Source organism: Mycobacterium sp. E3198, assembly GCF_001667015.1.
GTDB lineage: Bacteria > Actinomycetota > Actinomycetes > Mycobacteriales > Mycobacteriaceae > Mycobacterium.
Window position 1 is genome coordinate 1 of the sequence record NZ_LZIS01000059.1, and the last position, 56591, is coordinate 56591.

Annotated in this window: 56 protein-coding genes (1 of these 56 running past the window's edge); 15 read left to right on the forward strand and 41 right to left on the reverse strand. The window is 69.0% G+C overall.

What is annotated here, in order from left to right; translation table 11 throughout:
* Positions 1 to 666: AraC family transcriptional regulator (locus A5673_RS06905; RefSeq protein WP_156747960.1), on the reverse strand; the 666-nt coding region annotated here is incomplete at its 3' end.
* A gap of 61 nt (positions 667 to 727) precedes the next feature.
* On the opposite strand from A5673_RS06905, the gene A5673_RS06910 reads away from it, so the two are divergent.
* Entirely contained in the window at positions 728 to 1165 is a 438-nt protein-coding gene (locus tag A5673_RS06910; protein WP_068228975.1) for an SRPBCC family protein, read from the forward strand.
* Positions 1166 to 1171: 6 nt separating this feature from the next.
* Here A5673_RS06910 and A5673_RS06915 read toward each other — a convergent pair whose 3' ends face one another.
* The gene (locus A5673_RS06915; protein ID WP_231970914.1) at positions 1172 to 2509 is read right to left on the reverse strand and encodes an NAD(P)/FAD-dependent oxidoreductase; all 1338 of its coding nucleotides are present in this window, start codon (positions 2507 to 2509) and stop codon (positions 1172 to 1174) included.
* Positions 2510 to 2689: 180 nt separating this feature from the next.
* On the opposite strand from A5673_RS06915, the gene A5673_RS06920 reads away from it, so the two are divergent.
* Entirely contained in the window at positions 2690 to 3631 is a 942-nt protein-coding gene (locus tag A5673_RS06920) for an alpha/beta fold hydrolase (RefSeq protein WP_068228978.1), read from the forward strand.
* Between the two features lie 6 nt (positions 3632 to 3637).
* Here A5673_RS06920 and A5673_RS06925 read toward each other — a convergent pair whose 3' ends face one another.
* Entirely contained in the window at positions 3638 to 4984 is a 1347-nt protein-coding gene (locus tag A5673_RS06925) for a flavin monoamine oxidase family protein (protein ID WP_068228981.1), read from the reverse strand.
* Positions 4985 to 5064: 80 nt separating this feature from the next.
* Here A5673_RS06925 and A5673_RS06930 point away from each other — a divergent pair, with 80 nt between their 5' ends.
* A complete protein-coding gene (locus tag A5673_RS06930; RefSeq protein WP_068228984.1) occupies positions 5065 to 6087 on the forward strand; it encodes a TIGR03617 family F420-dependent LLM class oxidoreductase in 1023 nt (340 codons plus the stop codon).
* Here the strand turns inward: A5673_RS06930 and A5673_RS06935 are convergent.
* Positions 6084 to 7199 carry a hypothetical protein gene (locus A5673_RS06935; protein ID WP_068228987.1) on the reverse strand — a complete coding sequence of 372 codons (1116 nt, stop codon included), beginning with the start codon at positions 7197 to 7199 and terminating at the stop codon, positions 6084 to 6086. The two genes, A5673_RS06930 and A5673_RS06935, sit on opposite strands and share 4 nt — an antisense overlap.
* Positions 7199 to 8350, reverse strand: a complete 1152-nt coding sequence (locus A5673_RS06940; protein ID WP_068228991.1) for a phosphotransferase family protein — start codon at positions 8348 to 8350, stop codon at positions 7199 to 7201. The genes A5673_RS06935 and A5673_RS06940 overlap by 1 nt, the downstream gene beginning before the upstream one ends.
* Before the next feature lie 44 nt (positions 8351 to 8394).
* Between A5673_RS06940 and A5673_RS06945 the strand changes: the two genes are divergently transcribed.
* Entirely contained in the window at positions 8395 to 8997 is a 603-nt protein-coding gene (locus A5673_RS06945; RefSeq protein WP_068228994.1) for a TetR/AcrR family transcriptional regulator, read from the forward strand.
* On the forward strand, positions 8994 to 9875 hold the full coding sequence (locus A5673_RS06950) for an SDR family NAD(P)-dependent oxidoreductase (protein WP_068228997.1): 882 nt from the start codon (positions 8994 to 8996) through the stop codon (positions 9873 to 9875). The genes A5673_RS06945 and A5673_RS06950 overlap by 4 nt, the downstream gene beginning before the upstream one ends.
* Positions 9876 to 9888: 13 nt before the next feature.
* On the opposite strand, the gene A5673_RS06955 is transcribed toward A5673_RS06950, so the two are convergent.
* A complete protein-coding gene (locus tag A5673_RS06955) occupies positions 9889 to 11274 on the reverse strand; it encodes a 13E12 repeat family protein (protein ID WP_068229000.1) in 1386 nt (461 codons plus the stop codon).
* A gap of 149 nt (positions 11275 to 11423) precedes the next feature.
* Here A5673_RS06955 and A5673_RS06960 point away from each other — a divergent pair, with 149 nt between their 5' ends.
* The 6 genes from A5673_RS06960 to A5673_RS06985 all read left to right on the forward strand — a co-directional run bounded on the left by A5673_RS06960 (position 11424) and on the right by A5673_RS06985 (position 17657).
* Entirely contained in the window at positions 11424 to 12380 is a 957-nt protein-coding gene (locus A5673_RS06960; RefSeq protein ID WP_197518313.1) for a DUF4129 domain-containing protein, read from the forward strand.
* Positions 12377 to 12859, forward strand: coding sequence for a hypothetical protein (locus A5673_RS06965; RefSeq protein WP_068229003.1), 483 nt, complete (start codon positions 12377 to 12379; stop codon positions 12857 to 12859). Before A5673_RS06960 ends, A5673_RS06965 begins: the two co-directional genes overlap by 4 nt.
* Entirely contained in the window at positions 12856 to 13824 is a 969-nt protein-coding gene (locus A5673_RS06970; RefSeq protein ID WP_068229006.1) for a MoxR family ATPase, read from the forward strand. Before A5673_RS06965 ends, A5673_RS06970 begins: the two co-directional genes overlap by 4 nt.
* 7 nt (positions 13825 to 13831) lie before the next feature.
* On the forward strand, positions 13832 to 15100 hold the full coding sequence (locus A5673_RS06975; RefSeq protein ID WP_068229009.1) for a DUF58 domain-containing protein: 1269 nt from the start codon (positions 13832 to 13834) through the stop codon (positions 15098 to 15100).
* Positions 15101 to 15107: 7 nt separating this feature from the next.
* Entirely contained in the window at positions 15108 to 15554 is a 447-nt protein-coding gene (locus A5673_RS06980) for a hypothetical protein (RefSeq protein ID WP_068229012.1), read from the forward strand.
* 219 nt (positions 15555 to 15773) lie between these two features.
* On the forward strand, positions 15774 to 17657 hold the full coding sequence (locus A5673_RS06985) for a PPE family protein (protein WP_068229015.1): 1884 nt from the start codon (positions 15774 to 15776) through the stop codon (positions 17655 to 17657).
* A gap of 12 nt (positions 17658 to 17669) precedes the next feature.
* On the opposite strand, the gene nuoN is transcribed toward A5673_RS06985, so the two are convergent.
* The 27 genes from nuoN to A5673_RS07120 all read right to left on the reverse strand — a co-directional run bounded on the left by nuoN (position 17670) and on the right by A5673_RS07120 (position 44365).
* On the reverse strand, positions 17670 to 19250 hold the full coding sequence (gene nuoN / locus A5673_RS06990; protein ID WP_068229018.1) for an NADH-quinone oxidoreductase subunit NuoN: 1581 nt from the start codon (positions 19248 to 19250) through the stop codon (positions 17670 to 17672).
* A complete protein-coding gene (locus tag A5673_RS06995) occupies positions 19247 to 20827 on the reverse strand; it encodes an NADH-quinone oxidoreductase subunit M (RefSeq protein ID WP_068229020.1) in 1581 nt (526 codons plus the stop codon). The genes nuoN and A5673_RS06995 overlap by 4 nt, the downstream gene beginning before the upstream one ends.
* Positions 20821 to 22707, reverse strand: coding sequence for an NADH-quinone oxidoreductase subunit L (nuoL, locus tag A5673_RS07000; RefSeq protein ID WP_068229024.1), 1887 nt, complete (start codon positions 22705 to 22707; stop codon positions 20821 to 20823). Before nuoL ends, A5673_RS06995 begins: the two co-directional genes overlap by 7 nt.
* Before the next feature lie 11 nt (positions 22708 to 22718).
* The gene (nuoK, locus tag A5673_RS07005; protein ID WP_047313174.1) at positions 22719 to 23018 is read right to left on the reverse strand and encodes an NADH-quinone oxidoreductase subunit NuoK; all 300 of its coding nucleotides are present in this window, start codon (positions 23016 to 23018) and stop codon (positions 22719 to 22721) included.
* Positions 23015 to 23788, reverse strand: coding sequence for an NADH-quinone oxidoreductase subunit J (locus tag A5673_RS07010; RefSeq protein ID WP_068229027.1), 774 nt, complete (start codon positions 23786 to 23788; stop codon positions 23015 to 23017). Before A5673_RS07010 ends, nuoK begins: the two co-directional genes overlap by 4 nt.
* Complete coding sequence (nuoI, locus tag A5673_RS07015) at positions 23785 to 24330, reverse strand: NADH-quinone oxidoreductase subunit NuoI (RefSeq protein ID WP_068229030.1); 546 nt, start codon at positions 24328 to 24330, stop codon at positions 23785 to 23787. Before nuoI ends, A5673_RS07010 begins: the two co-directional genes overlap by 4 nt.
* Entirely contained in the window at positions 24323 to 25585 is a 1263-nt protein-coding gene (nuoH, locus tag A5673_RS07020; RefSeq protein ID WP_068229033.1) for an NADH-quinone oxidoreductase subunit NuoH, read from the reverse strand. The genes nuoI and nuoH overlap by 8 nt, the downstream gene beginning before the upstream one ends.
* Positions 25582 to 27996: an NADH-quinone oxidoreductase subunit G gene (locus tag A5673_RS07025; protein ID WP_068229036.1), complete on the reverse strand. Its 2415-nt coding sequence runs from the start codon at positions 27994 to 27996 to the stop codon at positions 25582 to 25584. Before A5673_RS07025 ends, nuoH begins: the two co-directional genes overlap by 4 nt.
* The gene (nuoF, locus tag A5673_RS07030; protein WP_068229039.1) at positions 27993 to 29324 is read right to left on the reverse strand and encodes an NADH-quinone oxidoreductase subunit NuoF; all 1332 of its coding nucleotides are present in this window, start codon (positions 29322 to 29324) and stop codon (positions 27993 to 27995) included. Before nuoF ends, A5673_RS07025 begins: the two co-directional genes overlap by 4 nt.
* Positions 29324 to 30088, reverse strand: a complete 765-nt coding sequence (gene nuoE / locus A5673_RS07035) for an NADH-quinone oxidoreductase subunit NuoE (RefSeq protein ID WP_068229042.1) — start codon at positions 30086 to 30088, stop codon at positions 29324 to 29326. The genes nuoF and nuoE overlap by 1 nt, the downstream gene beginning before the upstream one ends.
* Positions 30085 to 31389, reverse strand: coding sequence for an NADH dehydrogenase (quinone) subunit D (gene nuoD / locus A5673_RS07040; protein ID WP_068229044.1), 1305 nt, complete (start codon positions 31387 to 31389; stop codon positions 30085 to 30087). Before nuoD ends, nuoE begins: the two co-directional genes overlap by 4 nt.
* A complete protein-coding gene (locus A5673_RS07045; protein WP_068229046.1) occupies positions 31389 to 32117 on the reverse strand; it encodes an NADH-quinone oxidoreductase subunit C in 729 nt (242 codons plus the stop codon). Before A5673_RS07045 ends, nuoD begins: the two co-directional genes overlap by 1 nt.
* Positions 32114 to 32668: an NADH-quinone oxidoreductase subunit B family protein gene (locus A5673_RS07050; protein ID WP_068229049.1), complete on the reverse strand. Its 555-nt coding sequence runs from the start codon at positions 32666 to 32668 to the stop codon at positions 32114 to 32116. Before A5673_RS07050 ends, A5673_RS07045 begins: the two co-directional genes overlap by 4 nt.
* A gap of 7 nt (positions 32669 to 32675) precedes the next feature.
* Entirely contained in the window at positions 32676 to 33053 is a 378-nt protein-coding gene (locus A5673_RS07055) for an NADH-quinone oxidoreductase subunit A (RefSeq protein WP_068229053.1), read from the reverse strand.
* A 266-nt stretch (positions 33054 to 33319) separates the two neighbouring features.
* Positions 33320 to 33718 carry a response regulator transcription factor gene (locus A5673_RS07060; protein ID WP_066908729.1) on the reverse strand — a complete coding sequence of 133 codons (399 nt, stop codon included), beginning with the start codon at positions 33716 to 33718 and terminating at the stop codon, positions 33320 to 33322.
* A 29-nt stretch (positions 33719 to 33747) separates the two neighbouring features.
* Positions 33748 to 34284 (reverse strand): YceI family protein, encoded by a 537-nt coding sequence (locus A5673_RS07065; RefSeq protein WP_068229251.1) that lies wholly within the window; start codon positions 34282 to 34284, stop codon positions 33748 to 33750.
* 35 nt (positions 34285 to 34319) lie between these two features.
* Positions 34320 to 34721 (reverse strand): nuclear transport factor 2 family protein, encoded by a 402-nt coding sequence (locus A5673_RS07070; protein ID WP_068229056.1) that lies wholly within the window; start codon positions 34719 to 34721, stop codon positions 34320 to 34322.
* A 9-nt stretch (positions 34722 to 34730) separates the two neighbouring features.
* Positions 34731 to 35072, reverse strand: a complete 342-nt coding sequence (locus A5673_RS07075) for a DUF6285 domain-containing protein (RefSeq protein ID WP_068229060.1) — start codon at positions 35070 to 35072, stop codon at positions 34731 to 34733.
* Positions 35069 to 36046: a phosphotransferase family protein gene (locus A5673_RS07080; protein WP_068229062.1), complete on the reverse strand. Its 978-nt coding sequence runs from the start codon at positions 36044 to 36046 to the stop codon at positions 35069 to 35071. Before A5673_RS07080 ends, A5673_RS07075 begins: the two co-directional genes overlap by 4 nt.
* Positions 36043 to 37281 carry an acyl-CoA dehydrogenase family protein gene (locus A5673_RS07085; RefSeq protein WP_068229065.1) on the reverse strand — a complete coding sequence of 413 codons (1239 nt, stop codon included), beginning with the start codon at positions 37279 to 37281 and terminating at the stop codon, positions 36043 to 36045. The genes A5673_RS07080 and A5673_RS07085 overlap by 4 nt, the downstream gene beginning before the upstream one ends.
* Before the next feature lie 9 nt (positions 37282 to 37290).
* A complete protein-coding gene (locus A5673_RS07090; protein ID WP_068229067.1) occupies positions 37291 to 37902 on the reverse strand; it encodes a TetR/AcrR family transcriptional regulator in 612 nt (203 codons plus the stop codon).
* Positions 37902 to 38813, reverse strand: coding sequence for a hydroxymethylglutaryl-CoA lyase (locus A5673_RS07095; RefSeq protein ID WP_068229070.1), 912 nt, complete (start codon positions 38811 to 38813; stop codon positions 37902 to 37904). Before A5673_RS07095 ends, A5673_RS07090 begins: the two co-directional genes overlap by 1 nt.
* Complete coding sequence (locus A5673_RS07100) at positions 38810 to 40009, reverse strand: CaiB/BaiF CoA-transferase family protein (RefSeq protein ID WP_068229073.1); 1200 nt, start codon at positions 40007 to 40009, stop codon at positions 38810 to 38812. Before A5673_RS07100 ends, A5673_RS07095 begins: the two co-directional genes overlap by 4 nt.
* The gene (locus A5673_RS07105) at positions 40006 to 41181 is read right to left on the reverse strand and encodes a S9 family peptidase (protein WP_068229076.1); all 1176 of its coding nucleotides are present in this window, start codon (positions 41179 to 41181) and stop codon (positions 40006 to 40008) included. Before A5673_RS07105 ends, A5673_RS07100 begins: the two co-directional genes overlap by 4 nt.
* The gene (locus tag A5673_RS07110) at positions 41178 to 42284 is read right to left on the reverse strand and encodes a homogentisate 1,2-dioxygenase (RefSeq protein WP_068229079.1); all 1107 of its coding nucleotides are present in this window, start codon (positions 42282 to 42284) and stop codon (positions 41178 to 41180) included. Before A5673_RS07110 ends, A5673_RS07105 begins: the two co-directional genes overlap by 4 nt.
* A gap of 88 nt (positions 42285 to 42372) precedes the next feature.
* Positions 42373 to 43344 carry an NADPH:quinone oxidoreductase family protein gene (locus A5673_RS07115; protein ID WP_068229082.1) on the reverse strand — a complete coding sequence of 324 codons (972 nt, stop codon included), beginning with the start codon at positions 43342 to 43344 and terminating at the stop codon, positions 42373 to 42375.
* A 22-nt stretch (positions 43345 to 43366) separates the two neighbouring features.
* Positions 43367 to 44365 carry an acryloyl-CoA reductase gene (locus tag A5673_RS07120; protein WP_068229084.1) on the reverse strand — a complete coding sequence of 333 codons (999 nt, stop codon included), beginning with the start codon at positions 44363 to 44365 and terminating at the stop codon, positions 43367 to 43369.
* 22 nt (positions 44366 to 44387) lie between these two features.
* Here A5673_RS07120 and A5673_RS07125 point away from each other — a divergent pair, with 22 nt between their 5' ends.
* Complete coding sequence (locus tag A5673_RS07125; protein WP_068229087.1) at positions 44388 to 45245, forward strand: oxidoreductase; 858 nt, start codon at positions 44388 to 44390, stop codon at positions 45243 to 45245.
* Here A5673_RS07125 and A5673_RS07130 read toward each other — a convergent pair.
* From A5673_RS07130 to hisN, 3 genes are all read right to left on the reverse strand, one after another.
* On the reverse strand, positions 45238 to 46443 hold the full coding sequence (locus A5673_RS07130; protein WP_068229090.1) for an acyl-CoA dehydrogenase family protein: 1206 nt from the start codon (positions 46441 to 46443) through the stop codon (positions 45238 to 45240). The two genes, A5673_RS07125 and A5673_RS07130, sit on opposite strands and share 8 nt — an antisense overlap.
* 31 nt (positions 46444 to 46474) lie before the next feature.
* Complete coding sequence (locus A5673_RS07135) at positions 46475 to 47881, reverse strand: acyl-CoA dehydrogenase family protein (RefSeq protein WP_068229093.1); 1407 nt, start codon at positions 47879 to 47881, stop codon at positions 46475 to 46477.
* A 93-nt stretch (positions 47882 to 47974) separates the two neighbouring features.
* Positions 47975 to 48754: a histidinol-phosphatase gene (gene hisN / locus A5673_RS07140; RefSeq protein WP_068229096.1), complete on the reverse strand. Its 780-nt coding sequence runs from the start codon at positions 48752 to 48754 to the stop codon at positions 47975 to 47977.
* 23 nt (positions 48755 to 48777) lie between these two features.
* On the opposite strand from hisN, the gene A5673_RS07145 reads away from it, so the two are divergent.
* On the forward strand, positions 48778 to 49107 hold the full coding sequence (locus A5673_RS07145; RefSeq protein WP_068229099.1) for a hypothetical protein: 330 nt from the start codon (positions 48778 to 48780) through the stop codon (positions 49105 to 49107).
* On the opposite strand, the gene A5673_RS07150 is transcribed toward A5673_RS07145, so the two are convergent.
* From A5673_RS07150 to A5673_RS07165, 4 genes are all read right to left on the reverse strand, one after another.
* Positions 49104 to 50261 carry a PPE family protein gene (locus tag A5673_RS07150; RefSeq protein ID WP_068229102.1) on the reverse strand — a complete coding sequence of 386 codons (1158 nt, stop codon included), beginning with the start codon at positions 50259 to 50261 and terminating at the stop codon, positions 49104 to 49106. The genes A5673_RS07145 and A5673_RS07150 overlap by 4 nt on opposite strands.
* A gap of 198 nt (positions 50262 to 50459) precedes the next feature.
* Positions 50460 to 51254, reverse strand: a complete 795-nt coding sequence (locus A5673_RS07155) for a slipin family protein (protein WP_068229105.1) — start codon at positions 51252 to 51254, stop codon at positions 50460 to 50462.
* Positions 51251 to 51877, reverse strand: a complete 627-nt coding sequence (locus A5673_RS07160) for a hypothetical protein (protein WP_068229108.1) — start codon at positions 51875 to 51877, stop codon at positions 51251 to 51253. Before A5673_RS07160 ends, A5673_RS07155 begins: the two co-directional genes overlap by 4 nt.
* A 3-nt stretch (positions 51878 to 51880) precedes the next feature.
* Positions 51881 to 54199 carry a nitric-oxide reductase large subunit gene (locus tag A5673_RS07165; protein ID WP_068229111.1) on the reverse strand — a complete coding sequence of 773 codons (2319 nt, stop codon included), beginning with the start codon at positions 54197 to 54199 and terminating at the stop codon, positions 51881 to 51883.
* A gap of 241 nt (positions 54200 to 54440) precedes the next feature.
* Between A5673_RS07165 and A5673_RS07170 the strand changes: the two genes are divergently transcribed.
* Both A5673_RS07170 and A5673_RS07175 read left to right on the forward strand, forming a co-directional pair.
* A complete protein-coding gene (locus A5673_RS07170; protein ID WP_068229114.1) occupies positions 54441 to 55253 on the forward strand; it encodes a universal stress protein in 813 nt (270 codons plus the stop codon).
* 39 nt (positions 55254 to 55292) lie between these two features.
* Entirely contained in the window at positions 55293 to 55913 is a 621-nt protein-coding gene (locus tag A5673_RS07175; protein WP_068229253.1) for a response regulator transcription factor, read from the forward strand.
* Between the two features lie 9 nt (positions 55914 to 55922).
* On the opposite strand, the gene A5673_RS07180 is transcribed toward A5673_RS07175, so the two are convergent.
* Positions 55923 to 56591 carry the end of an FAD-dependent oxidoreductase gene (locus A5673_RS07180; protein ID WP_068229117.1) on the reverse strand. 693 nt of this gene lie beyond the right edge of the window, so 669 of the gene's 1362 nt are visible here — the last part of the coding sequence; its start codon lies beyond the right edge, outside the window — the gene reads right to left on this strand; its stop codon occupies positions 55923 to 55925.

The following is a 56591-nucleotide window of genomic DNA, read 5'->3' on the forward strand; positions in this document are numbered from 1 at the left end:
GATGAAGGCGATGGCGCGCCGCAGCAGTGCGGGCGTGGTGTCGCGCCGATCCTCGATGGTCGGATCCAGCAGAGCGTTGTTCGGAAAAGCGGCGAGCATGGTGGCCGCCAGGTGCTGCATCGCGGTGGAGGCGATCAGCGTCGCGCCGCCCGCCCCCGAATCGGTCGGCAGCCCGTCGCGCACGTAGTCGACGACGCGCGCCACCTGCCTGCCGGCCGCCGCCGATATCGGCCGCGAATCGGTCAATCGAATCCGGCCCGGCCGGCGATCCTTGCCCACCGCCGCCACCCGATCGAACAGGCCCCTGTCGACCGCGACGATATCGCAGCGGGCGCGGCTCACGCGGCCGGCCAATGGCACGTCGAGCGCGCCGATGGCCAGGATCTGTTCGGCACCAATGGAATTCGTCGTGCCCATCGGCAGCCGTTCCTCGATCAGGCCGGATCGCACCCGGCACAGGTAGATCTTCCCGGGCGGCTCGGCGTCATAGCCGAACTCGTAGCCCACCTCGGCGTCGTCGATGGTCAGCGGACCCACCGAGGTCCTCGAGATTTTCAGGCGGGTGGCGTCGCCGGCCGCGCCGCTGAGGCGCACGGTGGCGTAGGTCTGGCCCAGGATCTCCTCGGCCTTACCCAGGTCGTCCGTGTCCAATAAAACAGTTCTCATGGGCTACCGTTTCTGACGCTACACAATCATGTGCCGAGCGACGGCGTCTAGCATGTGCCAGATGGTGCAGATTCACCTGGAACGAACGATCGCCGCCCCGACGGAACGGGTCTTCGACTGGCTGGCCGACCCGGCGAACCTGGCCGCCGCCCCGCTGGTGCTGAGGGCCGGCTACGCAAAGGATTCGCCGGGGCACGAGGTGGGTGGGCTGCGCGAGGTGGTCGGGATCGGCACCTGGTTCCGGGAGGAGATCACGGCCTACGACCGCCCGCACAGCTACACGTATCTGATCCTGCGATCCTTCCCGCCGTTCAACCACGAGGGCGGCACCCTGACGTTCACCGCCGCGGGTGACGGCACCCACGTCGACTGGCTGAGCAACTACACGCATCCGGCCTGGGCCGGGGGAAGGCTGTTGGAGGTCCTCAGCTATCGGCTGCTGCGCAACAGCTTTGACGCCATCCTCGACGCCTGTGCCAACGCGGTGGAGGGCGGATAGCGATCGTCAGCCGCTCAAGCGGTGCATCAATCGCGCGGCCGCGTCGCGGCCACTGACGACCGCGCCGGTCACGGTGGCCGGGTTGTTGACGCCCACGGCCTCACCCGCGAGGTATAGCCGGTCGCCGATCGGTTCGGCCAGCCGGCGCCGGTCGCTCAGGCCGGAACCGGGGGCGTGGAACGAATACGCGCCCAGCGCATACGGGTCGGCGGCCCAATTCGAGCTTCGGACCTCCACCGGTGCGACATCGGAGCCGAACAGCCGGCGGGCAATCGGCAGGGCGCTGGCCGTCAGCTCTTGAGGCGACGCGGACTCCACCCAGCGGCCGCGGTCACCGGCGTTGAGGGCCAACACGATTGGTCCCGCGGCGCTCGGCAGACTGAACCATTGCGACCACACGCCCGGCTCGGCGCCGATGTATTGGTAGAAGGCGTTCTCGACGTCCCAGCTGCGCCGGCTGAAACGAAAGAAGCTCTTGGACAGCACGCCGAAGCCGAGTGCGTTCACGGCGCGCAGCTGCGGGTCGGGAAGCGGCGGATCGAAGGCGATCGCACCGGATTTAAGGACGCCCAGGGGCACCGTGACGATCGCCGCGGGCCCCTCGAACGAGCGATTCCCGGCGCGCACGATGACGGAGTCGTCGCGGCGCGCGATTCCCGTGACCGGCGTCTTCAGCTCGATCCGCAGCCCGTCGGCGAGCAGGCGCGGCAGGGCGTCGTACCCGTTCGTGACGACGTTTTGGTCGCCGTCGGCGTAGTCGCCGTGGTCAAAGGTGTTGGCGGACAGACGATCCGCGCTGGCGGCATATTCGTCCTCGATCTCGGTGGTGAGGTAGAACCCCAACTGCGCCCGGTCGGAATCGGACAACTCGGCGCGGGTGGCCGCGGCGTCCACCGCGGCGCCCAGGCTGCCACCGTCGACGTGACCCCGGGCCCGCTTGACGAACGTGCGCCAGGTTTCCGGGTCGTACTCGAGCGGCGGGAGGCGCGGATCGACCGCGAGCTTCGCCCACCCGTAGTAGTCGGTGGGGGCGAGCTGGGACCGCGCCTGCCGGGTGAGCTCCATCAGCGGATTGTTCGCGGTGCCGTGAATCCAGGACGCACCCAGCTCCAGCGGCACGCCCCAGGCGCGGTCGGTGTGCACCCGCCCGCCGATGCGGTCGCGCGCCTCGATGACGCGCACCGGCCATCCCGCGCCGGCGAGGCTGCACGCGGCCGCCAGGCCCGCCATGCCGGCGCCCACGACGAGCACCGCCTTGTTGTCTGAATGGGTGTCGGGAGGGGGCGGCGGACCCGGCGCGCAGGCGGCCGCCAGTCCGCCGCCGGCCAGGCTCGTCGTGGCCATGAGGAACGCCCGACGGGACATCGGGTACACGGCTGTCAGCGTCTCACAAGTTGTTGCACGATCGTGCCCAAATTCGCGGCGTGTAATGGGCCGTTTTCATCAGTTCGTCGTTGAGCGCGGGCTACACTTCGCCTACATCCGGAGTGCGGCGATGTGGCCGCGTTCGAAGGGGGAGCGGCGATGAGTACAGAGCTGCCACCGGGCCGCGCCGTGACCGTGCGCGCGGTCGACGGAACCGTCTTGCACGCGGAGGTTTTCGGGCCGTCCGAGGGTTATCCGATCGTGCTCACGCACGGCATCACCTGCGCGATCCGCGCCTGGGCGCACCAGATTTGCGACCTGTCCGCCGATTACCGGGTCATCGCGTTCGACCATCGCGGCCACGGGCGAAGCGGCGTCCCGCGCCGCGGCGGCTACAGCCTCAAATACCTTGCCGCCGACCTGGATTCGGTGCTGGAGGCGACACTGGCGCCGCACGAGCGCGCGGTGCTGGCCGGCCACTCGATGGGTGGCATCGCGATCGCCGCCTGGTCGGCGCTGTATCGGCGCCGGGTCAACCGGCGCGCCGACGCCGTCGCGCTGATCAACACCACCACCGGCGATCTGGTGCGGCAGGTGAAGCTGCTGTCGGCGCCGCCCGGGCTTTCCCAGGCGCGCGTGCTCGCCGTCCGCGGCTTGATCACCGCGTTCGGCGGGTTCCCGCTGCCGCCCGGGGCGCGGATCCCCAGCCGCCACGTCGTCGCGATGCTGGCGGTCGGCCGCGGCGCCGACCCGGGCGCCGCGCGAGTGGTCTACGAGCTGTTCGCCCAGACATCGCCGGTCGGGCGCGGCGGCTGCGCGAAGATGCTCGTCGACGCGCTGGGGTCGCGGCATCTCGACCTGGACGGGTTGACGGTGCCCACGCTGGTCATCGGCAGCGAGCGCGACCGGCTGACGCCGATCGGCCAGTCCCGCAGGATCGCGCGCACCGCGCCCAACGTCGTCGGCCTGGTCGAGCTGCCCGGCGGCCACTGCTCGATGCTGGAACAGCCGCAAGAGGTCAACCGGCACCTGCGGGCCCTGGTGGAATCGGTGACCAACTCGGCTATCCACGATCCGCGGGTAACCCGGATCAGCTCCTAGCGAGCCTCAAAGCAGGGCGGTGATCTCGGCGGCCGCCCGCTGGCCCGATCTGACCGCCCCGTCGAGGAAGCCGGTCCACTCGTCGGCGGTCTCGGTGCCGGCCCAGTGGATCGGTCCGACCGGCTCGCGCAGCCACGGCCCGAACCGCGTCCACGAGCCCGGCGGTACCGCCGCCGTCGGGCCGCCCGGCGCGAAATCCTCCGCGCCCCAACGCTGGTCGACATAGTCGAGGGGCTTGAGCGCCTCGTCGCCGAACAGCGACGCGAAGCAGCGCAGCGCGTCGCGGCGGCGCTGCTCGGGGGGCAGCGAATCGAAGGCGCGGGCGTCGACGAAGCCCATCAGGATGCCCGGTCCGTCGGCGTGCGGGCTGACGTCGAAGGTGATGAACACCGGGCCCTGGTCGGAAAGCGCCTGCCCGGAGAACCCGTCGGCCCGCCAGAACGGCGTCTCGTAGGCGGCGTAGGCCTTGCTGAGCCGGCCCTGCGGCCAGTTGCGGGCTAGCTGCTCGTATTCGTCGGGCAGCGGGGGAGCGAACTCGATCGACGCCCGATGGGCCGGCGGGACGGCGACGATGACGAAGCCGGCCTCGGCCGAACCCGCGTCGGTGGTCACCGTCACCCCCGAGCCGTGCCGCTCGATCCGCCGGACCGGCGCGTTCAGCACCACGCGCGGGCCCAGTTCGGCGGCCGCCGCCTCGGCGATCTGCTGGGTGCCGCCGGGGAAGCGGTCCTGCTGGGCGCCGTTTTCGACGTCGAGCAGCGGGTCCAGGCCCCCGGCGGCGTGCACGTAGCGGGCGGCGTGCAGCATCGACACCTCGTCGGGTTCGCAGCCCCAGGTCACCCGGGCCACGATGGCCATCAGGTCGTGCGACGACGCCGTGGCGCGCACCGAGCGCAGCCAGGCGCCGAGCGAGATGCCGTCCAGTTCGCGCGCGCGGCGCGCGCCCCACGGCTGCGCGACCGGGACGCTGCGGGCGATCCTCTCGAATTGCCAACGGAGCCGGCCGATGTCGAGCAGCCCGGTCAGCGACAGTTTGGGGATGGTGCCATGGTAGGGACGCGCCCAGCCGCGCCAATGGATGACGTTCTTGCCGTCGTGGTGGGTCGGGATCGTCGGGACCGCAAGCTCGGCGGCCAGCGCCAGGACGGCGTCCTGGGTCGGGCCCACGAAGGTGCCGCCGAGGTCGGCGGGCAACCCGGCGACGCTGCCGGTGAACGACCGGCCGCCGACCCGGTCGCGGCCCTCGAACACCACGACGTCATGGCCCTGGCGCGTCAGCTCGCGGGCGGCGGACAGCCCGGCGAAGCCGGCACCGACCACGACCACGTCGACAACCGGCGGCGGCTTCGTCACGTCCCCTAGTCAACCGCATTTTGACGATTTCGTACGATAAATTTCCATCGCTCGTCTAACTAGGTGCTCAGGCAGGTGCATTGAGAGTCTTCACCGCGTTGTACGGGCCGGTGGATGCGGTCGGGCGGGCGCGGGCGCTGCGCGACGCGGGGGCCACCGGGGTGGCCACTTTCGAGGGTCAGCACGACGTGTTCGCTCCGCTGACGCTGGCCGCCACGGTGGGCGGCCTGGACCTGATGACCAACGTGGCCCGGGTGACCTGGGGCTGCGAACCCGACGAGGTGTCGATGCTGCACGCCGCCCGCTACGTGCACGCCGCCGGGGGCCTGGACCCGCTGCTCGACGTCGAAAACGGCACCCAGATCCGCCCGCAGATCGAGAAGCGGTTCGGCGCGCAGTTCGAGCACCCGGTGGCCCGCATGACCGAACTGATCGCGGCCCTCCGCGCCATCTTCGAGACCTGGAACACGGGCTGCCGCTTGGACTTTCGCGGCGACTACTACCGGCACACGCTGATGACGCCGACCTTCAGCCCCGGCCCCAACCCCTTTGGGCCGCCCCCGATCTATGTCGGGGCGCTCGGCCCGCGGCTGACCCGAGCGGTTGCCGAGCACGCCGACGGCCTGTTGGTGATGCCGTTCGGCACCAAGCGGTTCCTGCACGAGCACACGATGCCCGCGGTGCGCGACGGCCTGCGGGCCGGCGGCCGCCCGCCCGAGGACTTCGCCGTGATCCCGGAGATCATCGTGTCGGCGGGCTCGGACGCGGGCTCGGACGCGCAGGATCACGAGGCCACCCGCCGCCTGCTGGCGTTCTACGGGTCGACCCCGGCGTACCGGCCGGTGCTGGCCGCGCACGGCTGGGCGGACCTGCAGCCCGAACTCAACGCCATGTCCAAGCAGGGCCGCTGGCAGGAGATGGGCGGCCTGATCGACGACGAGGTGCTGCACACCATCGCGGCCTGCGGAACGCCGAAGGAGATCGCCGCGGCCATCCGCGAGCGCGTCGACGGCGTCTCCGACACCGTGTGCCTCTATCAGCCGTCGCCGATCGGCCTGCAGACGCTGTCCGAGATCTTGGACGAACTGCGCGAGCTGCGCTAAGGCGCGACGGTCAGCCAGTCGGAGAAGCCCGACGGGTCGTGGCGGCCCAGCGCGCCGTGCTCGTAGAGGCCCCAGCCCTCCACCGGATCGCCGTCGCCGTCGCGGCACACCGCCCGGCCGACGTGGTCGATGACGCCGAAGCCCGACCGCGCGACGATGGCCGGGTCGGTCATGTCGTACGTCAGCCGCTCGACGAACTTTTCGCCCTTCCACATGCCGTGCAGCCAGTCCGAGTCGCCGCCGTAGCCGCCGCCGACGTGGATCGGCACCGGCAGCTTGGACTCGACGTCGAAGTGGACCGGGGTCCCGTCGGGGGCGGTCGCGTCGATGGTCGCCCCGGTCGGGATGCGGGTGCCGGACCGGTAGTGGATCGCCACGCGCGGCCAGCCCAGCTGCTCGACGCGGCCGTCGCGCCACACCCGGGTGCAGTCGTTGAGCGAGCGGAACCCGTTGGGTTCCTCCTGGATGATCAGCACGATCGCGAACTCGTCGAAGGCCATCGGCACGTAGAGCCACCACATGCCCTCGAACGGCGGGTCGGCGGGCCGGCCCGCCGGCTCGGGCTCGCCGATGGGCCGGATGCCCCACGACCGGTCGCGGCTGCCGAGCCAGGTGGCCGGGTCGACGGCGATCTCCTCGCCGTCGATCGCAATGCGGCCGCTCCAGCTGCCGAGCTGGGCGAACCGCTGGGCGTCCAGCGTCACCCGGTTGCCCGACCGCATCAGGTGCGGCTGCTCCTGGACGACGTCGAAGAGGCCCTCCCAGGTGAGATCGGCTGCGATGCCCTCGGTTTCGTCGAGAACCAGGCGCAGCTTGCGCAGCGGTTTGCTGACCTCGATCCGATAGCCGTTGACGTTCTGGTTGAGCCGGTCCTGGTCGATGGCGTCCGACAGGTGCACCGCGGTCTGGGTGTCCCCGCGCCGCACCAGGAAGAACGCGTCCTTGACACCGAGGTTGGGGTAGTAGCCGATGCCGCTGATGACGAAGATGTCGCCGGTGCGGTCGTGGGCGTTGAAGTAGGAGCGGTCGTAGAAGTTGCGGTCCGAGGAGCCCGCCCACGCGATCGGTTGGGGAACCTGATGTACCGGAAATTCGTCGAGCGGTCCGAGCATTACTGATCCTTTCCGATGAGACCGTCATCGATCAAACGCCGCATCAATCCGGCGTGGTAGAACAACGACTCGACATCATCTGGCTTCTCGACCTCGCCGAAATGCACCCGGCGCGCGCCGGTGCGCATGAACACACACGCCCACATCACGCCGGAGTAGACGTAAAACCAACGCAGGTCGCCCAGCTCGGCTCCGGTGAGTCGCTGATAAGTGGCGCGGACGTCTTCCTCGCGCATCACCTCAGGCAAGCCCGGGAGCCCGGCCAGGCCGGTGAGCTCCTGGAAAACCATGTGCGCGTAGATCATCCAGGCGACGTCGAGCTCGCGAGGCCCGAGTGCCACCATCTCCCAGTCCAGCACCGCCACCGGCGCGAAGTCGCGGTACAACACATTGCCCACCCGAGCGTCGCCCCAGAGCAGCACCGGCTCACGATTGGCCGCCTCGTCTGGCCAGTTGTCTTGCAGCCAAGCCAAACTCCGCTCTATCAACGGCGAGCGGCCGATGTCGGGTACCGAGAAGTCATACCACGACTTCACCCAGTTGAAGTTCTTGCGCAGGGCGGTATCACCGGTCTGGCCTTCGGAGAGAAAGCCAAACCTCTTCTCCGCGTCGGGTATTGAGTGCAGCTTGGCCAGTACCCCGACCGTCGCATCCTGCAGTTGTCGCTGTTGCTCAACCGGGGCATCGGCGAACCAGTTGCCGCCGAACGTGTAAGGCATCACGTCGGGCGGCACCACGCCGTCGACGTAGTCCATCACAAAGAACGGTGTGCCCAGCACGTCGCCGCTGGTCTCGATCCAGCGCACGCGCGGGACGGGGACGTCGGTGAGCTCGGCGACCTTTCGTATTACCTCGAATTGGTGATCCAGCCGGTAGGTGGGGAACACCTGCACGTCCTCGGCGGTGGGCGCCACCCGGGCGACGAGTTTCTGCTCGACCGGCTCTCCGTCCTGCTGCCAGCGAGCGGTCAGGATGATGGTTTCCGACGACATGCCCGTCGAGTCCACGCCACTCTCCACGGTGACCTGCGGTAGCGCGCCACCGGGCAGCTGGGTTGACAGCCATTTCGACATGACCGCCGGCACGGTGCTGACGTCACGGCTGGAGCGCTGAAGCCGCTCGACGTTGTCGGGCATTGGTTCATTGGCCACACGTGCCTCCTTCTCGAGGCAATTACGATACGGTAGGTAGCGTTATGAAAGCAGACCCGTCCTACCTTGACAAGGCCCCGGGGGCCGGGCGCCCCCGGGATCCGCGGATCGACTCGGCCATCCTGTCGGCGACCGCGGAACTGCTTGTGGAGATCGGCTATTCGAACCTGAGCCTGGCCGCGGTGGCCGAGCGCGCCGGCACCACAAAATCGGCGCTGTACCGCCGCTGGTCGAGTAAGGCCGAACTGGTGCACGAGGCGGCGTTCCCGACGGCTCCCACCGCGCTTGAGGCTCCGGCGGGCGACATCGCCGCCGACGTCCGGATGATGATCGAGGCCACCCGCGACGTGTTCACCACCCCGGTGGTGCGCGCGGCCCTGCCCGGCCTGGTGGCCGACATGACGGCCGATCCCGCCCTGAACGCCAGGGTGATGTCGCGCTTCGCGGAGGTGTTCGCGGCGGTGCGGGTGCGGCTGGGCGCGGCCATCGACCGCGGCGAGGCGCACCGCGGCGTGGACCCGGACCGGTTGATCGAGTTGATCGGGGGAGCGACGATGCTGCGGATGTTGCTGCGCCCGGAGGAGAAACTGGATGACACGTGGGTCGATCAGACGACGGCGATCGTCGTGCACGGGGTGACCGGATGACGCGGCTGGCGGGTCGGGCGGCGATCGTCACCGGCGGCAGCCGCGGCCTGGGCCGGGCGATCGCGCTGGCGCTCGCCGCGGAGGGCGCGGCGGTGGCCGTGGCCGGGCGCACCGAACGGGTGTGGGACGACCGGCTGCCCGGAACGATCGGGGAGACGGTCGCCGACATCGACGCGGCCGGCGGGCGGGCCGTGGCGATCCGCGCCGACCTGACCGACCGCGACGACGTCGCCCGGCTGGTGGCCGAGGCCCGAGAGGCGTTGGGGCCCCTCACGATTCTGGTGAACAACGCGGCGTTCACCGCTCCCGGCCGACCGCCGGTGCCGGGTTCGGAAACGGGCCGGGCGCCACGCCCCAAGGCCGCCAAGCCGCCCGCCGGCGGGGCGAAACCCGGGTGGCCCGGCTTCGTCAGCACGCCGCTGCAGGCGTTTCGCCGCCATTTCGACATCGGGGTGTTCGCCGCCTACGAGCTGATGCAACTGGTGTGCCCGGACATGATCGAGGCGGGCGGCGGCGCGATCATCAACATCACCTCGGTCGCGTCGCGGATGCCCGGCAACGGGCCCTACGCCGACCGCAGCGGCGGGGTCCTGCCGGGCTACGGCGGGTCCAAGGCGGCCCTCGAGCACCTCACCCAGTGCGCGGCCTACGACCTCGCCGACCACAACATCGCGGTGAACGCGCTGTCGCCGTCGAAGCCGATCCTGACCCCGGGCCTGGCCTACTACGCCCGCGAATTCGTGGACACCGCCCCGGCCGATGAATTCGCCCGGGCGGCAGTGGAATTGGCCCTGGTGGACCCCACGGTGGTCACCGGGCGCACCATCGGCCATGCGCAGGTGCTCGACGGCACCTTCTCCCCGTTCACGCTGGGTTAGCGGGCGCCACCCCTCAACCTTCGTCCTCCTCGGGAGGGTCGGGGTCTCCGCGCAGGAGTTCTTCGGGGTGGTGGGCGTGGTTGATTTGTGGTGGGCCGGTGCCGTCGGTCCAGCCGAGCCGGCCGTTGTCGGTGACAACGGTGCGCCAGTCGCCCCGGCTGACGCCGTCGTGGTCGGGGTCGCAGGCGAAGTGGAGTTTGTCGGCGTCGGTGCGGCCGCCGGCGGCCCAGTCCGGTGAGTGGTGGACCTCGCAGCCGTAGCCCGGTACCAGGCAGTTGGGGCGGGTGCAGCCGTGGTCGCGGGCGTAGCAGATGAGCCGCTGGTCGGCGGTGGCGATGCGCTTTTGCCGACCGAGATACAGTGGCCGGCCGGTGTGGTCGTCGAACACCGCCAAATAGTGAATCGCCTGGGCGGCCATGCGAATCAGGTCGGGCATCGGCAGCCGGGAACCGCCGCCCGTCAGCGCGGGCGCCGGCATCGGGACCGACGGGTCGACGACGGCGTGGGCGGCGCGGTCGAGTTCGGCCAGGGTGGTGGTGACGATCACGGTGACCGGGTGGCCGCGGTGGGTCCCGAGCTCACCGCAGTCAATCGCCGTCTTGAAGCCGAGTTTGAGTGCGTCGTGGCAGCGCTGCGCGGACGTGCGCTCGTCGCGTTGTTCGGGCGCGGCGCCCTCGGGCTGGTGGCGGCCCGGACGCACGGCGGCCTCGACGGCCTCGAAGTACGCGCGGGCCTCGGGATCCAGCAGACCCGACAGCCGCGACATGCCGTCGGGCCCCTGCGGACCCAGCCGCAACCAGCGTCGGCGCGCCCGGTCCTCGTCGGTGAACAGGCCGTCGGGGTTGAGGTAGTCGGCGATGCGCTGCCCGAGCTCGGTGACCAGGCCGGCGTCGAGCTTTCTCGCGTGCGCCACCAGCTTGCCTTCGGCCTCGGCCACATCGGCCGGTGACACGCAGGCCGGCAGGACGTCGACGGAGTGGCACACGGCACGGATGTGGTCCTCACCGACCGCGCCGGCCTCCACCGCGGCCGCCAACTCCGCCAGCTCGGGCCCCACCGGAGGGCCGGTCAGCGAGCGCCGCGGCCGAATCCGGGCCGCCAGCCTGAAGCGGCGCGATATCTCTCTGGGCGGCACCCGCAGCCGGGCCCACAACCTGTCCCGTACCGCCGGCACGCACTCGGCGCCGTCGGGCGGTTCGGCGATCTCGGCGAAGAACCGGTACATCAGCCCCCGGTTGGTGCGCTCTTGGCTCTCCAGCCGCTCGGCGACCTCCACCCGAAAGTCGTTGCCCACCAGATCCGAGGAGGTGGCGCGCAGCGCGTCGTGCGCGGCGTCGACGGCGTCGAGAGCAGCACTGATCCGCTCCCGCGCTTCCTCGGCACCGATGCACCAACCCATGCCCCGAAGCTACGAACCACCCCCGTCAAATCCCCAACGCGCAAACGACGCCCCCGCCGGCCTGTGGATGAAACCCCAACTGTGGATAAGCCCCGCCGCGGTGTGTGCCAGTATGAGAAGGCCAGTGCAACCGGTCGAGTGGTGTGCCCATGCCCGTTATCAAGCCCGGTATCGACAAGCCGACGGGCCGCGTCGTCGCGCTGATCGTCCTGATGATCCTCGCCGCCGCCGCCCTGCGCGGATACCTTCCGGCCCAGGGCCGCGGCGTGCGGACGGAGCCGGGCGGCGGCCGGGCGGCGCTGCTCTTCGTCATCGCGGCCCTGGCCGGCTCCCTCGCGCTGCTGACGATTGCGGTCATCGCGCGGTTGCGGGATCCGCGTGCGGTGGCACCCAAGCAGGCAGACCTGTCCGACATGCTCGGCACCGGCAAGGGCCGCCCGAGCTGGCGCGTGATCCTGATCGGCCTTGCGCTGATCGCGGCGTGGCTGCTGATCGCGACGTTGCTGGTCCACTACCTGGTACCGCACCGCGTCGACCCCGCCGTATCCGGCCCGGCGCCGCCCGCGCAGCCGCCGGGACGCCCCGCCGACCCGCCTGCCCAACAACACCCGCCGAACAACTCCGCGGACATGTTCGGGGTTTTGCTTGCCGGCGCGATCCCGATGATGCTGGTTCTCGTCGCCGGCTCGGTGATCATGGCGCGGCGGCGCTGGCGCGCGGCGACGCCGGCCATCCACGCCGCCGATCCCGTCGGGACCCCGGCGCCCGCGCCGCGCGCGGAATCGCTGGCCCGTGCCGCCGAGGTCGGACTGGCCGAGATCGGCGACCTGAGCCGGGAACCGCGCGAGGCGATCATCGCCTGCTATGCCGCGATGGAGCGGGAGCTGGCCAACGTGCCGGGCGCTGCCCCGCAAGACTTCGATACGCCGACCGAGGTCCTCGTTCGCGCCGTCGAACTCCATGCGCTGCAGGCCGATAACGCGGAGCAGCTGGTGAACCTGTTCGAGGAGGCACGCTTCAGCCCACACGTGATGACCGAGGAACATCGCGAGGTGGCGGTGAACGTCTTGCAGCTGGTCCTCGCGGAATTGCGGAGTCCGGTATGAAAAGGCTGTTGGCCCTTGGTGTTTGCCTGGTGGTGGGGACCGAGCTGTTGGCGTTGATCCTGCACGGTCGCCGGTTCCTGCTGGCGTCCGCGGGCGTCGCCCTGGCCCTGGTGCTGCTCAATGTGCGCCGTTACCTGGGGCACGGCAACGAACCGGCGACCGAGCCGGACTACGACGACCTGGGGGATTCGTTGCGCCGCTGGCTCGCCACGACCGAGACGACGATCCGCTGGTCGGACTCCACGCGCGCCGACTGGGACCGCCACCTGCGTCCCATGCTCGCGCGGCGTTACGAAATGACGACGGGCCAAAGGCAATCCAACGACCCCATGGCGTATCACGCAAGCGGACGGATGCTTTTCGGCACCGAACTGTGGGAATGGGTCAACCCCAACAACGTCACGCGCACCGGTGATCACCACCCCGGCCCGGGCCGCGCGGTGCTGGAAGAGATCCTGCGAAAGTTGGAGCAAATATGACACTGCCGGCCGCGACCACCACCGCCCAGTGCGAGGCGGTGCTCGACGAAATCGAACGTGCGGTGGTGGGCAAGCGCTCGGCGCTGACGCTGATCCTGATCGCCGTCCTGGCGCGCGGCCACGTGCTCATCGAAGACCTGCCCGGCCTCGGCAAGACGCTCATCGCGCGATCCTTCGCGGCGGCGCTGGGGCTGCGCTTCACCCGGGTGCAATTCACCCCGGACCTGCTGCCCGCGGACCTGCTCGGCTCGACGATCTACGACATGCAGTCGGGCCATTTCGCGTTCCGGGCCGGCCCCATCTTCACCAACCTGCTGCTCGCCGACGAGATCAACCGCACGCCGCCGAAGACGCAGGCGGCGCTGCTCGAGGCGATGGCCGAGGGCCAGGTGAGCATCGACGGCGAAACCCACAAGCTGCCAACGCCGTTCATCGTCTTGGCGACCGACAATCCGATCGAGTACGAGGGCACCTATCCGTTACCCGAGGCGCAGCTGGATCGGTTCGCGATCCGGCTGGAACTTCGGTACCTCTCGGAGCGAGACGAGACCTCGATGCTGCGCCGCCGCCTCGAACGGGGTTCGGCCGAGCCCACGGTCGATCAGGTGGTGGACGCTCACGACCTGCTGGCGATGCGCGAGTCGGTCGAGCAGGTGAGCGTGCACGAGGACGTCTTGCACTATGTGGTGTCCCTGGCCACCGCCACCCGGCACCACCCTCAGGTCGCGGTGGGCGCCAGCCCCCGGGCGGAACTCGACCTCGTCCAACTCGCGCGTGCCCGTGCGCTGTTGCTCGGTCGTGACTACGTGATCCCCGAGGATGTCAAGGCGCTCGCCGTTGCGGCCGTGGCGCACCGGATCACCTTGCGGCCCGAGATGTGGGTGCGCAAGATCCAGGGCGCCGACGTCGTCGGGGAGTTGCTGCGGCGCCTGCCGGTGCCCCGAACCGGCGGGGGGACCGGGTGATACCGGCGTGATCGGAAGCCGCGACCTCGAGTTCCGCTGGCGCGCATCGCCGCTGACGCGGGCGATCGCGACGTGCGCCGGGGTCGCGCTGGCCGCCGCCGTGATCGGGGCGCGCTGGCAGCTGATCGCCTTCGCGGCCCCCCTCCTGGGTGTGCTGTGTTCGGTCAGCTGGCAACGCGCGGCGCCGAAGATCCGGGTGCACGGGGAGCCCGATTCGCAGCGATGCTTCGAAGGCGAACCGGCCCGGCTCAAGGTGTGGGTGACCGAAGAGCGCGGCGCCTCCGGGGCCTCCGCCGTCGAACTCACGGTTTCGCCGGTCGCCGGCATGGAGCTCGAGGTACTCGGGCCGGATGCCCGCCACGCGAAAACCGTTGCGGCAACCGCACAACGCTGGGGCCGCTATCCGGTCCGCGCCCGCGTCGACGTGGTCGCGCGCGGCGGCTTGCTGACGGGTACGGCCACCGTCGACGCCGCCGATGTCCTCGTGTTCCCGCTGACGCCGCCGCAGTCGACGCCGATCCCGCAGACGGAGTTGCTCGACCGCCTGGGCGCCCACCTCACCCGGCACATCGGGCCGGGCGTCGAGTACGCGGACATCCGCCCCTACGTGCCCGGCGACCAGCTGCGGGCGGTGAACTGGCCGGTGAGCGCGCGCCGCCGCCAGCTGCACGTGACGCAGCGCCTGACCGACCGCGCCGCCGACGTGGTGGTGCTGATCGACACGTATCGGCAGCCGGCCGGTCCGGCGACCGAGGCCATCGAACGCGTCGTGCGCGGCGCGGCGCAGGTGGTGCAGACCGCGTTGCGGCACGGTGACCGTGCCGGCATCGTCGCCCTCGGGGGCAACCGACCGCGGTGGCTCGGCGCCGACATCGGGCAGCGGCAGTTCTACCGGGTGCTCGACACCGTGCTGACCGCCGGCGACCAATTCGAAAACACCACGGGGACATTGGCTCCGCGCGCCGCCGTTCCGGTGGGCGCCATCGTGGTCGCGTTCTCCACGCTGCTGGACACCGAATTCGCGCTGGCGTTGATCGATCTCCGCAAGCGCGGCCACGTCGTGATCGCCGTCGACGTTCTCGACAGCTCACCGTTCGAGACCCAGCAGGATCCGTTGATCGATCGGATGTGGGCGCTGCAGCGCTCCGCCATGTATCGCGACATGGCAACCGTCGGCGTGGACATCGTGGGTTGGCGGGGAGACAGCACGCTGGATCAGTCGATGGGTGTGCTGCCGGATCGCCGCCATCGCGTGCGGGGACGGCTGAGGGGATAGCGGTGCGATGAAACCGATCCCGGGTTGGGCCGCCCTCGCGATCTCGACGGCCTTCGGCGTCCTCATGGTCGGACTGGCCGCCGTCGGTTCCCACGGACCGGCGCTCGTCGCCGGGGTGGGGGCCCTGGTGGCGGTGGGCGCCGGGGTGGTCGCGCGCCCCGCGGCGACGATCGCGGTGCTGCTGTCGGTGGCAACGATCGGGGCGTCGGATCCGTCGCTCGTCTTCGCCGCCTGGTCCGGACTGTGTGCGGCCGCCTACCTGGTCTGCCGTCATGCGGCGGCCACCGCCGGGGCCGCGATGTGGAGTTGGCCCACGACGGCCGCCGCGGTGGGCTTTGCGTGCGCGGGGCTGGCCGCGACCGCGTTTCCGCTGCAGTTGCCGTGGTTGCCGCTGGCCGCGCCGCTGGGAGTGCTGGCGATCTACGTCCTGGCGACGCGCCCGTTCGTGAGCTGAGCGCAAAAAGACTCAAATACCCAGACCTCGCCACAATCCGTCTTTTTCGGATCATTTAACGGCAATTTCCCTGAAGGCCATTGCCCCGATGCCGGAAATAGACAACGGTCGGCATTGGTCGGAGTCGGCATCAAAAGCAATTTTTGCCTAAAACGCGGATTTTCGGACGGCGGCTTCTTACAGTTTTTTCGTGGCGCGACCAATCGGGAGGGCGGGCTAATGAGTTTCCTGACAATGCCTCCGGAAATCAATTCCTTGCGGATGTTTTCCGGTGCCGGTTCGGCGCCGCTGATCTCGGCCGCCGCGGCGTGGGACGGATTGGCCGCGGAATTGGGATCGGCGGCGGATTCCTTCTCGTCGGTGACGTCGGCGTTGGCCGGGCAGGCCTGGCAGGGCCCCGCGTCGGCGGCGATGGTGGCGGCGGCGATGCCGTATGCGGGGTGGCTGCAGGGGGTTGCCGCCCAGGCGGCGGGAGTGGCCGCGCAGGCCAAGGCCGTGGTGAGCGCCTTCGAGTCCGCCTTCGCGGCGACGGTGCATCCGATGCTGGTGAGCGCCAACCGTTCCGAGCTGGTGCAGTTGGTGACGTCGAACGTGTTCGGGCAGAACGCGCCGGCGATCGCGGCGGCGGAGTCCGACTACGAGCTGATGTGGGCGGCCGACGTGGCCGCGATGGTGGGGTATCACGGTGGGGCGTCGGCGGCGGCCGCGCAGTTGGCGTCGTGGCCGGGCGCGCTACAGGGCCTGCTGGCCCCGGCGGCGAGCACGCTGGTCGGCATCCCGGCGATCAACACCGGGCTCGGCAACATCGGCAGCTGGAACCTGGGCGGTGGCAACACCGGCAACTTCAACCTGGGCAGCGGCAACATCGGCAACGTCAACCTGGGCGGCGGCAACCTGGGCAACTTGAACCTGGGCAGCGGCAACTTCGGCTTCGCCAACCTGGGCAGCGGCAACGTCGGCAACACCAACCTCGGTTTGGGGAACTTCGGCAACTCGAACCTGGGCAGCGGGAACCTCGGCTCGGCCAACCTCGGCTTCGGCAACGGTGGCAACGTGCTCGGTATCGGGAACGGAAACATCGGCAGCGGGAACGCGGGCAGGTTCAACCTCGGCGGCGGAAACGTGGGCTCCTTCAACTTCGGTTTCGGCAATCAGGGCTCCTCGGACATCGGCTTCGGCAACCTCGGCAGCTTCGACTTCGGCTTCGGCAACGCCGGCAGCAACGACATCGGCTTCAACCTGCCGGCCGACAACATGATCGGCATCGGCGGGCTGAACGGGGGCCTCAACAACCTCGGCTTCGGAAACTCGGGCAGTGGCAACGTCGGCTTTTTCAACTCGGGCAGCGGAAACGTCGGCATCTTCAACTCGGGGAACGGCAACTTCGGGTTCTTGAATTCGGGAAGCAACAACACGGGCTTTTGGAACTCGGGCAACTTCAACACCGGCTTCGGCAACGGCGGGAGCCAGAACTTCGGTTTTGCGAACGCGGGGCCGTCCAACATGGGTTTCGGCAACTCCGGGCTCGACAACGTGGGCTTTGCGAACGCGGGCGACTTCAACACGGGCAGCTTCAACTCGGGTGGCGCGCTCGCGCTCGGCGGCAACACGGGCTGGTTCAATTCGGGCACCCTGAATACGGGCTGGTTCAACTCCGGCAACATCAACACGGGTCTCTTCGACGCCGGCACCCTGAACACCGGGATCGGCAGCTCCGCAGACCTCACCGGGATCGTCACAAACTCGGGATTCGGCAACACCGGCACCAACGTCTCCGGCTTCTTCAACTCGGGCAGCCAGGTCTCCGGTTTCGAGAACGCGAACACGGGCGCCGCGCCCACCTCGGGATTCTTCGACTCCGGCGACGGAAACGTGGGCATGGACAACGTGGGCAGCGGGCTGATCGGCGTCGCCAACACGGGCATCCTGAACGTTGGCATCGCGAACTCGGGCATGGACAACTACGGCGTCGCGAATTCGGCGCCCAACCCCACCGCCACTCACTCCGTCGGCGTCGGGAACTCGGGCAGCAACAGCGTGGGGCTGTTCAACGCGGGCGACGATTTGGTCGGCATCCTCGGTGGCGTCTTCGGCCAGCTGTAGCCGACCCCGGGATCAGTGCAGCAGCTGGGCCGCCTGGTCGGCCAGGTCGAGCAGCGGCTGCGGGAAGATCCCCAAAAGCACCGTCACCAAGGCGCATACGGCGATCGCGGCCTTGCTCAGGATGCCCGGCTCCACCACGTGCGGGGTGTCGTCGGTTGCCTCGGTGAAGAACATCGAGACGATGACCCGCACGTAGAAGTACGCGGCGACGCCGCTGGCGACGACACCGACGATGACCAGCGGCACCGCGCCGCCCTGGGCGGCGGCCTTGAACACCGCGAGCTTGCTGACGAAGCCACTCGTCAGCGGGATGCCGGCGAAAGCCAGCAGGAACATCGAAAACATCACGCCCACAATGGGGGAGCGCTGCCCGAGCCCGGCCCAGTGCGCCAGCGTGGCGTCCTCGACGCCGTCGGCGTTGCGAATCAGGCTCACGATGGCGAACGCGCCGACCGTGCTGAAGCTGTAGGCGACCAGATAGAACAACGTGGCCGACAGGCCCGCCGCGTTGTCCGCGATCACGCCGGTGAGGATGAAACCCACGTGCGCGACCGACGAATACGCCAGCATCCGCTTGACGTCGGTCTGGTTGACGGCCGTGATGGTGCCCACCGCCATCGTCAGGATCGAAATCGTCCACAGCACCGGGCGCCATTGATCGTGCAGCGGAGGCAGCGCCACGTAGACCACCCGCAGCAGCGCACCGAACGCCGCCACCTTGGTGGCCGCCGCCATGAACCCGGTGATCGGGGTGGGCGCGCCCTGGTAGACGTCGGGAATCCAGGAGTGGAACGGCACCGCGCCCACCTTGAACAGCAGCCCGACCGACAGCAGCGCGACGCCGATCAACGCCATCGAGCTATCACCATGCGCGGCAAGCGCATCCCGGATCCCGGAGAGCAGCAGCGTGCCGGTCGCGCCGTAGAGCAACGCCACGCCGTAGAGGAAGAACGCCGAGGAGAACGCGCCCAGCAGGAAGTACTTCATCGCCGCTTCCTGCGACAGCAGGCGGCGATGCCGGGCCAGCCCGCACATCAGGTACAGGGGCAGCGACAGCACCTCCAGCGCGACGAACATCGTCAGCAGGTCGTTCGAGGCGGGGAACACCATCATGCCGCCGACGGACAGCATCAGCAGGGGGAAGAGCTCGGTCTGCGCGGCCCCCGCCCGCTCCGCCTCGCGCTCGGCGTCGCTGCCGGGCACCGCGGACGCCTGCGGCGTAAAGGAATCCAAACCGGCCGACCCGGCCGTGACCGCAACCTTGCTTTCGGCCCTGGCCTGCGTCCGTTCGGCGATGAAGATCACCGCCAGGACGGCGACCAGCAGCACGGTGCCCTGCAGGTACAGCGTGGGCCGGTCGACGGCCACCGCGCCCAGCACCGTGGCGCGACCCGACGCCGGGATCGCCTCGGCGACCTCGACGTCCGCGAAGAACGCCGCGGCCAGGCCGGCGAGGGCCAGCGTCACCTGGGTGGCGTAGCGAATCCGCCTGGGCGCGAACGCCTCCACGAGCACCCCGGCGATGGCGACGCCGAAGACGATGAGCATCGGGCAAAGCAGGAAGTATTCGACGCTGGGGGTGGGCAGGGTCATCGGTGCGGTCCTTCGGCTGTCCGGGGTATGCCAGTACCCGGTGGCACGCTCGGTGCGGGGTCATGCTGGCCGATGGTGGTCATCGTGTTTTCGACGGCGGGGTTGATCAGGTCCAGCACCGGCTTGGGGTAGACGCCGAGCACCAGCAGCAGCGCGATCAGCGGGGCCACCACGACCAGCTCGCGCGCCTTGAGGTCGCCGATGCGTTCGTTGCCGGCCTTCACCGGCCCGGTCATCACCCGCTGGTAGAGCCACAGCATGTAGATCGCCGAGAGCACCAGCGCCGTCACGCCGAACGCGGCCGCCAGCCAGTACCGGTTGAAAGTGCCCAGCAGGACCAGGAATTCGCTGATGAACGGCGCCAGGCCGGGAAGCGACAGGGTGGCCATGGCCGAGACGAGGAACGTGCCCGCCAGGATGGGCGCCACCTTCTGCACGCCGCCGTAGTCGGCGATCGCCCGGCTGCCGTGCCGCGAGATCATAAAGCCCGCGATCAGGAACACCGCCGCGGTGGACAGGCCATGGTTGAGCATGTACAGCGTCGACCCGCTCTGTCCCTGCGAGGTCATCACGAAGATGCCCAGGATGATGAACCCGAAGTGGGAGATCGAGGTGTAGGCGATCAGGCGCATGATGTCGGCCTGGCCGATCGCCACGACCGCGCCGTAGATCACCCCGATCACGGCCAGCACGATGATCAGCGGACGGAAATACGTTGAGGCGCTGGGAAACAGCTGCAGGCAGTAGCGCAGCATGCCGAAGGTGCCGACCTTGTCCATCACCGCCATCATCAGCACCGCGGTCGCCGGCGTGGCCTCGACGGCGGCGTCGGGCAGCCACCGGTGGAAGGGCCACAGCGGCGCCTTGATCGCGAAGGCGAACATGAAGCCCAGGAACAGCGCCTTGAACACCGCGGGGTCGGCGCCGTAGCGCCCCGACGCGACGCCGGCGACGATGTCGCGGAAGTCGAACGTGCCCGAGCCGTGCTGCGCGGTCACCACGTAGAGACCGATGACGGCCGCCAGCATGATCAGGCCGCCGAACAGGTTGTACAGCAAGAACTTCACCGCCGCGCGCGACCTGCCGGGGCCGCCGCCGAAGCCGCCGATCAGGAAGTACATCGGCACCAGCATGGCCTCGAAGAAGACGTAGAACAGCAACACGTCCAGCGCGACCACCGAGACCAGCACCATCGACTCGATGGCCAGCGTCAGCGCGACGTAGGCGTGCACGCCGCGCGTTCCCTTGCCGCCGTCGTTCCAGCCGGCCACCTGCAGCAGCGGAATCAGCACCGCGGTCAGCAGCACCAGCACCACCGCGATGCCGTCCACGCCGAGGGAGTAACCCGCGCCGAACGCCGGGATCCACCTGTGGCTTTCCACGAATTGGTAAGTGGGGCCGCCGGTCTTGAAGCCGAGGGTGACGACCACCGCCACCGCCAGCGTCAGCACGCCGACGACCAGGCCGGCCCACTTGGCGAGCTGCCGCAGCCCGGGGGGCAGCACGATGATCAGCAGCGAACCGGCCAGCGGCAGCAGCCACAGGACGCTCAGCCACGGGACGTGCGGGCTCACCATCCCCGCACCGCCAGGATCAGCGCGACCACCAGCACCGCGCCCGCCAGCATGGACAGGGCGTAGTTGCGGGCGAAGCCGGTTTGGAAGCGCCGCAGGCCGTTTGAGGTCCGGCTGACCAGCGCCGCCAGCGCGTTGACCGAGCCGTCGACGCCCGCGTTGTCGACTTCGACGAGCGCTTCGGTCAGTTGCGCACCAGGGCGCATGAACACCTCCTCGTTGAAGGCATCGCCGTAGAGGTCGGCGCGCGCGGCGGTGGTGAGGGCCGAGACGCGCACGGGGGCCACCCTGGGCACCGGCGCGGTGGCGTACATCCGGTAGGCCACCGCGATGCCGACCGCGACGACACCCAGCGCCACGGCCGTGGTGACCCAGGCCGGCAGGGCATGCGCGGCCTCTTCGCGTATCCCGACGACGGGTTCGAGCCAGTGCGCCAGGGCGCCTCCCCACCACAGCAGCAGGCCGGAGAACGCCGAGCCGACGGCGAGCAGGATCATCGGCCACGCCATCACGGCCGGCGCCTCGTGCGGATGGCTGCCCGGGGCCCAACGCTTTTCACCGAAGAAGGTCATCAGCATGACGCGGGTCATGTAGAAGGCGGTGACCCCGGCACCCAGCAGCGCGGCCCCGCCCAGCACGTAGCCGCGGGTGTCCCCGGTGGACAGCGCCGCCTCGATGATCTTGTCCTTGGAGAAGAAGCCCGCGAATGGCGGCACCCCGATGATCGCCAGGTAGCCCAGGCCGAACGTGGCGAAGGTGATCGGCAGGGCCTTGCGCAGGCCGCCGTAGCGGCGCATGTCCTGCTCCTCGTGCATCGCATGGATCACCGCGCCGGAGCCGAGGAACAGGCCGGCCTTGAAGAAGCCGTGGGTGAGCAGGTGCATGATCGCGAAGGCGTAGCCCGCCGGGCCGAGGCCGGCGGCCAGCACCATGTAGCCGATCTGGCTCATCGTCGATGCCGCCAGGGCGCGCTTGATGTCGTCCTTGGCACAGCCGATGAACGCCCCGAACAGCAGCGTGACGGCGCCGACGATGACGACGCCGAGTTGCGCGTCGGGCGACAGGTTGTAGAGCGGATTGGACCGCACGATCAGGTACACGCCGGCGGTCACCATGGTGGCGGCGTGGATCAGCGCGGACACCGGCGTCGGGCCCTCCATCGCGTCGCCCAACCAGGCCTGCAGCGGAACCTGCGCGGATTTCGCGCACGCGCCGAGCAGCAGCAGCAATCCCATCGCGGTCAGCGCGCCCCGGCCCGCGGCGGGCGCACCGGCGAACACCCCGGCGTACGACAGCGTGCCGAAGGTGCTGAACATCAAGAACATTCCGAGGGCAAGCCCGGCGTCCCCGACGCGGTTCATCACGAACGCCTTCTTGGCCGCGGTTGCCGCGGTGGGCTTGTGATACCAGAAACCGATGAGCAGATAGGAGGCCAGGCCGACGCCCTCCCAGCCGACGTAGAGCACCACGTAGTTGTCGGCGACGACCAGCAGGAGCATCGAGGCCAAAAACAGGTTGAGGTAGCCGAAAAACCGTCGGCGGTCCGGGTCTTCGGCCATGTAGCCGACCGAATAGATGTGGATCAGCGACCCCACCCCGGAGATCAGCAACACGAAACACACCGACAGCTGGTCGATCTGCAGGCCGAGGTCCACCTGCAGTTGGCCGACCGGGATCCAGGTGAACACCTTCTGGTGGATGACCCGGTCGTCCCCGCCGCGGCCGAGCAGCTCGGTCAGCAGGCTCAACCCGACGCCGAATGCCGCCAGCGCGGTGGCGCAGCCCAGCAGGTGGCCCCACCCGTCGGTGCGCCTGCCCCCGAACAACAAGATCGCGGCACCCGCCAATGGCAGTGCCACCAGCAGCCAGGTGTAGTCAGTCATCGTGGCGTTGTTCAGCCTTTGAGTAGGTTCGCGTCGTCGACCGACGCGGATTTGCGGGCACGGAAAATCGTCATGATGATGGCCAGGCCGACGACGACCTCGCACGCGGCCACCACCATCGTGAAGAAGGCGATCATCTGGCCGTCCAGGTGGCCGTGCATCCGCGCGAAGGTGACGAACGCGAGGTTGACGGCGTTGAGCATGAGCTCGACGCACATGAACATCACGATGGCGTTGCGGCGCAACAGCACGCCCGCGGCGCCGATCGTGAAGAGCAGCGCCGAAAGATACAGGTAATTGGCCGGGTTCACGACGCACCGCCCTGCACGGCCTCGGCGGGGGTCTCCTTGCCGTCCGCGCCCCGGATCCGCAGGATCGGGGACACCGACAGCTCCGAGTACGAGCCGTCGGGCAGCATCGCGGCCACGTCGACCGCGTTGTGGCGCGCGTACACACCGGGGTTGGGCAGCGGGGTGGCGCGCCCGCCGGGACGGAACCGCTCCTCGGACAGCTCGCGCTGGGTCTTGCGGCGTTCGAAACGCTCGCGGTGCGCCAGCACCATCGCGCCGACGGCCGCGGTGATCAGCAACGCGCTGGTCAGCTCGAACGCCCAGAGGTAACGCGAAAAGATCAGTGCGGCCAGGCCCTCCACGTTGCCGTTGGCGTTGGCGGCCGTCAGCCCGACGAATCCGCCGGTCGCCACGGTGCCGATGCCGGCCAGCAGCAGGATGCCGAACCCGATGCCCGTCAGGACCGCCGCGACGCGCTGGCCGCGCAGCGTCTCCTTCAGTGACTCCGCGGAGTCCACGCCGATCAGCATCAGCACGAACAGGAACAGCATCATCACCGCGCCGGTGTAGACCACCACCTGGACGACGCCCAAGAACAGCGCGTCCTGGATCATGTAGAACACCGCCAGGATGATCATCGTCATCGCCAAGAACATCGCCGAGTAGACGGCGTTGACCGCCAGCACCACGCCCAGCGCGCCGATCAGCGCCACCGCGCCCAGCACCCAGAACGTGACCGCCTCGCCGGTGGAGGTGCGCACGATGGCGTCGGCGGCGAGCATCGCGGTCATCTTGTGTCTCCGGCGTTCTCGCGTTCGCGCAGCCCCTGCGCGGTCACGTTGCCCTGGTAGTAGTCCTTGTCGGTGGCGCCGGCCGCCCTCGGGTGCGGCGGGGCGAGCATGTCCTGCAGCAGGGGGGCGAGCAGCCGGTCCTTCTCGTAGATGAGGTCGGCGCGGTTGTCGTCGGCCATTTCGTACTCGTTGGTCATCGTCAGCGCCCTGGTGGGGCAGGCCTCGATGCACAGGCCGCAGCCGATGCAGCGCAGGTAGTTGATCTGGTAGACGCGGCCGTAGCGTTCACCCGGCGAGTACCGCAGCTCGTCGGTGTTGTCGGCGCCCTCGACGTAGATCGCGTCGGCGGGGCAGGCCCAGGCGCACAACTCGCATCCGATGCACTTTTCCAGGCCGTCCGGGTACCGGTTGAGTTGGTGACGGCCGTGATAGCGCGGCGCGACGGGGCCCGGCTTCTCCGGATATTCCTCGGTGACGCGCTTTTTGAACATCGAGCCGAGCGTCACGCCGAACCCGGCTACGGCGTCGAGAAATTTAGGCACGTGCTTCCTCCTTCGCGACCTTCCGTGCCGGCAGCGGCGGCGTCGGGAAGGCCGGCTCGGTGATTGCGGGGGAGGCGGTTTCGCCGCTCTGCCGGCGCAGCTGCCGCTCCATCGCGCGAATGCTCGGCGCCGTGAACGGTTTTCGCAACAGCAGCAGCAGTGCACCGGCCACGACGACGCTGCTGACCACCAGCACCGGCGTCCAATGCGTGTAGCCCTGGTTGCGCGCCGTGCGGATCACGGCGGCGATCAGCACCCACACCAGCGACGCCGGGATCAGCAACTTCCAGCCCAGCGCCATGAACTGGTCGTAGCGCAGGCGGGGCAGGCTCGCGCGCAGCCAGAAGTAGATGAACAGGAAGGTCCACATCTTGAGCGTGAACCACAGCACCGGCCACCAGCCGGTGTTGGCCCCGGCCCACATGTTCAGTGGCCACGGCGCGTGCCAGCCACCGAAGAACAGGGCCGTCGCCAGCGAGGACACCGTCATCATGTTGACGTACTCGGCCAGCATGAACATGGCGAACTTCAGCGACGAGTACTCGGTGTGGAAGCCCGCCACCAGTTCGCCCTCGGCCTCGGGCAGGTCGAAGGGCGCCCGGTTGGTCTCGCCGACCATGGAGATCAGGTAGATCACGAACGACGGCAGCAACAGGAAGACGTACCAGACCCGGTCCTGGGCGGCCACGATCTGCGACGTCGACATCGAGCCGGCGTAGAGGAACACCGCCGCGAAGGACAAGCCCATCGCGACCTCATACGAGATGACCTGCGCCGTGGAGCGCACCCCGCCCAGCAACGGGTAGGTCGAGCCGGAGGCCCAGCCGCCGAGCACGATGCCGTACACGCCGATCGCCGAGAGCCCCAGGATGAACAGCACCGCGACCGGCAAATCGGTCAGCTGCAGGGGCGTGCGGTGGCCGAACACCGACACCACCGGGCCGAACGGGATGAACGCGAACGCGGTGAACGCGGGGATGACCGAAAAGACCGGCGCCGCAAAGTAAACGAACTTGTCGATGCCGCCCGGGGTGATGCTCTCTTTGAGCGCCAGCTTGATCCCGTCGGCCAGGCTCTGCAGGGCGCCCCACGGTCCCACCCGGTTGGGGCCGGGGCGCAGCTGCATCCAGCCGAGAATCTTGCGCTCCAGCAGGATCGCGACCAGCACGTTGAGCATGAGGAACACGAAGATGGCCAGCGCCTTGCCCAGCACCAGCCACCAGGTGTCGTGGCCGAAGGCGGATAGACCGTTCATGAGCCCACTCCGATTTTCACTGTGCTGCCGATGGTTACGCCCAATTTCCGGTGCACCGCCGAACCCGGCGAGTTCAGCGGCAGCCACACGACCCGGTCGGGCATGTCGGTGATGTGCAGCGGCAGGCTGATCGACCCGCGCGGCGTGCTGACCGTCACGTTGTCGCCGTCGGCGGCGCCGATCTCGGCGGCGGTATCGGCCGACAGTCGCACGACGGGCTTGCGCGCGGTGCCGGCCAAATGCGGTTCGCCGTCCTGCATCCGGCCCTCGTCGAGCAGCAACCGCCATCCGGTCAGCACGGCCTCGCCCTGCTCCGGCGTGGCCGGTTCGGTGCCGGCCACCTGCGGCGCGGCGGCGTGCTCGCCCTCCCAGGTGCCCAAGCCGGACAGCTCCTCGCGGGCCGCCTCGACGGTGGCCGTTCCGAGGTAGACGCCCATCTCGTCGGCCAGCGTGTCGAGCACCGTGTGATCGGACTGGCGGGCCTGCTGGGTGCTGCGCAGTGCGGGCTCGAACCCGCGGTAGCGGCCCTCCCAGTTGACGAACGCACCGGACTTCTGCGTCGTCGGCGCGACGGGGAACACCACGTCCGCGCGTTCGGTGACCGGGCTGCGCCGCAGCTCCAGGCTGACGACGAAACCGGCGGCGTCCAGCGCGGCCAGCACCGCGTCGGGGTCGGCGAAGTCGTTCGGCTCGATGCCGCCGACCAGCAGCGCGGCCAGGGAGCCGTCGGTGGCCGCGGCCAGGATGGCCTCGGCGTCACGCCCTGGCGCGGAGGGCAATTCGTCGACGTTCCAGGCCGCGGCGACCTGCGCGCGGGCGGCGTCGTCGGCGACGGGGCGGCCGCCGGGCAGCAGCGTGGGCAGCGCGCCGGCCTCCAGCGCGCCGCGCTCGCCCGCCCGGCGCGGCACCCACGCCAGCCGGGCGCCGGTGGCGTCGGCCAGCCGGGCCGCGGCGGACAGCCCGCCGGGAACCGTGGCCAGGCGTTCGCCGACCATGATGACCGCGCCCGGTTTGGCCAACAGCTCACCCACCTCGCCACCGGTCAGCCCGTCCAGCGCGGCCGCTTCGGCGCCGGGAACGGTTTTGACCAGGCGGCCCGACAGTTTCGTAAGCGCGCGGGTGGCGAACGGCGCGACCGCGTATACGGGCAGGCCGTGCTTGCGGGCGGCCTTGCGCAGCCGCAGGAACACGATCGGCGACTCGTCTTCCGGCTCGAAGCCGACCAGCACCACCACCGGCGCGGTCTCCAGGTCGGCGTAGCTGACCGTCACCGGCCGGCCGGCCACCCGGGCAGCCAAAAAGTCGGCCTCCTCGGCCGAATGCGGGCGGGCGCGGAAGTCGATGTCGTTGGTGTCCAACGTGATTCGCGCGAACTTGCTGTAGGCGTAGGCGTCCTCCCAGGTCGCCCGGCCGCCGACCAGCACGCCGGTGCGCCCGCGGGCCGCCTCGAGCCCCTGGACAGCCGCGACGATCGCGTGCGACCACGACGCCGGCTGCAGTTCGCCGTTCGCGTCCCGGACCAGGGGAGTGGTGAGGACGTCCGGCTGGGTCGCGTAGGTGAACGCCCACCGGCCCTTGTCGCAGTTCCATTCCTCGTTGACCTCGGGGTCGTCGCCGGCCAGCCGGCGCAGCACCTTGCCGCGGCGGTGGTCGGTGCGCTGCGCGCAGCCCGAGGCGCAGTGCTCGCACACGCTCGGGCTGGAGACCAGGTCGAAGGGGCGGGCGCGGAAGCGGTACGCGGTTCCGGTCAGCGCGCCCACCGGGCAGATCTGCACCGTGTTGCCCGAAAAGTACGAATCGAACGGCTCATTGGCGTAGATGCCGACCTGTTGCAGGGCGCCGCGCTCCTGCATGTCGATGAACGGGTCGCCGGCGATCTGCTCGGAGAACCGCGTGCAGCGGGCGCACAGGATGCAGCGCTCGCGGTCCAGCAACACCTGCGCGGAGATGTTGATCGGCTTGGCGAAGGTGCGCTTGACGTCGGTGAATCGGGAGTCGGCGCGGCCGTTGGACATCGCCTGGTTCTGCAGCGGGCATTCGCCGCCCTTGTCGCACATCGGGCAGTCCAGCGGGTGGTTGATCAGCAGCAGCTCCATGACGCCGTGCTGGGCCTTGTCGGCGGCCTCGGAGGTGAGCTGGGTGCGCACCACCATGTCGTCGGTGGCGACCGTCGTGCACGACGCCATCGGCTTGCGCTGTCCCTCGACCTCGACCAGGCACTGGCGGCACGCGCCCACCGGGTCCAGCAGCGGGTGGTCGCAGAACCGCGGGATCTGGACGCCCATCAACTCGGCCGCCCGGATCACCAAAGTCCCTTTGGGAACGCTGATTTCGGCGCCGTCAATGGTGAGCGTCACCATCTCCGGCCGGCTAACCCCATCACCGGTCTGAGGTTGGGCAGCCTGCGTCACGCGTTACCTCCGTTGAGCATGGAATCGCGGGGGTCGAATGGGCAGCCGCCCCCCTCGACGTGGGCGACGTACTCGTCGCGGAAGTACTTGATCGACGACATCACCGGGCTCGCGGCGCCGTCGCCCAACGCGCAGAACGACTTTCCCAGGATGGTGTCGGAGATGTCCATCAACTTGTCGATGTCCTCGCTGGTGCCGCCGCCGGTTTCCAGCCGCTCGTAGATCTTGTCCAGCCAGAAGGTGCCCTCGCGGCACGGCGTGCACTTGCCGCACGATTCGTGCTTGTAGAACTCGGTCCAGCGGCGCACCGCGCGCACGACACAGGTTGTCTCGTCGAAGATTTCCAGCGCCTTGGTGCCCAGCATCGAGCCGGCGGCGCCCACGCCCTCGTAGTCCAGCGGCACGTCGAGGTGCTCGTCGGTGAGTAGCGGCGTCGACGACCCGCCGGGCGTCCAGAACTTGAGCCGGTGCCCGGCCCGCACGCCGCCGGCGTAGGCGAGCAACTCGCGCAGCGTGATCCCGAGCGGGGCCTCGTACTGCCCCGGCCGGGTGACGTGCCCGGACAGCGAATACAGCGTGAAGCCAGGCGATTTCTCGCTGCCCATCGAGCGGAACCATTCGGCGCCACCCAGGATGATCGGCGGGACGCTGGCGATCGTCTCGACGTTGTTGATCACGGTCGGGCAGCCGTAGAGGCCGGCCACCGCGGGGAACGGCGGCCGCAGCCGCGGCTGGCCGCGCCGGCCCTCCAGCGAGTCGAGCAGCGCGGTCTCCTCGCCGCAGATGTAGGCGCCGGCGCCGGCGTGCACCACCAGCTCCAGGTCGAAGCCGGAACCGTTGATGTCGCGGCCCAGGTAGCCGGCGGCGTAGGCCTCGGCCACCGCGTTCTGCAACCGGCGCAGCACCGGCAAGACCTCACCGCGCACATAGATGAACGCGTGGCTGGCCCGGATCGCGTACGCGGCGATGATGACGCCCTCGACGAGCACGTGCGGCGTCGCCAGCATCAGCGGAATATCCTTGCACGTACCGGGTTCCGACTCGTCGGCGTTGACCACCAGGTAGTGCGGCTTGGCGGCCGCGCCGGTGTCGCCCTGCGGGATGAACGACCACTTCGTCCCCGTCGAGAAGCCCGCGCCGCCGCGGCCGCGCAGGCCGGAGTCCTTGACGACCCCCATCACCTCGTCGGGGGTCATGCTCAGCGCCTTCTGCATGGCGCGGTAGCCGTCGTTGCGGCGGTAGGTCTTGAGCGTCCACGACTCGGGATCGTCCCAGAAGCGGCTGATCACCGGCGTCAACGGCGTCGCCTGGGCGGCGGGGGCGGCCATCACTGATCCTTCCCCGACGACGGGATTTCGGGCGCCTCCATGCCGAGTTCCTTGGCCACCTGCAGGCCCGCCAGGGTCGCCGGGCCCGCGCCGCCCTGGCCCTGGTCGGGCCGCTCGTCGGGCAGACCGGCCAGGATGCGCGACGTCTCGCGGAAGGCGCACAGCGGGGCCCCGCGGGTCGGCGGCTTGGGCTCGCCGGAGCGCAGCGAGTCGACGAGTTCGCGCGCCGACTCGGGCGTCTGGTTGTCGAAGAACTCCCAGTTGACCATCACGACCGGTGCGAAGTCGCACGCGGCGTTGCACTCGATGTGTTGCAGGGTGATCTTGCCGTCGGGGGTGGTCTGGTCGTTGCGGACGCCGAGATGGTTGACCAGCGTTTCGAAGATGGCGTCGCCGCCCATCACCGCGCACAGCGTGTTGGTGCAGACACCGACCAGGTAGTCGCCGGTGGGTCCGCGGCGGTACATCGTGTAAAAGCTTGCCACCGCGGACACTTCGGCGCCGGTCAGTCCCAGCTGCTCGCCGCAGAACTCCAGGCCCGCCGGGGTCAAATACGAGTCCTCGGACTGAACCAGGTGCAGCAGTGGCAGCAGGGCGGAGCGCTTGTTGGGGTAGCGGCCCATGATCTCTTTGGCGTCGACCTCGAGCCGGGCCCGCACCTCCGGCGAATACGACTGCGGCGCACCCTCGGTCACGAACGCGTTGGGCTCCTCGGGCGGCGGCCCGAGCCGGATGAACACCGGCTGACCCTGCGGCCCGGTCATCGGTCGACCCCGCCCATCACCGGGTCGATGCTGGCCACCGCGGCGATCAGGTCGGCCACCATGCCGCCCTCGCACATCGCGGCGACCGACTGCAGGTTGGTGAAGGAGGGGTCGCGGTAGTGCACGCGGTAGGGCCGGGTGCCGCCGTCGCTGACCATGTGCACGCCGAGCTCGCCGCGCGGCGATTCCACCGCGGTGTAGACCTGGCCCGCGGGGACGCGGATGCCCTCGGTGACAAGCTTGAAGTGGTGGATCAGCGCCTCCATCGAGCTGCCCATGATCTTCGCGATGTGCTCGGGGGAATTGCCCATGCCGTCCGGTCCCACCTTCAAATCGGCCGGCCAGGCGATCTTGCGGTCGGAGATCATCGTCGGGCCCGGCCGCAACTTGTCCAGACACTGCTCCACGATCTTGATCGACTCCCACATCTCTTTGACGCGAATGATGTAGCGCCCGTACGCATCACAACCGTCGTCGGTGATCACGTCGAACTCGTAGTTCTCGTAGCCGCAGTAGGGCTCGCTCTTTCGCAGGTCATGCGGCAGCCCGGTGGCACGCAGGATCGGGCCGGTGATGCCCAGCGCCACGCAGCCGGTCAGATCCAGGTAGCCGACGCCCTCGGTGCGCGCCTTCCAGATGGCGTTTTCGTTGAGCAGGTCGCCCATTTCGCGCAGCGGTTGCTTCAGCTGCTTGAGGGCCTCGGCGATCTCGGTTTCCGCGTCCGGCGGCAGGTCCTGCGCGACGCCGCCGGGCCGGATGTAGGCGCTGTTCATCCGCAGACCGGTGATGGATTCGAAAAGGTTCAGGACGATCTCGCGGCCGCGGAAGCCGACGAACATCGGCGTCATCGCGCCCAATTCCATGCCGCCGGTTGCCAACGCGACCAGATGCGACGAGATCCGGTTGAGCTCCATCATCATGACCCGGATGACGTTGACGCGCTCCGGGATCTCGTCGGCGATGCCGAGCAGCTTTTCCACGCCCAGGCAGTACGCCGTCTCGTTGAAAAACGGTGACAGGTAGTCCATCCGGGTCACGAAGGTGACGCCCTGGGTCCAGTACCGGTATTCGAGGTTTTTCTCGATCCCGGTGTGCAGGTAGCCGATTCCGCAGCGGGCCTGGGTGACCGTCTCGCCCTCGATCTCGAGGATCAGCCGCAACACCCCGTGGGTGGACGGGTGCTGGGGCCCCATGTTGACGACGATGCGTTCGCCCGGGTCCGCGTTGCGGGCCGCCGCCACCACCTGGTCCCAGTCCTGACCGCCCGCGACCAGGACAGTGTCAATGTCGGTGTCGCTCATCAGTTGTAGCCCCTGCGCTCGTCGGGTGGGGGAATCTTCGCGCCCTTGTATTCGACCGGTACGCCACCCAGTGGGTAGTCCTTGCGCTGCGGATGCCCGTGCCAGTCGTCGGGCATCTCGATGCGGGTGAGCGACGGGTGGCCGTCGAAGATGATCCCGAAGAAGTCGTAGGTTTCCCGCTCGTGCCAGTCGTTGGTGGGGTACACCCCATAGAGCGACGGGATGTGCGGATCGCTGTCCGGCGCAGCCACTTCCAGCCGCAGCCGGCGGTTATGGGTGATCGATTGCAGCGGATAGACGGCGTGCAATTCCCGGCCGGTCTCGTGCGGGTAGTGCACGCCGCTGACGCCCAGGCACATCTCGAAGCGCAGTTCCGGTTCGTCGCGCAGCCGCTGGGCGACCTGCGGCAGCTTCTCGCGGCGGACATGCAGCGTCAGCTCGTCGCGGTAGACCACGACTTTCTCTATCGCGTCGTCGAATTCGACGCCGTCGCGGCCCAGCGCCTCGGCCAACCGGTCGGCGATGTCGTCGAAGTAACCGCCGTAGGGCCGGGGGCTGCTGCCGGGCAGCGTGATCTCGCGCACCAGCCGCCCGTATCCGGAGGTGTCGCCGGTGCCCCTGACCCCGAACATGCCGCGACGAACGTCGATGACCTCTTCGTCGGCGCCGGGGATCGATCCCCCCACCTCGCTGGCCGCTACCTTCGGGTCGTGGTCCGGCGAGCTCATCGCAGCAGACCGCGCATCTCGATGGTGGGCCGGGCCGCCAGCGCCGCCTGCTCGGCCTCGGCGATGGCTTCCTCACGGTTGACGCCCAGCGGCATCTGTTGAATCTTCTCGTGCAGCTTGAGGATTGCGTGCAGCAGCATCTCGGGCCGCGGCGGGCAGCCGGGCAGGTAGATGTCCACCGGAACCACGTGGTCCACGCCCTGCACGATCGAGTAGTTGTTGAACATTCCGCCCGACGACGCGCACACGCCCATGGCCAGCACCCATTTCGGCTCGCCCATCTGGTCGTAGATCTGGCGCAGCACCGGGGCCATTTTCTGGCTGACCCGCCCGGCCACGATCATCAGGTCGGCTTGGCGCGGCGTCGCCGAGAACCGCTCCATGCCGAACCGCGCGATGTCGAAGCGCGGCCCGGCGGTCGCCATCATCTCGATCGCGCAGCAGGCCAGCCCGAAGGTGGCCGGCCACAGCGAGTTCTTGCGGACGTAGCCCGCCACCTTCTCGACAGTCGACAGCAGGATGCCACCGGGCAGCTGTTCTTCCAGGCCCACGTCTACCTCAATCCCACGTCAGGCCGCCGCGGCGCCACACGTAGGCGTACGCCACGAAGACCGTGAGCATGAATATCACCATCTCGACCAGCGCGAAGGTCCCCAGCGCGTCGTAGCTGACCGCCCAGGGATACAGGAACACGATTTCGATGTCGAAGACGATGAACAGCATCGCGGTCAGGTAGTACTTCACCGGGAACCGCTGCCCGGCCGTCGCGTGGGGGCCGCTCACGGGGGTCTCGGTGGGCTCGATGCCGCACTCGTAGGCCGCCAGCTTCGACTTGTTGTAGCGGGTCGGGCCCGCCAAACTCGCGATCGCAACCGAGCCCACGGCAAAGGCAGTGGCGATCGCGCCTAGCACCAGGATGGGTATGTAGACGTTCAACTCGCTCCATGATCCGTCGTAATGTGGCCACCTTCCCAAACTGGGCGGGCGGCCAGGCGGTAACCGGGCTGCTGTGACGAACCGGGGCTTCGGCCCGTCGCAGTGACCTTCAACATAGCGTCGTTGCGGCCGGCCCACTTGCCCGGGGTGCTGCTATTTGCCCGGTTTTAACGTGCCCGCATCCGGGCGCGTCGGGGCGCGGATGCTGAGCGACCGCCCACGCGGCCGAGGTTTGCGTGTCGGTGCAGGTGAAAGCGGCTAAATGCTCAGCGAGTGGGAGTGCGGAGCAGCCCAAGGACCGTGCGCCCCAGCACGATGGGGTCCAGCGGGTGCGGCACCGCGCCCTCGGCGCGCGACCAGCTGGCCAGCCACGCGTCGTCGCGGCGGCCGGTGAGCACCACGATCGGCGGGCAGGTCGGCAGTTCGTCCTTGAGCTGTTTGGCGATGCCCATGCCGCCGGTCGGGGTGGCTTCCCCGTCGAGGATGGCCAAGTCGATGCCGCCCTCGTCCATTGTGCGGATCACCATCGGGCCCGTCGCCACCTCGACGTAGCTCAGCTCGGGGAGGTCCGGGTGCAGCTGCTTGCCCAATGCCCGCATCACTTCCTCGCGGGTTTCGGCGTTGTCGCTGTAGACGAGGATCCGCAGGGCGTTGGAGTCGGCCACGCTCAGATGGTAGCGGTGGCGCGGCCGCCTTACCGGGGCGCCCGAACGAAAACCGCCCGCGCGGCCGCCGTCGCCGTCGCACCGACCATGCCGAACCTGTTCCAGCCCAGGTCGAATTGGGACCGATCGACCTTGGTCTCGCCGGAGATCTGGATCGAGCCGTCCTCGAGTTCGGTGACCGTGACGGGCAGGGGCAGCGGCGCGGTGACGCCCTTGATCGTGAAGTCGGCGCGCAGCTCCGCGGCGTTGCCCTTGGTCGGGTGCACCCCGGTGACGACGACGCTGATCTCACCGAAGCGCTCGACGTCGAAGAAGTCGGCCGAGCGCAGGTGTTTGTCGCGCCGGCCGATGCCGGTGTTCAGCGACGCGGCCCGGATGTCGAGGCGGCCGAAAACGGCGCCCTTGCCGGTCAGCTGCCCGTCGCCGGTGAACTCGGTGAAGCGTCCCTTCACGTTCAGCAGGCCCCAGAAGTTTTTCACCTTGAAGGTGATGGCCGAGCGTTCCGGAACGATGTTCCAGACGCCGGCCACGTCGGGATCGTGCAGCAGCGTTTCCAGAGTCGTCATCGTCACCCCCATCTGACTCGTGGTGAATCTAACCGTTAGTCGAGCAGCGGCGCGATCTCGGCGGGGTCGAAGTACTCGTCGATCCGCTCGATCAGGGCGCCCGCGCCCACCCTGATCACGATGCAGACCCGCATGGAGATCGATTGGCCGGCATGGCCCTTGGCGTGCAGGATGTGCTGCTGAACAAAGCCGCCTACCGATCCGTCATTGAACAGTTGGCGGTCGAGGATCTCATAGCGGCGCCGGGTGGTCGCCGTGACGAACCAGTCGATGACCCGCATCGCGCGGGGTTTGTCGTTATCGCGGTGCGCGCCGACGCGCCACACCGCAATGTCGTTGCTCCACAGGCGGTCGACGCCCGCCACGTCGCCCCGCTCGATCGCCGCGAACAGGCGGTCGGCCACGTCGACGATGGTTTCCGCGGTGGTGGTGGGCATGGTGGCTCCTCAATCTGTTTGGTCGTATCCGGGGTGGGCGACCGCCAGCCGGTTTCGTACCAGCGTGCGCAGGCAGGCCGTGACCTCGTCGGCGCGACCGTCCAGCTCGCCGGCCCGGATGGCGGCGGCCAGTTGCTCTTCGTCGGCGAAACCCACGCCGGCCAGCGCGGCGGCGGTTTCCGCCTCGCTCTCGTCGAGCAGTTCGCGTTCGACGATGCGCAACGCGTTGGCGGCCACCCTGGCGTGAAAGTTGACCTGCCCGCCGGTCGCCTCGCGGACGTCGGTTTCCAGGAATTCGGCCACCGCGGCCACGAGTTCGGCCGCCAGCGGCCGGCCATAGGCGCCGATCACGGCCGCACCGCCTCGAGCAGGTCGAGCACGTCCCACTCCGTCTCGCAGACGCGCCGGCCGATCGTGGCCAGCTCGACCGAGCGGAATTCGCCGCTGAGATGCCGCTCGGCCTGGTAGCGGCAGATGACGCCCCACCGCAGCGTCGCCAGCACCAGCCACCAGTGCAACGCCACCCGGTCGACGGTAGTCGCGCTGGCCTCCTCGTAGGCCCGCACGAAGCTTTCGACGCTGCCGAGGCCGCCGGCCCCCAGCCCGGCCGGGGCGCCGAACCGCCACGCGCGGATGCAGAACCAGGCCAGGTCTTCGCATGCCTCGCCGACGTGCACCAGCTCCCAGTCGAGGACGGCGGCCAGCCGCGACCCGTCGACGATCAGGTTGCCCATTCGGTAGTCCCCGTGCACCAGGACCGGCGCCGACGGTTGCGGCCGGTGGGCGGCCAGCCAGCGGAACGCCCATTCGAAGGTGGCGGTGGTGTCGCCCATGGCGTCGAGCCGCTCGCGCCAAGCCACCAGCTGGTCGTCGTGGGCCAGGCCGGGGATGTCCGGGTCGGCCCGGTGGATGGCGGCCAGCGCCCGCGCGCACTGCCGCAGCAGCTCGGTTCGAGGGGCGTGCCCGCCGTCGGCCTCGAGGCGGCGCTGGATGCGCCGGACGATGGTCTCGCCCTTGATCTCGTCGCAGATCAGAAACGGGTTGCCCAGGGCGGCAACCGAATCGTCGGCGACCAGGATGTGCGGGACCGGTGCGCCGGCCGCGGCGGCGGCGGCCTGGGCGCGGGCCTCGAGCTCCATGCCGGCGTGCACGTCGTCGGGCGGGCCGGTGCGCAGGATCAGCGCACGGCGCCGATCGCCGGTGACGGCGTCGAACGCCCACGTGGTGCGGCTGGCGCCCCCGGTCAACGCGCGCAGGTTCTCGATTGCCACGTCCGTACCCAGCACCGGGCCCAGCACCGCCGGCAGGCGCTCCTGCAGGGTCACTGGTGGCCAAACTTGAACAGCCGCTGGGCCACCCGGCGGATCTGGATCTCCTCGGCGCCCTCGGTGATCCGGTAGCGGCGGTGGTGGCGGTAGATGTGCTCGAACGGCTCGTGGCGGCTGTAGCCGAGGCCGCCGAAGATCTGCATGGCCCGGTCGGCGGCGTCGCAGACCAGCCGGTTGGCCCGGTAGTTGGCCATCGACACCTTGTCCGAGACCTCCATGTGGTGGTCGCGGTCCAGGTGCCAGGCGGCGTAGGCGACCAGCAGCCGCACCATCTGGGCCTCGGTCTGCAGCTCGGCCAGCGGCCACTGCACGGCCTGGTTGACCGAGAGCGGCTTGCCGAAGACCGTGCGCTTGCCGGCGTATTCGGCGGCGCGGTCGATGCAGTATTGCGCGGCGCCCAGGCTGCTGGCCGCCTGCCGAATCCTGTTCTCGTGCAGGAACGTTTGCGCGACCTCCAGCCCGCGGTCCACCTCGCCGAGCACCGCGTCGGCCGGCACCCGCACGTCGGTCAGCTCGACCTCGCCGTGATCGGTCGGCATGTTGAACGTCCACCAGTAGTAGGGGACGTTGAATCCCGGCGCGTCGGTCGGGACCAGGAAGGCGGTGATGCCCAGCGCGGCGCCGGGCTCACCGGAGGTGCGGGCGAAGACCAGGTCGTGGGTCGCGCGGTGCACGCCGGTGTTGAATCGCTTGGAGCCGTTGATCACCCAGCCGTCACCGTCGCGTTGCGCGTTCGTCTCCAGCCACGTCGCGTCGGAGCCGTGCTGCGGTTCGGTGAGGCCGAACGCCATGGACCGCTCCCCGGTGATCAGCGCCTCCGACCACAGGCGGCGTTGCTCGTCGGTGCCGAAGCGCTCCATCATGATCACCTGCGGGAAGTTCCCGACGATCGACGACTCGTTCTGCAGGTCGTTGTGCAGGCCGAGGCCCTTGTGCGCCAGGTGCTCCCGGATGACGGCCATGTCGACGTTGGTGCCGTCGCGGCCGCCCAGTGACGCCGGCAATCCGTAGCGCAGCCAGCCCGCCTTGTCGGCGCGCCTGCGCATCTCGGCGAGCAGGTCCTCCCACTCGCGCGTCGGGATCCCGTCGTTGTCCCAATCGGTGCGCGCGTGCTCCCGGCGCTGGTCGAAGTACTGCATGTTCTCGGCCTGCAGCGGGGCGATCTCGCGCTCGATGAATGCGTCCATGTCCGCGAGCACCCCCGGAAGATGTTCCGGCAGTGTGAAATCCATGTTGACTCCTTACGCGCCGTAAAGCGTTTTCTTCCAGATGGTGGACAGGGTCGCGATGGCGTCCGTGTCGTCGATCGCCAGGCCCAGGCCCGACGGCCCGACGAACACGGTGGTGAAATTCTCGAACAGCAACGCGATGGCCGCCGCCGTGTGTTCAGGGTTGAGCTCGGCGCCGTAACCCTGCTCCTGGGCCCGCCGGACAGACGCGGCCACGATGTCCATGCCGAAGCGCCGGAATTCGTTCTGGACGGTCGCGAAGCGCCGCTGGGTGGCGGCCAGCTGGGCCACGGCGATCATGATGCCGATGTTCTGCTTGAACATGCTCCAGTAGCCGGTGACCACCACGGTGAAAAACGAGTCGTCATCCGGCGATTGCGGCAGCTCGACGCTCAGCCCGGACGGCCGGACGACCTCGTGCAGAAACGACTCCGCCAGCGCGGCCAGCAGGTCTTCCTTGTCGTCGAAATACCGGTAGAACACGGCGGACGACTTGCCCGCCGCCGAGGTGATGTCGGCCAGGGTGGTGCCGTGAAAGCCCCGTTCCGCGAACAGTTTTCGGGCCGCCTGTTCGATGGCCTGCCTGGTCTGGCGGCCCTTGGCGGTCAGGTTCTCGGTCGGCATCAGTCCCGGATCCGGTCGCCGGCACGCAGCAGCGCACTCGGCAGATCATGGCCCACAACGGATTTGGCGACTTCGGCGGCGGCGATGGCGGCCGGCAGGTCGACGTCGACGTCGACGTCGCTGTCGCGGAGCAAATAGACCAGGTCCTCGGTGGCGATGTTGCCGGTGGCGCCGGGTGCGAACGGGCAGCCGCCCAGGCCGCCGACCGAGGCGTCCAGCCGGGTCACCCCGGCGCCGACCGCCGCGTAGGCGCTGGCCAGGCCGGTGCCGCGGGTGTTGTGGAAGTGCCCGCCCAGCGGCAGGTCGCCGAGCACCGGACGCAGTTGTGCGATGAGCGAACTCACGCGCCGCGGGGTGGTGGTGCCGATGGTGTCGGCGATCGAGAAGCGGTCGACGCCTTTGTCGCGCGCGGCAGCACCGATCTCGAGCACCCGCCCGGGCGCGGTCGGCCCCTCGAACGGGCAGTCCCACGCGGTGGCCACGATGACCTCGACCGTCACGCCGGCGTCGTGGGCGATGGCGACGATCTCCTCGATCTGCCCACTCGCCTCGGCGCTGTTGCGCCCGACGTTGGCCTGGCTGAACGCGTCGCTGGCGGCCACCACGTACTCGATCGACCGCAGGCCCGCGGCGACGGCGCGCCTGGCGCCGTTCGGGCTCGCCACCAGGGCGGAGAATTCGATGTCGGGGTAGTCGCGCAGGTGCGCAGCGAGTTCGGCGGCGTCGGCCATCGAGGGCACCTTGGACGGGGACACGAACGCCGTCGCTTCCACCTCCCGGACCCCGGTGGCGGCCACCGCGGCCAGCAGTTCCAGCTTGGCGGCCAACGGGATTGGCTTTTCGATCTGCAGGCCGTCGCGCAGCGACACCTCGCGGATGTCAACCCTCGTGGGAAATTCCGGGTGGGTCATAGCACCTCCTCCGCCCGTAAAGCCTCGAGCTCCTCGGCGGTCTTGCCGAGCAGCCCGAGGTAGACGTCGTCGTTGTGCTGGCCGGGGCGAGCGGGCCCGGCGTTGCGGACCCCGCCCGGGGATTCCGAGAGCACCGGTACGACGCCCGGGCCCAGCACGGTGCGTCGCACGCGCTCGTCGTAGTGCTCGACCAGCATGCCGCGGGCCCGCAGCTGGGGGTCGTCGACCACCTCGGCGACGGTGTTGATCGGGCCCGTGATCACGCCTGCGGCGGAGAGAGTTTCGATGATGTCGTCGGGTTGCCGCTCGGCGGCCCACGCGCCGATGATCCCGTCGAGTTCGTCCTGGTTGCGGCCGCGGGCAACATGGGTCGCGAACCGGTCGTCGCTGGCCAGTTCCGGGCGGCCCATGGCCTTGCACAGGCGGGCGAACACGGTGTCCTGGTTGGCGGCGATCACCACCCAGGAGCCGTCGGCGCTGCGGTAGATGTTCGACGGCGCGATGCCCTCCAGCCGGGTGCCGGACGGCCCGCGCACCACGCCGCCGACGTCGTAGTCGGGAATCGTCGATTCCTGCACTGCCAAGCACGATTCGGTGAGCGCCACGTCGACCACCTGCCCGTGGCCGGTGACGCTGCGGCGGTACAGCGCGGCCAGCGCGCCCTGGGCGCCGAACATGCCGGCGAGGCTGTCGCCGAGCGACAGCGCCAGCCGGGGCGGCGGGCCGGCCGGGAAGCCGTTGAGGTGCCGCAGGCCGCTGGCGGCTTCGGCCACCGACGCGTAGCCGGCCTTGTGCGCCTCGGGCCCCGTCTGCCCGTAGCCGGACACCCGGACCAGGATGATGCCCGGGTTGCGCTCGGACAGCACGTCGTAGCCCAGGTCCCATTTTTCCAGCGTGCCGGGGCGGAAGTTCTCTACCACGATGTCGGATGTCGCGACGAGGTCCAGGAACAGCTCGCGGCCGCGGGGCTTGCGCAGGTCGAGGGTGATGGCCCTCTTGTTGCGCGCGTGCACGGTCCAGAAGACGTGCTGTCCGTCCAGTTCGGCCTGGCCCCAGGTGCGCAGCGGGTCCGGCGCGCCGGGGGGTTCCACCTTGATGACGTCGGCGCCCATGTCGCCGAGCAGCCGCCCGGCGAACGGCCCGGCGATCAGGGTGCCCAGCTCGAGCACCCGGATACCGTCCAGCGCACCCGTCATTCGGCGCCCGCGAAGTCGTGCCGGACCAGCCAGTCGGTGACGACGTCGACGGCGTGGCGCAGCTTGTCCCGCTGCTCGGGACCCGCGTAATAGTGTGTGGCGCCGGGAATTTCGTGCATCTCCTTGTCGGGGTGCCCGATCGCCTCGAAGAGCCGTCGGGTGTGGCTGGGCGTGCAGGCGTCATCGGCCAGGTTACCGATCACCAGCGCCGGCACCGCAAGGTCGCGCCCGCACGCCACCCCGTCGCCGCGGGCGTCGTCGTAGCTCCATTGGGACAGCCAGCCGCGCAGCGTCGAGAACCGGGCCAGCCCGACCGGGCTCATGTTCACCACTCGGGGATCGCCCAGATAGCAGGTGCCTGGGGTGCGTTCGTTGGGATCGACGCTCGGGTCCAGCCAGCGCGGGTCGGCCATGGTGCCGTGCACGACGAAGCAAAACTCGTCGTCGGGTCGTCCGGCGGCCCTCAGTTCGGCGAGCTTGTCCTTGACCCACGCGGTGATGCGCCGGTTGCGGTCGATCTGCGCCCGCCGGTAGCGGTCCAAAAATTCCCGGCTGTAGGGCGGTTGGTTGGGGTTGTCCGGGTCGTACAGGTCCAGCTCGGGATCGCGCTTGGTCGGGTCGGATTCGTCGAGGATGGACGCGTCCAGCCATTCGGTCAGCGTGCCGTGCCGGCTGATATGCGCGGCCAGCAGCATGATCCCGTCGGCCTCGGGCAGGTCCAGCTTGGTGAGGTCGGGGCCGTCGCCGGAGGGGCTCGCCGTGATCGTCGGTTTCTGGGCCTGCTGCTGGTAGAACACCGACAGCGAGCCGCCGCCGCTCCACCCGGCCAGCACCACCTTGCGATAGCCCAGCCGGTTCTTGGCGTCCTTGATGCACTCGCCGAGGTCTTCGACCACCTTCTCCATCAGCAGCCCCGAATCCGTGCCGCGGAATCGGCTGTTGCAGTAGATGACGTGGTGCCCCGCCCGGGCCAGCGCGTTGATCATCGGCAGGTACGCCCCGCCGCCGATGGGGTGCATGAAGACCAGCACGGTGTCCGACGGCTTGTCCTTCGGCTTGAGCAGATAGCTTTCCAGCACGGTGATCTCGGCCAGCCCGCCGTAGACGTCGCGCACCGCGGAATTGTTCTGGAACGCAACCAGATACGGGATTCGGTCGTAATCGTGCTTCACGAGTGCTGCCCCAGGTCATGGGCGAGCACCTCGGCGGACGGCGTCAGCCGGCGGCGGGTGTCAACGGCGATCACCTGCCAGTCCACCCGCGAGTGTTCGTCGAACTTGCGGCGCGCCCGTTCCCGCGCCTTCTCCGGCGCGCCGTGGTGAATCCCCTGCGGCGCATGGGTGATCAGGCCCGGCGGCATCGGGATGCCGTAGAGCGAACCGCCGTGGAAGAAGGCGATCTCGTCGTAGTCGACGTTGCGGTGGTACCAGGGCGTGCGCTCGGTGCCGGCGACGCCCTCGGCGGGCTTCGGCAGGAAGTTCATCACGTAGACGCCGGTGGCCTGCATGAAAAGGTGGACCGTGGGCGGCAGGTGGACGCTGTCCGAGGTGATCACGTTGTAGTCGGCGATGTTGAAGGTGAACGCGAAGTTGTCGCCGCGCCAGCCCTCGACGTCCAGCGGATTGTGTTGGTAGAACAGCGTTGTCGGGCCGCCATCCGCAATAGGCCGGTGGATGAGCCGAACCTCGTATTCGTCGCGGTCGTCGTCGGCGCTCGGGGCCGGCTCCGGGATGGTGGCCTGCGACGGGTCGAACGGGAAGTGGCGGCCCAGCGCGCCGGGCGGCGGCACCCGGAACTCGTCGCTGGCCTCGATCATCAGCAGCGTGGTCTCGCCGTCGGGCAGTTGGCGCCAGGTGCACGCCTTCGGGAGGTAGACCCAGTCGCCCTCCCGGTAGCGCAGCGGCCCGAACTCGGTCTCGAGCAGCCCCGCCCCGCGGTGCACGAAGCACAGCAGATCGCCGTCGATGTGCCGGGCGTAGAACGGCATCGGCTCGTGACGGCGGCTCAACGAGATTCGACAGTCGTCGTTGCCGAACATCAGCAGCGGCCCGCCGTTGGCGTCGGTGGCGTCGCCGGGCTTGAGCTGGTCGGCGAGCACGTCGACGGGGCGCAGGGGACCGACGGCCCGGTAGGCGGTGGGGTCGTTGCGGCGGTACATGTTCGCGGTCCGGCCGGTGAATCCGCCGCGGCCCAGCTCGTCGTCCTTGAGCCCGTCGAGGTCGGCGTGCAGCCGCCGCGGTGTTTTCCCTTTTCGCAGGTGAACGAACGATTCCATGGGGACTCCAGGCTCGGCGGGGGCTATGAAACTGAAAGTGACATTACTTTTTGTTCCGGGGCCGCACAAGGCCGGACCGCGGGCCGCCTCAGTCGCGCACGCGCACCACGACTTTCCCCTTGGCCGTGCGATTCTCGAGCGAGGCGACGGCCGCGCCGGCCTGCTCCAGCGGGTAGACCTCGGGCGTCGGGGCGGCCAGCCGGCCCGAGCTGAGCAGGGCCTCCAGCCCGGCCCACTGCTCGGCGAGCGCGCCCGGGTGCGTCCCGGCCCAGGCCCCCCAGCCCACGCCGACGACGTCAATGTTGTTGAGCAGCAACCGGTTCACCTTCACCGTCGGGATCTCCCCGCCGGTGAACCCGATGACCAGCAGCCGTCCGCCCGGTGCGAGGGAGCGCAGCGAATCGGTGAACCGGTCGCCGCCGACCGGGTCGACGACCACGTCGACGCCGCGGCCGCCGGTGAGCTCCTTGACCGCGTCCTTGAACCCCTCGGCCAGCACCACGTCGGTGGCGCCGGCCGCCGTCGCGACGTCCGCCTTGTCCTCGGTGCTGACGACCGCGATGCTGCGGGACGCCCCGAGCAGCGGCGCCAGCCGCAGCGTCGACGTGCCGATCCCGCCGGCCGCGCCGTGCACCAGCACCGTCTCGCCCTGGGCCAGCCGGCCGCGCACGGTGAGCGCGAAGTACACCGTCAGGTCGTTGAACAGCAGGCCGGCGCCGGCCTCGAAGCTCACGTTGTCCGGCAGCTTGAACACCCGGTCCGGCTGCAGGATCGCGACCTCGGCCATGCCCCCGGACAGCATCGTCAGCCCGACGACCCGGTCGCCGGGTCGCACGTGCGCGCCCTCCGGCGCCGAGCGCACCACGCCGGCGATCTCGGCTCCGAGCACGAACGGCGGCTCCGGCCGGTATTGGTAGAGGCCGCGGGTCAGGAGCGCGTCGGGAAAGGCCGCGCCCGCGGCGTACACGTCGACGACCACGCCGTCACCCGCGGGTTCGTCGACCTCCGCCACCTCGATCGCGTCCGGACCATCCAGTCGAGTCACCCGTGCAGCCCGCATGGTCGGACAGCCTACTGCCGACTCAAAACCCGCCGGCGACCCGCACCACCGCGCGGCCGGTGAAGCCGCCGCCGCGCAGCTGGTCCAACACGCCGACGACATCCTTGACGTCGACGTCGCTGATCAGCGCCTCCAGGTGGCGCGGCCGCAACGAATCACCCAGCAGCGCCCACAATTTCCGGCGCCGGCCAATCGGCATCAGCACCGAGTCCATCCCGAGCAGCGCGACGCCGCGCAGGATGAACGGCATCACCGTGGTGTGCAACGCCGGCCCACCGGTCAGGCCGCTGCAGGCCACCGCCCCGCCGTAGTCGACGGCGCTGAGCACATCGGCCAGGGTCGCGCCGCCCACGCAATCCACCGCGCCCGCCCAGCGCGCCTTGGCCAGGGGCCGCGGCTTGGCGTCGGGGTCCTCGGGCAACCGGCCGATAACCTCCGCGGCGCCAAGCTCTTTCAGCAGCCCGGCCGCCTGCTCCTTGCCGCTCGACGCGACGACCCGATAGCCGGCGGCGGCCAGCAGGTCCACGCTGACCGAGCCGACGCCGCCGGAGGCGCCGGTGACGACGACCGACCCGGCGCCGGGTTGCAGGCCCCAGTCGATCAACGCCTGCACGCTCATCGCGGCGGTGAAGCCGGCGGTCCCGATGGCGGCGCCCTCGCGCGGTGTCAGGTCGCCGAGCGCCACCACCTGGTCGGCCGGCAGCCGCGCGTATTCCGCGTAGCCGCCGTGGTGGCCGGTGCCGATCGCGTACCCGTGGGCGAGCACCTTGTCGCCGGCGGCGAAGTCGGGGGAGCGCGACTCGACGACCTCGCCGGTGAGGTCGATGCCCGGCACCACCGGGTAATTGCGCACCACGCCGCCGCCCGGCGTCAGCGCCAGCGCGTCCTTGTAGTTGACGCTCGAGTACTCCACCTTGATCGTCACCTCGCCGGGCGGCAGGTCCTCGGCGCTCAGCGTCTCGATCGACGCGGTTATCCGGTCACCATCCTGGCGCGCGACGAGCGCGTGAAACGTATCCATACGACGACGCTAACCTCAGCCCATGGATTCCTTCCCACTCGGTGGCTTTTCCGTCGCGCGCATCGGCTTCGGCGCGATGCAGCTGCCCGGACCCAATGCGTTCGGGCCGCCGCGCGACGGCGCGGCGGCGCTGGCGGTGCTGCGGCGGGCGGTCGAACTCGGCGTCGACCACATCGACACCGCGCAGATCTACGGCCCGGACGTCGCCAACGAGCTGATCCGCGAGGCGTTGCACCCGTACCCGGAGAACGTGGCGTTGGTCAGCAAGGTCGGCGGGCGCCGCGACGACGCCGGCGCCTGGCTACCGGCCGGTGGACCCGACGACCTGCGGCGCGACATCGAGACGAACCTGCGGGCCCTCGGCGTCGACCGGCTGGCCGCGGTCAACCTGCGGCTGTTCGACAGCGACGGGCCGGACCAGCTGTTCGACGATCAGCTCTCGGCGATGATCCGGGCCCGCGACGAGGGGTTGATCGCCGGGATCGGGCTGAGCAACATCAACCGTGAGCACCTGCTGCATGCCCTGGGCCGCACCGAAATCGTCTGCGTGCAAAACGCTTTCAACCTTGTTCACCGCGACTCTGCGCCGGTGCTCGAAGAGTGCACGAGGCAGGGGATCGCGTTCGTCCCGTTCTTCCCGCTGGGGGCCGCGTTCGCGCGGCCGAACCCGGTGCTGACTCACCCGCTGGTGACCGACGCCGCCGAGCGACTCGGCCGCACGCCCGCCCAGGTCGCCCTGGCGTGGACGCTGAGCGTGGCGCCCAACGTGCTGCTGATCCCGGGCACCTCGTCGGTGCGGCACCTCGAGGAGAACATGGACGTCGCGTCCGTCGAGCTGGACGAGGACACCCGCGAGCGGTTGAGCGCCGTCGCTACTTGAGTTCGGACGACGACAGCCCCAGCAGGCGACGGGCGACCACCAGCTGCTGGATCTGCTGGGTGCCCTCGAAGATGTCCAGGATCTTGGAATCGCGCGCCCACTTCTCCAGCAGCGACTGCTCGGAATACCCTGCGGTGCCGGCCAATTCGACGGACTTGAGGGTGACGTCGCTGGCCATCCGGCCGGCCTTGGCCTTGCTCATCGACGCCTCTTTGGAGTTGGGGATCTTGTTGTCGGCCTGCCACGCCGCGCGCAGCGACAGCAGGTAGGCGGCCTCCCAGTCGGCCTCCATCCGCAGGAACTCGGCGGCCGCGGCGCTCTGGGCGTGCGACGGCCGGTCATAGGAGATCTCGACCCCGGCCTCGGTGAGGATCTTGCGGATCTCCTCCAGCGCGGCGCGGCCGACCCCGATGGCCATCGCGGCGACGATCGGGCGGGTGTTGTCGAAGGTCTCCATCACTCCCGAAAAGCCCTTGCCGACCTCGATTTCCGGGTTGCCCAGCAGGTTGTCTTTCGGGATTCGGACATTGTCGAACCGGATCGCGGCGGTGTCGGAACCCTTGATGCCGAGCTTGTGCTCGAGCCGTTCGACCGTCACGCCGGGATGCTCGCGCGGCACGATGAACGACTTGATCGCCGCGCGGCCCTGAGCCTTGTCCAGCGTGGCCCACACCACGATGTGGGTGGCGCGCGAGCCGGCGGTGACGAAGATCTTCTCGCCGTTGATGACGTACTCGTCGCCGTCCAGCTTGGCGGTGGTGGACACCGCCGCCGAGTCGGATCCGAAGCCGGGTTCGGTGATGGCCATTGCCGCCCACACCTTGCCGAGGCGCTCCAGCTGCTCGTCGGTGGCCACCGCGGAGATGGCCGCGTTACCCAGCCCCTGGTAGGGCACCGACAGCATCATCGCGACGTCGCCCCAGCAGGCCTCCAGCGTCTGCAGCAGTGCGGCCATGTTGGCGCCGTTGTGGTTTCGGTCCCGGTCCTCGTCCTCGTCGCGCAGCGCGTCGGCTCCGGCGAAGGCGACCGATTCCGACGCGCCCTCGAACAGGTTGATCAGGGTGTCCAGCTCGACCGGGTACGCGTGCTCCTTGAGGTCGTACTTGCGCGCGATCGGCCGCATCATCTCGGCGGCGCCCTGGTGGGTCTTGACGCTCACCGCCTGCAGCTTGCGGGGCAGTTCCAGATTGATTGCCATGATTGGTCTTTCGCTCGAGTTGAATGACGACTCAGATGACGACAACGCCCTCGGCCACGCCGATGGCCCGCAGGTCCCGGTACCAGCGCTCGACCGGGTGTTCCTTGGTGTAGCCGTGGCCGCCGAGCAGCTGCACGCCGTCCAGGCCGATCTGCATGCCCTTGTCGGCGCCGAGCCGCTTGGCCAGCGCCGCCTCGCGGGTGAACGGCAGGCCCTGTTCGGCGCGGGCGGCGCCGCGCCAGGTGATCAACCGCAGCCCGTCCAGTTCGATGGCGATATTCGCGCACATGAACGCCACGGCCTGCCGGTGAGCGATGGGCTCGCCGAAGGCCTCGCGTTCCTTGACGTAGGGCACGACGTAGTCGAGCACCGCGTGTGAGGTGCCGACCGCCAACGCCGCCCAACCGAGCCGGGACAGCGCGATCGCCTCGGAGTAGTCCTCGTCGGAGGCCTCGTCCTCGCCCAGCCGGGCGCTCGCCGGCACCGAAACCCCGGACAGCTCGACCCGGCCCAGGGCCGCCGCGCGGATTCCCATGCTCGGGTCCGCCTTGACGCTAAGGCCTTTGGTGGAGGACTCGACGATGAACAACGCGGGCTTGCCGTCCAACTGGGCGCCGACGACGAACAGCTCGGCGTCGGCGGCCGCGGGCACCAACGACTTCACGCCGTCGAGCCGGTAGCCGCTCGGCGTGCGCACCGCGGTGGTTTTCAACCGGGTCGGGTCGAACAGCGGTTGCGGTTCGGCGATGGCCACGCAGGCCTGCGGGACGTTCTCGCCGGCGAACTCGTGCAGGTAGGTGGCCTGCTGATCGGCGCTGCCCCAGTGGGTGAGCGCCGCCGCCACGCCGCCGGGCGCGAGAATCGGCAGCGCCAGGCCCATGTCGCCGTAGGCGAGCGCCTCGGCCACCAGCACGTTGGTGACGCTGGAGCGGTGGGCGGCGATGCCCTCGAAGTCCTCGGGGATGTTGATCGCGGTGATGCCCAGCTCGGCGGCCTTGGCGATCAGATCGGGCGGGTAGGTCGCGGCCTCGTCGGCGTCGTGCGCCGCGGGCCGCAGCACCTCCTCGGCGAACTCGTCGAGGGTCTCGACGATCATCTTCTGCTCGTCGTCGGGCGTCAGGTCGAAGTAGTCCTTGCCGCTGGACTTGAGCCGGGTCGGACCGCCGCGGAGGTTCTGCACCCGCTTGAACTGGCGGGACGCGGCCCCCGCGGTGGAGAAGACCGTCTTCGTCCCGTAGCGCAGACCCCGGTTGAGCGGGTCGCGCAGGTGATACTTGTCCAGGAATTCCTGGCCGACGAGCGGGGTCAGCAGCGCCAGGGTGATGTCGATGCCGGTCCGCTTGTGCGGCTGCATCCCGACGCCGGTCTTGCGGCCGCGCCGTCTCAGGCGTGAGCGGGTGGTCTTCGAAGTCTGTTTTGCACCGGAAGTCTCGGTCATTTCAGCAGCCTCTGTCGTTGGGGCAATGCGGATACGTCTTATCTTACTCCGGAGTAAGATAGATGGGACTGCGTGTTAACTAATTCACAAAGACTAGGCCCGGAGGCGGGAAAGCACCTGCTCATGCAGGAGGCCGTTGGTGGCCACGGCGCTGCCGCCGTGCGGGCCCGCGGTGCCGTCCAGACCGGTGAACTTCCCGCCCGCCTCGCGCACCAGGATGTCGAGCGGGGCCAAGTCCCACACCGACACCTCCGGTTCGGCCGCGATGTCCACCGCGCCCTCGGCGAGGAGGCAATAGGAGAAAAAGTCGCCGTAGGCCCGGACCCGCCACACTTCATCCGTCAGCCCGATGAAGCGATCACGCAAGCCGAGTTGCGCCCACCCCGACAGGCTGGAGAACGACAGGCTCGCCGAATCCAACTGCGCCACTGAGGAAACCGTGAGCCGTCGCGGTGAACCGCCGTCGACGGCGGCGAACGCGCCGCGTCCTCGCGCCGCCCACCAACGGCGGTGCAACGCCGGCGCGGTCACGACGCCGACCGAGGGGACACCATCGATGAGCAACGCGATCAGACTGGCCCACACCGGCACGCCGCGCACGAAGTTCTTGGTGCCGTCGATCGGGTCGATGATCCACTGCCGCCCGCTGAAGGTGGCGGTACCGCCGAACTCCTCGCCGACGACGCCGTCCTGAGGCCTCTCGCGTCCGAGTACGTCGCGCAGTTCGGTCTCGACCCTCCGGTCGGCGTCGGTCACCGGCGTCAGGTCCGGTTTGGTGTCGACGCGCAGGTCGAGCGCCCCGAATCGGGCGGCGGTCAGGGCGTCGGCGCGGTCGTCCAGGGCCAGCGCCAGCGTCAGGTCGTCGCGACTCATGGGAGCAGTCCTACCATGGCCGGGTGTGGGAATTCGGTGTGCTGATCCTGCTGGTGGCCGTGTTGGCAGTGTTCCTGGCCCAGCGTTTCATCCCGCGGGGCCCGCGCGGCGAGCTGGCGAGCGGGACGCTGCTGGTGACCGGGGTCAGCCCGCGGCCGGACGCCACCGGCGAGCAATTCGTCACCATCGCCGGCGTCATCAACGGGCCGACCGTCAGCGAGTACGCCGTCTATCAGCGGATGACGGTCGACGTCGACCACTGGCCGACGATGGGCCAGCTGCTCCCGGTCGTGTATTCGCCCAAGAATCCCGACAATTGGCGGTTCGCGCCGGCCGAACCGCCAACCGCCTAGCCCCCCGCGGGCGGGCGCGTCATCACCGTGAGCCGGGTCCCGTAGCGCGGCAGGACGCCCGAGGCCCGCGCCATCGTGCCGGCCGGCATCCCGGGGACGCCCGGATAACCGGAACCGGCCAACTCGTCGGTTCCCGGCAGCGTGGTCAGGCCGGCGGGCTCCAGCGCCGAGATGCGACTGGTCGACGGCGCGGACCAGCTGGCCGGCACCGACATCGGCCCGATCGTGTTGGCGCGGGCCATGCTCACCGTGACCGCGTTGGTCAACCCACCGACCCCGGTGGCGCCCCCGACGCCCTGCAATGGCCCGAGCCCCATGGGCCCGAGTGCGGGGGAAGGCCCCGCGAACCCCGACAGGTAGGCCAAATTCGCCGAATTGCCCGTGAGCGACGCCGGGATCCCCGCCATGGTTCCGGTCCCCGAGACCGCCGTGTTCACGAGCTGTATGGAGTCCAGCACGCTAAGGCTGTTCCAGCCGCCGGCGGTGATGGGAATCGGGCTGAGGTTCAGCAGGTTCTGCAGACCGTTGGAGATCTCTGAACTCAACCCGAAGAGCGTCTGGTACAGCTGCGACAACGGGTCGGCGGCCGCCTGATTCGCCGCGGCGGTCTGCTCGCTCACCCCGTCCGGGTTGGTGGTCTGCTGCGGCGACACGAACGACGTCAGCCGGGAAGCGGCCGCCGAGCTGACGGCGTAGGCGTTCATCGCGGTGGCGTCCTGGGCCCACATCTCGGCGTACTGGGCCTCGGTCGCCGCGATCGCCGCGGTGTTCTGGCCGAAGAAGTTCGTCGCGATCAGCGCCTGCAGCTGCGCCCGGTTGACCGCTATCGCCGGCGGGGGCACCGTCATGGCGAAGGCCTGATCGAACGCCGCGGCCGCCGCCCTTGCTTGCATGGCGGTCTGTTTCGTCTGCTGAGCGGTCGTGGTCAGCCATTCCACATAGGGGGTCGCCGCGGCGGTCATCGCCGCCGACGCGGGGCCGTGCCAGTGCAAGGTGGTCAGGGCCGAGAGCACGTTGCCATAGGTCTCGGCCGTGGTGCCCAATTCGGCGGACAGCGAATCCCAGCTTCCCGCCGCGGCCATGAGCGAGCCCGATCCCGGGCCGCCGTAAATCCGGGCGGAATTGATTTCAGGCGGAAAAAAGGCGTAATCCATTGTCAGGTCTCCCTGTTGGTGTACGTAGTGAACCGTGCCGATCCCGATTCGGCACTTTGTCCGCCGCCGCCGCGCTGGCGGTGGTGATAAGAATCTAGGCGCCGTTCCCCGTCTGTAGTGACGTTTTAGGACCAAATGCCGAGCATGTCAGGGTGATCCATTGCGCCGGATCGAAAATCGCGGATTTCAGTACGGATATCAGCCGCGGTGGCCGAAGTTATCGGCGATGCCCTGCAATATCTCGGGGTGCCGCAGAAACGGCGTGATGATGTCGACCGGCAATGGGAAAACCACCGTCGAATTCTGATCAGCCCCCAGCTCCAACAACGTTTGCAGATAGCGCAACTGCAACGAGGCGGGGCTCTTCGACAGCGTCTCGGCGGCCTCCCTCAGCTCCTCCGAGGCCTGCAGTTCGCCGCGGGCGTTGATCACCTTCGCGCGCCGCTCGCGTTCGGCCTCGGCTTCGCGGGCCATCGCCCGCTGCATCGATTCGGGAATCTCGACGTCCTTGATCTCGACCACCCGAACCTCAATGCCCCACGGTTCGGTCATCTTTTCGATGATCGTCCGCAGGTCGTTGTTGAGGTCCTCGCGGTGAGCCAGCAGGGTGTCCAGGTCGGCGCGGCCCAGCAAGGAGCGCAGCGTCGTCTGGGCGATCTGCGAGGTGGCGACCGCGTAGTTCTCCACTGCCAGAATCGCTTTCAGCGGGTCGGTCACTTCAAACATGACGACGGCGTTGACGCGGGCCGGCACGTTATCGCGGGTGATCACCTCCTGTGGCGGGATGGTCAGCGTCACCAGCCGCTGGTCGACCCGAATCATCTTGTCCATCAAAGGAATCAGGACACGCAGCCCGGGGCGGTAGAGGGGACGCACATGGCCCATCCGGAACACGACCCCGCGCTCGTACTCCCGCAGCACGGTCAGCGACGCCAACCCGAGCACCGTCAGGATTATGCCGGCGGCGATGACAGCGATCACCCAAGTGGTCACGACGTTTTGTCCTCCTTATCGCCCCAGGACCCCCACCGGGTGGAATACCGGTCGATCGCGGCGGCCACCTGGTCCTCGTGCGCGGTGCGATGGGGCAGGTATTCCGGCGCGTTGGACGGGGTGTTCCAGAGGTGGCGCGCGAGCGGAACTGCCAGCAACACGACCAAGAACGCGGTGCCCACCAATATCAGCGCCTCACTTGCCGAATGGCTGGTGATCAGGGTCGCCAGGGGCAGCAGCACGCCGAAAGCCGCGACGCAGCAGGCGATTCCCCGGTGGAATCGGCCGGCATCCGAATGCGGCCAGGGATCGATTTCGCGGCTGATCTCGCGGCCGTGGTCGGAGGTGGTGCACGTCGACTTGGCCGGGCAACTGTTGCACACGACCGGCACTGCCCGATATCGCATCACCCGGTGTTTCGGGTCGAACGAGCTGGGCCACAGCCAGTGATCCTGCGGGCAGACCCAAGCGTCATGGTCGGGCCGATACGTGAATTGGCCCGTGCGCCATCGGGATGCCCGCGCCGATGCGTGCCGCGCCATCGCGTCGAAGCTCCAGCCGATCGCCAGCAGGACCAGTGAATACCCGGCGATCAACCACACCGATGTGGCGGGCGACGCCATCGGTCAGTCCTGCACCTGTACACCGGCGTCGGTGTAGAGCGGATGTTCGGGCCACTCCTGGACCGTCGAACTGGAGCGGAAGTTGCGCAGCGCGATCCAGGCGATCCACACGAATGGCAGGACGCCGCCGACGATCATGATCACATCGCCCGGCAACCGAAGCCATTCGAGCACCGCGTTGCCGGGTCTGGTGATGTAGCCCAGCGACCGCGCCTCGAAGTAGCCGTCGCTGACCGAATGGTAGAGCTGCAACACGCCGAGGGGGAGCAGCGTGACGAACACCATCCACGCAAGGCCGATGTTCATGCTCCAGAAGGAAATTCGCGCCCATTTGTCCGGCCACTTGTCGGCCGGGATCACGTACCGGAACGCGAACATCGCCAGTCCGACGGCCAGCATGCCGTAGACCCCCATCATCGCGGCGTGCGCGTGGTTGGCCGTCAGCGCGGTGCCGATCTGGTAGTAGGACACAATCGGCAGGTTGATCAGGAAGCCGAAGATGCCGGCGCCCAAGAAGTTCCAGAATCCGACCGCGACGAGGAACATCACCGCCCAGCGATGGGGGAACGGCTTGGTGTCGCCGGACTGCTGGCGCGAACCCAGCTGTAAGAACGCCCACGCTTCGACGGTGAGGAAAGTCAACGGGATGACCTCGGCCGCCGAGAAGAACGCGCCCAGCGCCATGTGTTCCACCGGGGTGCCCGAGAAGTACAGGTGGTGCATGGTGCCGATGACGCCGCCCGCGGAGTACAGGATCACGTCGAGGAAGATGACCCCCAGCGCGATTCGTTCGCGCACCACGCCCAGCAGCACGAACATGTAGGCCACCATCACGGTGGTGAACAGTTCGAGAAAGTCCTCGACCCACAGGTGCACCACCCAGAATCGCCAGAATTCCGCGACGGTGTAGTGCGTGCCGCTGCTGGCCAGCAGCCCGACGGCGTAAAACGCCGGGATCGCCAGGCCGGAGAAGAAGAACAGCCACGGCATGTTCATCTTCGACTCGCCTTTGAGCCTGGACCGCATGCCGCGCCAGATGATCGCGATCCACACGAAAAGGCCGATGATCAGCAATATTTGGAACAAGCGCGGCAGGTCGAGGTACTCCCACTGCTGGGAGAACAGCGACCCGCGCGGAATCACCCCGTAGATCGAGAGCGCCTCGCAGAGCAGCGAGCCGAACACCACCACCGCCACCGCACCCAGCAGCACGTAGGCCAGCAAGCCCTGGCGGCGCGGCTCCCGACGGGCGATGAACGGCACCAGGAAGATGCCGCCCGCGAGGAAGGCGGCGGCCGTCCAGAACAGCGACAGCTGGACATGCCAGGTGCGGGCCAGGTTGTACGGCAGCATGCGCGCCAGGTCCAGGCCGAAGAACGTCGACAGATCGGCCCGGTAGTGCTCGGCCGCGGCGCCGAGCAGCGTCTGGGCCAAGAACAGCAGGGAGACGATCGCGAAGAACCAGATGGTGGCCCGCTGGGCCGGTGTGAGGCCCACCTCGCCGGGTTGGCGGAACGACAGCGTGGACGCCTCGGCGCTGTGCCAGCCCACCTTCTGGCTCCAGCGCCCGTAGACCGCGAACATGATGCCGATGCCGCCCAGCAACGCGATCAGTGACAGTGTCGACCACACGATCACCGGAGCGGTCGGGCCGTTGTCGACCCGCGGCTCGGCCGGCCAGTTGTTGGTGTAGCTGTACTTGTGGCCCGGGCGTTCGGCCGCCCCCGCCCACGCCGTCCACGCGAAGAACGCCGTCAGGTCGTGGATCTGTGCCTTGTCGGTGATCATCCGGGGCAGCAACCCGTATCTGGTCGAGTTCTCACCGAAGTAGGCCGCGTAATGGTTTTGGATGCGGTCGAACGCCCCGGCCTGCCGGTCGGTGAACACCAGCGTCCCGGTCGCGGGGTTGTAGCGGTTGGTCCGGAACTCGGTGACGACCCGATCGCGCGGGTCGGCGTCACCCTGCGCGCGCAACTGGCCGGCGACGTCGTCGGTGGCCATCCGGAGGTATTCGGCCGTGTAATCGGGCCCCAGGTAGGCGCCGTGGCCGAGCACTGATCCGTACTCCATCAATCCGCGAGCTTGGTACAGCTCCTGGCCCCGGGTGATGTCGTCGCCGGTGAACAACACCCGGCCCGATTCGTTGACCACCGTGGCCGGCATCGGCATCGACGCCGAGTATGTGCGGTAGGCCAGGATGCCCATCACCAAAAAGCCGAAGATCATCACCAGGGCGACCCCCTGCAGCCAGGCCCGCGAAATGAGAGGCTGAGCGGAAGGCTGATCGGAGGGGGGCGTCGACGATACCTGCGGAGCTGCCATTACGGGGTGTCCCCTTTCGACGATGGCCGCATCGCCCGGTGTCTCGCTCGCGGCGATGCCACACAGACATCCAACCGTTTCTCGTCCGGCGGCAACAGTGCCTGGGCCATTGATGCGATTGATAGGGACCAATGGCCCCCAGATGTGAACCGAACGCCCCTGGGTAACCCCTGTTTCCGGCAATAACCTACGGGTGGTTCACGACGGTGATTCAGCATTCCGAGCAGCGCAGGAGACCCCGATGGGTGATTCAGCTCCGAGCGTCGTCGTCGGCGTCGACGGATCCAAGGCGGCCATTGCCGCTGCCCGCTGGGCGGTCGACGAGGCGGTGAGCCGCGACATACCGCTGCGCTTGGTTTACGTCATCGAGCCGTCAGGCACTTCTGCGGCCGAGAATCGCGAGGGCCGGCTGGCCACCGCCCGCTCGGCGTTGCACGACGCCCGGCGCGCGATCGAGGCCGCGGGGCGTCCGGTCAAGGTCGAAGCCGAAATCCTTTGGGGAAGACCGCTTGCCAGCATGATCGAAGAGTCCAGGGCGGCGGCGATGATGTGTGTCGGGTCCATCGGACTCAATCATGCCGCCCATGGCGTCGGCTCCCTTTCTGCGAGCCTGGCCGCGTCGGCGCTGTGCCCGGTCGCCGTCATCCGCCGGCCGTCGGGCAGGCGGGCATCCGCCAAGGTCGGCCGCGCCAAGGTCAGTCGTGTCACCGTGCAGGCCGACGACGCCGGCGTGCTGCGCCAGGCCTTCGAGGAGGCGAGACTGCGGCAAGCCCCGCTGCGCGCGATCGCGGTGGCCCATTCCGCCGGGCCGGATGACGTCGAGGCGAAACGTGCTGCGCACGCCCAGCTGAGACGGCGGATCGCCCGATGGACGCGGCAGTACCCCGACGTGGAAGTCGAGTCCGTCGTCGTGCGGGGGAGCGTCGACGAGTATCTGGCCGCCAACCCGGAGCCGGAGCAGCTTTTCGTGACCGACGCGCGCGCGTGCTACGACCTGTGCGGAGCGCACAACGCCGGAAACTCCATTCTCGCCACGCGTTCGAGCAATCTGTAGAGGCTGGCGGTGGCTGAGGTGGGCCCGGGAGGGGACGCGTTGTTAGGTTTCTTTTTGGTCGACGATCACGTGGCGGTGCGGCGCGGCCTGATCGACTTGCTTTGTGCGGACCCCGAACTCGACTGCGTGGGGGAGGCCGGGTCCGTCGCCGAGGCGATGACCAAGATCCCCGCGGCCAGTCCCGATGTCGCGGTGCTCGACGACTGGCTGCCCGACGGAAACGGCGTCCAGCTGTGTCGCGATCTCCGGTCGTCCATGCCGGATCTGCGTTGCCTGATCCTGACGTCGCACAGCTCCGACGAGGCGATGCTGTATGCGGTCCTTGCCGGCGGCAGCGGATACGTCGTCAAAGACATCAAAGGCATGGAATTGGCTTCCGCCATCAAACATGTCGGCGCCGGCCTATCTCTACTCGACCCGCGGGTGACGGCCGGGCTGATGGAGCGGGTGTGGCGGATCGCCGAGGACAACGAGGGGCGCTGGGGTCTCGACGAGCGGGACCGCGCGTTGTTGAGCTTGCTCGGTGACGGCCTGACCGACAGGCAGATCGCCGAGCGGACCGGGTTGGCGGAAGACGTCGTGCGCAAACGCGTGTCGCGTGTGCTGGTCAAACTGGGTGTGACCCGCTATCCGTACTCGCTCGATCGCAACTGGTTCTAAGGGCCCGGGTCAGCCGTGCCCGATGCGCAGCAACTCGGCCAGGCTGGGTAGCTTGACGCGGGGACGCCCGTGGGGCTCGCCGGCGGCTCGCTCATGTCGGTCGATGACCTCCCAGTGAGCGGACGTGACCAGCTTCGGCTGGCGCGATGCCAGCCAGGCGACCAGCTTGTCCGCGTGATCGTCGTCGAAGTCCGCGGGTTTCTCGTCTGCGGCCAAGTCGCGCAGCAGGGTGTCGATGGTGTCCTGGGAGTCCTTCTTATTGGTACCGATCACGCCGGTCGGCCCGCGCTTGATCCACCCGACGACGTATTCGTTGCGGCTGCCCTCCACCCGGCCGTCGGTGTTGGGGATCGTCGCGCTCTTGTCGTCGAAGGGCAGCCCGGGGGTGGGCACGCCGCGGTAACCGACCGACCGCACCACCAATTGCGCCGGCAGCTCCTCGCGTTCGCCGGTGTCCTTCGCCGCCACCCGCCCGCTCTCGTCACCGACCAGCTCGTTACGGCCCAGGACGATGCTCTCCACCTTGCCGTCGCCCTTGATCTCGATCGGAGAAGTGAGGAACCGGAACACGATTCGGCGATGGCCGGGCCGCGGGGCTCGCTGGGCGTAGTCGCGCAGCACCTTGATGTTCTGCTTCGTCGTCTTGCCCACCGCGGCCGCGTCCTCGTCGCTGATGCC

Bases quoted from the DNA above. Each gene is read 5' to 3' on its own strand.
- nuoE (WP_068229042.1), bottom strand. From the start codon at position 30,088: ATGACCGGGCCGCAGGGTCAGCCGGTGTTCATCCGGCTCGGGCCGCCG.
- A5673_RS06960 (WP_197518313.1), top strand. From the start codon at position 11,424: ATGCCCGTTATCAAGCCCGGTATCGACAAGCCGACGGGCCGCGTCGTC.
- A5673_RS06935 (WP_068228987.1), bottom strand. From the start codon at position 7,199: ATGCTCGGACCGCTCGACGAATTTCCGGTACATCAGGTTCCCCAACCG.
- A5673_RS06950 (WP_068228997.1), top strand. From the start codon at position 8,994: ATGACGCGGCTGGCGGGTCGGGCGGCGATCGTCACCGGCGGCAGCCGC.
- A5673_RS07125 (WP_068229087.1), top strand. From the start codon at position 44,388: ATGGATTCCTTCCCACTCGGTGGCTTTTCCGTCGCGCGCATCGGCTTC.
- A5673_RS06970 (WP_068229006.1), top strand. From the start codon at position 12,856: ATGACACTGCCGGCCGCGACCACCACCGCCCAGTGCGAGGCGGTGCTC.
- A5673_RS06995 (WP_068229020.1), bottom strand. From the start codon at position 20,827: ATGGTGAGCCCGCACGTCCCGTGGCTGAGCGTCCTGTGGCTGCTGCCG.
- A5673_RS07150 (WP_068229102.1), bottom strand. From the start codon at position 50,261: ATGGATTACGCCTTTTTTCCGCCTGAAATCAATTCCGCCCGGATTTAC.
- A5673_RS06910 (WP_068228975.1), top strand. From the start codon at position 728: ATGGTGCAGATTCACCTGGAACGAACGATCGCCGCCCCGACGGAACGG.
- A5673_RS07165 (WP_068229111.1), bottom strand. From the start codon at position 54,199: ATGGCAGCTCCGCAGGTATCGTCGACGCCCCCCTCCGATCAGCCTTCC.
- A5673_RS06920 (WP_068228978.1), top strand. From the start codon at position 2,690: ATGAGTACAGAGCTGCCACCGGGCCGCGCCGTGACCGTGCGCGCGGTC.
- nuoH (WP_068229033.1), bottom strand. From the start codon at position 25,585: ATGAACGGTCTATCCGCCTTCGGCCACGACACCTGGTGGCTGGTGCTG.
- A5673_RS06980 (WP_068229012.1), top strand. From the start codon at position 15,108: ATGAAACCGATCCCGGGTTGGGCCGCCCTCGCGATCTCGACGGCCTTC.
- A5673_RS06985 (WP_068229015.1), top strand. From the start codon at position 15,774: ATGAGTTTCCTGACAATGCCTCCGGAAATCAATTCCTTGCGGATGTTT.
- hisN (WP_068229096.1), bottom strand. From the start codon at position 48,754: ATGAGTCGCGACGACCTGACGCTGGCGCTGGCCCTGGACGACCGCGCC.
- A5673_RS07065 (WP_068229251.1), bottom strand. From the start codon at position 34,284: ATGACGACTCTGGAAACGCTGCTGCACGATCCCGACGTGGCCGGCGTC.
- nuoD (WP_068229044.1), bottom strand. From the start codon at position 31,389: ATGAGCGACACCGACATTGACACTGTCCTGGTCGCGGGCGGTCAGGAC.
- A5673_RS06965 (WP_068229003.1), top strand. From the start codon at position 12,377: ATGAAAAGGCTGTTGGCCCTTGGTGTTTGCCTGGTGGTGGGGACCGAG.
- A5673_RS07130 (WP_068229090.1), bottom strand. From the start codon at position 46,443: ATGGCAATCAATCTGGAACTGCCCCGCAAGCTGCAGGCGGTGAGCGTC.
- A5673_RS07095 (WP_068229070.1), bottom strand. From the start codon at position 38,813: ATGACCCACCCGGAATTTCCCACGAGGGTTGACATCCGCGAGGTGTCG.
- A5673_RS07160 (WP_068229108.1), bottom strand. From the start codon at position 51,877: ATGGCGTCGCCCGCCACATCGGTGTGGTTGATCGCCGGGTATTCACTG.
- A5673_RS07135 (WP_068229093.1), bottom strand. From the start codon at position 47,881: ATGACCGAGACTTCCGGTGCAAAACAGACTTCGAAGACCACCCGCTCA.
- A5673_RS07085 (WP_068229065.1), bottom strand. From the start codon at position 37,281: ATGGATTTCACACTGCCGGAACATCTTCCGGGGGTGCTCGCGGACATG.
- nuoF (WP_068229039.1), bottom strand. From the start codon at position 29,324: ATGGCCGCCCCCGCCGCCCAGGCGACGCCGTTGACGCCGGTGATCAGC.
- A5673_RS06955 (WP_068229000.1), bottom strand. From the start codon at position 11,274: ATGGGTTGGTGCATCGGTGCCGAGGAAGCGCGGGAGCGGATCAGTGCT.
- A5673_RS07045 (WP_068229046.1), bottom strand. From the start codon at position 32,117: ATGAGCTCGCCGGACCACGACCCGAAGGTAGCGGCCAGCGAGGTGGGG.
- A5673_RS07115 (WP_068229082.1), bottom strand. From the start codon at position 43,344: ATGCGGGCTGCACGGGTGACTCGACTGGATGGTCCGGACGCGATCGAG.
- nuoL (WP_068229024.1), bottom strand. From the start codon at position 22,707: ATGACTGACTACACCTGGCTGCTGGTGGCACTGCCATTGGCGGGTGCC.
- A5673_RS06915 (WP_231970914.1), bottom strand. From the start codon at position 2,509: ATGGCCACGACGAGCCTGGCCGGCGGCGGACTGGCGGCCGCCTGCGCG.
- nuoN (WP_068229018.1), bottom strand. From the start codon at position 19,250: ATGACCCTGCCCACCCCCAGCGTCGAATACTTCCTGCTTTGCCCGATG.
- A5673_RS07120 (WP_068229084.1), bottom strand. From the start codon at position 44,365: ATGGATACGTTTCACGCGCTCGTCGCGCGCCAGGATGGTGACCGGATA.
- A5673_RS07070 (WP_068229056.1), bottom strand. From the start codon at position 34,721: ATGCCCACCACCACCGCGGAAACCATCGTCGACGTGGCCGACCGCCTG.
- A5673_RS07170 (WP_068229114.1), top strand. From the start codon at position 54,441: ATGGGTGATTCAGCTCCGAGCGTCGTCGTCGGCGTCGACGGATCCAAG.
- A5673_RS07110 (WP_068229079.1), bottom strand. From the start codon at position 42,284: ATGGAATCGTTCGTTCACCTGCGAAAAGGGAAAACACCGCGGCGGCTG.
- A5673_RS06945 (WP_068228994.1), top strand. From the start codon at position 8,395: ATGAAAGCAGACCCGTCCTACCTTGACAAGGCCCCGGGGGCCGGGCGC.
- A5673_RS07100 (WP_068229073.1), bottom strand. From the start codon at position 40,009: ATGACGGGTGCGCTGGACGGTATCCGGGTGCTCGAGCTGGGCACCCTG.
- A5673_RS07090 (WP_068229067.1), bottom strand. From the start codon at position 37,902: ATGCCGACCGAGAACCTGACCGCCAAGGGCCGCCAGACCAGGCAGGCC.
- A5673_RS07010 (WP_068229027.1), bottom strand. From the start codon at position 23,788: ATGACCGCGATGCTCGCCGCCGACGCCATCGTGCGCACCTCCACCGGC.